This window comes from Streptacidiphilus rugosus AM-16 (assembly GCF_000744655.1).
GTDB classification, from domain to species: domain Bacteria; phylum Actinomycetota; class Actinomycetes; order Streptomycetales; family Streptomycetaceae; genus Streptacidiphilus; species Streptacidiphilus rugosus.
Map to the genome: position 1 here is coordinate 1,119,713 of NZ_JQMJ01000004.1, position 55,227 is coordinate 1,174,939.

At 71.7% G+C, this 55,227-nt stretch carries 54 protein-coding genes, 3 rRNA genes and 3 pseudogenes (2 of these 60 only partly in view); 25 read left to right on the forward strand and 35 right to left on the reverse strand.

The genetic code is table 11. The features are described 5' to 3' along the window. Nucleotides 1-1,405, reverse strand: the 5' portion of a protein-coding gene (locus tag BS83_RS14085; RefSeq protein WP_037604234.1) for a hydrogenase maturation protein. 338 nt of this gene lie to the left of the window's left edge; the window shows 1,405 of its 1,743 coding nt (coding positions 1-1,405); its start codon is at nt 1,403-1,405; its stop codon lies beyond the left edge, outside the window. Between the two features lie 288 nt (nt 1,406-1,693). On the opposite strand from BS83_RS14085, the gene BS83_RS43910 reads away from it, so the two are divergent. Further along, nucleotides 1,694-2,098 (forward strand): cupredoxin domain-containing protein, encoded by a 405-nt coding sequence (locus tag BS83_RS43910; RefSeq protein WP_232248295.1) that lies wholly within the window; start codon nt 1,694-1,696, stop codon nt 2,096-2,098. 27 nt (nt 2,099-2,125) lie between these two features. Here the strand turns inward: BS83_RS43910 and BS83_RS14095 are convergent, their stop codons facing one another. From BS83_RS14095 to BS83_RS14110, 4 genes are all read right to left on the reverse strand, one after another. Next, entirely contained in the window at nt 2,126-2,527 is a 402-nt protein-coding gene (locus tag BS83_RS14095; RefSeq protein WP_063774161.1) for a lipopolysaccharide assembly protein LapA domain-containing protein, read from the reverse strand. A 28-nt stretch (nt 2,528-2,555) separates the two neighbouring features. Next, complete coding sequence (locus BS83_RS14100; protein ID WP_051943032.1) at nt 2,556-2,951, reverse strand: hypothetical protein; 396 nt, start codon at nt 2,949-2,951, stop codon at nt 2,556-2,558. Nucleotides 2,952-3,062: 111 nt separating this feature from the next. Then, nucleotides 3,063-4,457 carry a DUF4331 domain-containing protein gene (locus BS83_RS14105; RefSeq protein WP_037604235.1) on the reverse strand — a complete coding sequence of 465 codons (1,395 nt, stop codon included), beginning with the start codon at nt 4,455-4,457 and terminating at the stop codon, nt 3,063-3,065. 140 nt (nt 4,458-4,597) lie between these two features. Then, nucleotides 4,598-4,927, reverse strand: coding sequence for a hypothetical protein (locus BS83_RS14110; protein WP_037604236.1), 330 nt, complete (start codon nt 4,925-4,927; stop codon nt 4,598-4,600). A gap of 489 nt (nt 4,928-5,416) precedes the next feature. Here BS83_RS14110 and BS83_RS14115 point away from each other — a divergent pair, with 489 nt between their 5' ends. Further along, the gene (locus tag BS83_RS14115) at nt 5,417-5,878 is read left to right on the forward strand and encodes an SRPBCC family protein (protein ID WP_232248297.1); all 462 of its coding nucleotides are present in this window, start codon (nt 5,417-5,419) and stop codon (nt 5,876-5,878) included. 58 nt (nt 5,879-5,936) lie between these two features. Here BS83_RS14115 and BS83_RS14120 read toward each other — a convergent pair whose 3' ends face one another. Further along, complete coding sequence (locus BS83_RS14120) at nt 5,937-6,578, reverse strand: fasciclin domain-containing protein (RefSeq protein ID WP_037608912.1); 642 nt, start codon at nt 6,576-6,578, stop codon at nt 5,937-5,939. Nucleotides 6,579-6,646: 68 nt separating this feature from the next. Beyond that, nucleotides 6,647-8,230 (reverse strand): molybdopterin-dependent oxidoreductase, encoded by a 1,584-nt coding sequence (locus BS83_RS14125; RefSeq protein ID WP_232248299.1) that lies wholly within the window; start codon nt 8,228-8,230, stop codon nt 6,647-6,649. Nucleotides 8,231-8,362: 132 nt separating this feature from the next. On the opposite strand from BS83_RS14125, the gene BS83_RS41810 reads away from it, so the two are divergent. From BS83_RS41810 to BS83_RS14140, 3 genes are all read left to right on the forward strand, one after another. Then, nucleotides 8,363-8,779, forward strand: coding sequence for an SsgA family sporulation/cell division regulator (locus BS83_RS41810; RefSeq protein ID WP_051943033.1), 417 nt, complete (start codon nt 8,363-8,365; stop codon nt 8,777-8,779). A gap of 240 nt (nt 8,780-9,019) precedes the next feature. After that, nucleotides 9,020-9,277 carry a dihydrofolate reductase family protein gene (locus BS83_RS14135; protein ID WP_051943034.1) on the forward strand — a complete coding sequence of 86 codons (258 nt, stop codon included), beginning with the start codon at nt 9,020-9,022 and terminating at the stop codon, nt 9,275-9,277. 123 nt (nt 9,278-9,400) lie between these two features. Continuing rightward, on the forward strand, nt 9,401-9,700 hold the full coding sequence (locus BS83_RS14140; RefSeq protein WP_037608916.1) for a WhiB family transcriptional regulator: 300 nt from the start codon (nt 9,401-9,403) through the stop codon (nt 9,698-9,700). A 246-nt stretch (nt 9,701-9,946) separates the two neighbouring features. Here BS83_RS14140 and BS83_RS14145 read toward each other — a convergent pair whose 3' ends face one another. The 4 genes from BS83_RS14145 to BS83_RS14160 form a co-directional block, all read right to left on the reverse strand. Continuing rightward, nucleotides 9,947-10,168 carry a hypothetical protein gene (locus BS83_RS14145; protein WP_037604239.1) on the reverse strand — a complete coding sequence of 74 codons (222 nt, stop codon included), beginning with the start codon at nt 10,166-10,168 and terminating at the stop codon, nt 9,947-9,949. Nucleotides 10,169-10,233: 65 nt separating this feature from the next. Then, entirely contained in the window at nt 10,234-10,527 is a 294-nt protein-coding gene (locus tag BS83_RS14150) for a hypothetical protein (RefSeq protein WP_051943035.1), read from the reverse strand. 32 nt (nt 10,528-10,559) lie between these two features. After that, complete coding sequence (locus BS83_RS14155) at nt 10,560-10,790, reverse strand: hypothetical protein (RefSeq protein ID WP_037604240.1); 231 nt, start codon at nt 10,788-10,790, stop codon at nt 10,560-10,562. 93 nt (nt 10,791-10,883) lie between these two features. Beyond that, complete coding sequence (locus BS83_RS14160; RefSeq protein ID WP_051943036.1) at nt 10,884-11,711, reverse strand: alpha/beta fold hydrolase; 828 nt, start codon at nt 11,709-11,711, stop codon at nt 10,884-10,886. Between the two features lie 267 nt (nt 11,712-11,978). Here BS83_RS14160 and BS83_RS14165 point away from each other — a divergent pair, with 267 nt between their 5' ends. Next, the gene (locus BS83_RS14165) at nt 11,979-12,680 is read left to right on the forward strand and encodes an alpha/beta fold hydrolase (protein ID WP_037604242.1); all 702 of its coding nucleotides are present in this window, start codon (nt 11,979-11,981) and stop codon (nt 12,678-12,680) included. Between the two features lie 9 nt (nt 12,681-12,689). Here BS83_RS14165 and BS83_RS14170 read toward each other — a convergent pair whose 3' ends face one another. Continuing rightward, complete coding sequence (locus BS83_RS14170) at nt 12,690-13,424, reverse strand: GAF and ANTAR domain-containing protein (protein ID WP_037604243.1); 735 nt, start codon at nt 13,422-13,424, stop codon at nt 12,690-12,692. A 45-nt stretch (nt 13,425-13,469) separates the two neighbouring features. Next, on the reverse strand, nt 13,470-14,156 hold the full coding sequence (locus tag BS83_RS14175; RefSeq protein ID WP_157597176.1) for a GAF and ANTAR domain-containing protein: 687 nt from the start codon (nt 14,154-14,156) through the stop codon (nt 13,470-13,472). 629 nt (nt 14,157-14,785) lie between these two features. Here BS83_RS14175 and BS83_RS14180 point away from each other — a divergent pair. Continuing rightward, nucleotides 14,786-15,226, forward strand: coding sequence for an ATP-binding protein (locus BS83_RS14180; RefSeq protein ID WP_198035234.1), 441 nt, complete (start codon nt 14,786-14,788; stop codon nt 15,224-15,226). 29 nt (nt 15,227-15,255) lie between these two features. On the opposite strand, the gene BS83_RS14185 is transcribed toward BS83_RS14180, so the two are convergent. Further along, entirely contained in the window at nt 15,256-15,567 is a 312-nt protein-coding gene (locus BS83_RS14185; protein WP_037604244.1) for a helix-turn-helix transcriptional regulator, read from the reverse strand. A 740-nt stretch (nt 15,568-16,307) separates the two neighbouring features. Between BS83_RS14185 and BS83_RS14195 the strand changes: the two genes are divergently transcribed. Together BS83_RS14195 and BS83_RS14200 are read left to right on the forward strand one after the other, a co-directional pair. Beyond that, on the forward strand, nt 16,308-16,961 hold the full coding sequence (locus BS83_RS14195; RefSeq protein WP_063774162.1) for a TIGR03086 family metal-binding protein: 654 nt from the start codon (nt 16,308-16,310) through the stop codon (nt 16,959-16,961). Then, nucleotides 16,958-17,182: a DUF6213 family protein gene (locus BS83_RS14200; RefSeq protein WP_037604246.1), complete on the forward strand. Its 225-nt coding sequence runs from the start codon at nt 16,958-16,960 to the stop codon at nt 17,180-17,182. Before BS83_RS14195 ends, BS83_RS14200 begins: the two co-directional genes overlap by 4 nt. Before the next feature lie 72 nt (nt 17,183-17,254). On the opposite strand, the gene BS83_RS14205 is transcribed toward BS83_RS14200, so the two are convergent. Then, a complete protein-coding gene (locus tag BS83_RS14205) occupies nt 17,255-17,521 on the reverse strand; it encodes a GlsB/YeaQ/YmgE family stress response membrane protein (RefSeq protein WP_063774163.1) in 267 nt (88 codons plus the stop codon). Nucleotides 17,522-17,600: 79 nt separating this feature from the next. Here BS83_RS14205 and BS83_RS14210 point away from each other — a divergent pair, with 79 nt between their 5' ends. The 3 genes from BS83_RS14210 to BS83_RS14220 all read left to right on the forward strand — a co-directional run bounded on the left by BS83_RS14210 (nt 17,601) and on the right by BS83_RS14220 (nt 20,220). After that, nucleotides 17,601-18,080, forward strand: coding sequence for a hypothetical protein (locus tag BS83_RS14210; protein ID WP_037604247.1), 480 nt, complete (start codon nt 17,601-17,603; stop codon nt 18,078-18,080). A 62-nt stretch (nt 18,081-18,142) separates the two neighbouring features. Beyond that, on the forward strand, nt 18,143-19,672 hold the full coding sequence (locus BS83_RS14215) for an MFS transporter (protein WP_269664892.1): 1,530 nt from the start codon (nt 18,143-18,145) through the stop codon (nt 19,670-19,672). 131 nt (nt 19,673-19,803) lie between these two features. Continuing rightward, nucleotides 19,804-20,220: a cupin domain-containing protein gene (locus BS83_RS14220; RefSeq protein WP_037608925.1), complete on the forward strand. Its 417-nt coding sequence runs from the start codon at nt 19,804-19,806 to the stop codon at nt 20,218-20,220. A gap of 25 nt (nt 20,221-20,245) precedes the next feature. On the opposite strand, the gene BS83_RS14225 is transcribed toward BS83_RS14220, so the two are convergent. Together BS83_RS14225 and BS83_RS14230 are read right to left on the reverse strand one after the other, a co-directional pair. Further along, the gene (locus tag BS83_RS14225) at nt 20,246-20,710 is read right to left on the reverse strand and encodes a CBS domain-containing protein (protein WP_037604249.1); all 465 of its coding nucleotides are present in this window, start codon (nt 20,708-20,710) and stop codon (nt 20,246-20,248) included. Nucleotides 20,711-20,828: 118 nt separating this feature from the next. After that, nucleotides 20,829-21,128, reverse strand: a complete 300-nt coding sequence (locus BS83_RS14230) for a hypothetical protein (protein WP_037604250.1) — start codon at nt 21,126-21,128, stop codon at nt 20,829-20,831. Between the two features lie 516 nt (nt 21,129-21,644). Here BS83_RS14230 and tal point away from each other — a divergent pair. From tal to BS83_RS41815, 5 genes are all read left to right on the forward strand, one after another. Further along, complete coding sequence (gene tal / locus BS83_RS14235; RefSeq protein ID WP_051943040.1) at nt 21,645-22,805, forward strand: transaldolase; 1,161 nt, start codon at nt 21,645-21,647, stop codon at nt 22,803-22,805. A 120-nt stretch (nt 22,806-22,925) separates the two neighbouring features. Next, nucleotides 22,926-23,270, forward strand: coding sequence for a DUF3040 domain-containing protein (locus BS83_RS14240; protein ID WP_037604251.1), 345 nt, complete (start codon nt 22,926-22,928; stop codon nt 23,268-23,270). A 117-nt stretch (nt 23,271-23,387) separates the two neighbouring features. Beyond that, on the forward strand, nt 23,388-24,131 hold the full coding sequence (locus BS83_RS14245) for a G1 family glutamic endopeptidase (protein WP_051943041.1): 744 nt from the start codon (nt 23,388-23,390) through the stop codon (nt 24,129-24,131). Between the two features lie 51 nt (nt 24,132-24,182). Then, a complete protein-coding gene (locus tag BS83_RS14250; RefSeq protein WP_037604252.1) occupies nt 24,183-24,362 on the forward strand; it encodes a hypothetical protein in 180 nt (59 codons plus the stop codon). A gap of 126 nt (nt 24,363-24,488) precedes the next feature. After that, nucleotides 24,489-25,190 (forward strand): DUF4232 domain-containing protein, encoded by a 702-nt coding sequence (locus BS83_RS41815; protein WP_051943042.1) that lies wholly within the window; start codon nt 24,489-24,491, stop codon nt 25,188-25,190. An 18-nt stretch (nt 25,191-25,208) separates the two neighbouring features. Here the strand turns inward: BS83_RS41815 and BS83_RS14265 are convergent, their stop codons facing one another. Beyond that, the gene (locus BS83_RS14265; RefSeq protein WP_232248305.1) at nt 25,209-25,664 is read right to left on the reverse strand and encodes a DUF1905 domain-containing protein; all 456 of its coding nucleotides are present in this window, start codon (nt 25,662-25,664) and stop codon (nt 25,209-25,211) included. A 143-nt stretch (nt 25,665-25,807) separates the two neighbouring features. On the opposite strand from BS83_RS14265, the gene BS83_RS14270 reads away from it, so the two are divergent. Both BS83_RS14270 and rph read left to right on the forward strand, forming a co-directional pair. Continuing rightward, nucleotides 25,808-26,449: a TetR/AcrR family transcriptional regulator gene (locus BS83_RS14270; protein ID WP_063774356.1), complete on the forward strand. Its 642-nt coding sequence runs from the start codon at nt 25,808-25,810 to the stop codon at nt 26,447-26,449. Between the two features lie 239 nt (nt 26,450-26,688). Then, nucleotides 26,689-29,300 (forward strand): annotated as a pseudogene (gene rph, locus BS83_RS14275) (rifamycin-inactivating phosphotransferase). A gap of 85 nt (nt 29,301-29,385) precedes the next feature. Here the strand turns inward: rph and BS83_RS14280 are convergent. Further along, complete coding sequence (locus BS83_RS14280) at nt 29,386-29,985, reverse strand: YbaK/EbsC family protein (protein WP_084713480.1); 600 nt, start codon at nt 29,983-29,985, stop codon at nt 29,386-29,388. A 169-nt stretch (nt 29,986-30,154) separates the two neighbouring features. Here BS83_RS14280 and BS83_RS14285 point away from each other — a divergent pair, with 169 nt between their 5' ends. Further along, nucleotides 30,155-31,285 carry an NADH:flavin oxidoreductase gene (locus BS83_RS14285; RefSeq protein ID WP_037604254.1) on the forward strand — a complete coding sequence of 377 codons (1,131 nt, stop codon included), beginning with the start codon at nt 30,155-30,157 and terminating at the stop codon, nt 31,283-31,285. A 64-nt stretch (nt 31,286-31,349) separates the two neighbouring features. Here BS83_RS14285 and BS83_RS14290 read toward each other — a convergent pair whose 3' ends face one another. Both BS83_RS14290 and BS83_RS14295 read right to left on the reverse strand, forming a co-directional pair. Next, a complete protein-coding gene (locus tag BS83_RS14290) occupies nt 31,350-32,510 on the reverse strand; it encodes an alpha/beta hydrolase (RefSeq protein ID WP_051943043.1) in 1,161 nt (386 codons plus the stop codon). A gap of 18 nt (nt 32,511-32,528) precedes the next feature. Continuing rightward, on the reverse strand, nt 32,529-33,497 hold the full coding sequence (locus BS83_RS14295) for a TIGR03084 family metal-binding protein (protein ID WP_063774164.1): 969 nt from the start codon (nt 33,495-33,497) through the stop codon (nt 32,529-32,531). A gap of 134 nt (nt 33,498-33,631) precedes the next feature. On the opposite strand from BS83_RS14295, the gene BS83_RS14300 reads away from it, so the two are divergent. After that, nucleotides 33,632-34,579: an alpha/beta hydrolase family esterase gene (locus BS83_RS14300; RefSeq protein ID WP_037604255.1), complete on the forward strand. Its 948-nt coding sequence runs from the start codon at nt 33,632-33,634 to the stop codon at nt 34,577-34,579. Nucleotides 34,580-34,851: 272 nt separating this feature from the next. On the opposite strand, the gene BS83_RS14305 is transcribed toward BS83_RS14300, so the two are convergent. Next, nucleotides 34,852-36,489, reverse strand: a complete 1,638-nt coding sequence (locus BS83_RS14305; RefSeq protein WP_037604256.1) for an amidohydrolase — start codon at nt 36,487-36,489, stop codon at nt 34,852-34,854. 65 nt (nt 36,490-36,554) lie between these two features. Beyond that, a complete protein-coding gene (locus tag BS83_RS14310; protein ID WP_051943044.1) occupies nt 36,555-37,241 on the reverse strand; it encodes a TetR family transcriptional regulator C-terminal domain-containing protein in 687 nt (228 codons plus the stop codon). 73 nt (nt 37,242-37,314) lie between these two features. On the opposite strand from BS83_RS14310, the gene BS83_RS14315 reads away from it, so the two are divergent. Next, the gene (locus BS83_RS14315; RefSeq protein ID WP_037604257.1) at nt 37,315-38,751 is read left to right on the forward strand and encodes a purine-cytosine permease family protein; all 1,437 of its coding nucleotides are present in this window, start codon (nt 37,315-37,317) and stop codon (nt 38,749-38,751) included. A 209-nt stretch (nt 38,752-38,960) separates the two neighbouring features. Here the strand turns inward: BS83_RS14315 and BS83_RS14320 are convergent, their stop codons facing one another. From BS83_RS14320 to BS83_RS14345, 6 genes are all read right to left on the reverse strand, one after another. After that, nucleotides 38,961-39,461 carry a nucleotidyltransferase domain-containing protein gene (locus tag BS83_RS14320; RefSeq protein WP_037608945.1) on the reverse strand — a complete coding sequence of 167 codons (501 nt, stop codon included), beginning with the start codon at nt 39,459-39,461 and terminating at the stop codon, nt 38,961-38,963. 112 nt (nt 39,462-39,573) lie between these two features. After that, nucleotides 39,574-40,599 (reverse strand): glutamine synthetase, encoded by a 1,026-nt coding sequence (gene glnII, locus BS83_RS14325; RefSeq protein ID WP_037604258.1) that lies wholly within the window; start codon nt 40,597-40,599, stop codon nt 39,574-39,576. A 246-nt stretch (nt 40,600-40,845) separates the two neighbouring features. Further along, nucleotides 40,846-41,268: a hypothetical protein gene (locus BS83_RS41820; RefSeq protein WP_157597178.1), complete on the reverse strand. Its 423-nt coding sequence runs from the start codon at nt 41,266-41,268 to the stop codon at nt 40,846-40,848. A gap of 172 nt (nt 41,269-41,440) precedes the next feature. Next, nucleotides 41,441-42,688: a beta-ketoacyl-[acyl-carrier-protein] synthase family protein gene (locus BS83_RS14335; RefSeq protein WP_232248309.1), complete on the reverse strand. Its 1,248-nt coding sequence runs from the start codon at nt 42,686-42,688 to the stop codon at nt 41,441-41,443. Nucleotides 42,689-42,885: 197 nt separating this feature from the next. Next, nucleotides 42,886-43,518 (reverse strand): YigZ family protein, encoded by a 633-nt coding sequence (locus BS83_RS14340; protein WP_198035236.1) that lies wholly within the window; start codon nt 43,516-43,518, stop codon nt 42,886-42,888. A 55-nt stretch (nt 43,519-43,573) separates the two neighbouring features. Beyond that, nucleotides 43,574-43,915: an antibiotic biosynthesis monooxygenase family protein gene (locus tag BS83_RS14345; protein WP_037604259.1), complete on the reverse strand. Its 342-nt coding sequence runs from the start codon at nt 43,913-43,915 to the stop codon at nt 43,574-43,576. Between the two features lie 89 nt (nt 43,916-44,004). On the opposite strand from BS83_RS14345, the pseudogene BS83_RS47510 reads away from it, so the two are divergent. From BS83_RS47510 to BS83_RS45405, 3 genes and pseudogenes are all read left to right on the forward strand, one after another. Beyond that, nucleotides 44,005-45,051 (forward strand): annotated as a pseudogene (locus tag BS83_RS47510) (NAD(P)/FAD-dependent oxidoreductase); the annotation flags it as partial. Between the two features lie 388 nt (nt 45,052-45,439). Further along, nucleotides 45,440-46,533 (forward strand): annotated as a pseudogene (locus BS83_RS45400) (DUF5685 family protein). Between the two features lie 67 nt (nt 46,534-46,600). Then, a complete protein-coding gene (locus BS83_RS45405) occupies nt 46,601-47,662 on the forward strand; it encodes a phosphatidylinositol-specific phospholipase C (protein ID WP_157597179.1) in 1,062 nt (353 codons plus the stop codon). A 67-nt stretch (nt 47,663-47,729) separates the two neighbouring features. On the opposite strand, the gene rrf is transcribed toward BS83_RS45405, so the two are convergent. The 6 genes from rrf to BS83_RS14390 all read right to left on the reverse strand — a co-directional run. Next, nucleotides 47,730-47,846: ribosomal RNA gene (gene rrf, locus BS83_RS14365) — 5S ribosomal RNA — on the reverse strand. A gap of 59 nt (nt 47,847-47,905) precedes the next feature. Next, nucleotides 47,906-51,006 (reverse strand): 23S ribosomal RNA (locus BS83_RS14370). A gap of 245 nt (nt 51,007-51,251) precedes the next feature. Beyond that, nucleotides 51,252-52,770: ribosomal RNA gene (locus BS83_RS14375) — 16S ribosomal RNA — on the reverse strand. The 16S, 23S and 5S rRNA genes sit together here, the layout of an rRNA operon. 323 nt (nt 52,771-53,093) lie before the next feature. Continuing rightward, nucleotides 53,094-54,371 carry a DUF6986 family protein gene (locus BS83_RS14380; RefSeq protein WP_408640999.1) on the reverse strand — a complete coding sequence of 426 codons (1,278 nt, stop codon included), beginning with the start codon at nt 54,369-54,371 and terminating at the stop codon, nt 53,094-53,096. An 81-nt stretch (nt 54,372-54,452) separates the two neighbouring features. After that, nucleotides 54,453-54,884 carry a hypothetical protein gene (locus BS83_RS14385; protein ID WP_037604262.1) on the reverse strand — a complete coding sequence of 144 codons (432 nt, stop codon included), beginning with the start codon at nt 54,882-54,884 and terminating at the stop codon, nt 54,453-54,455. Nucleotides 54,885-54,924: 40 nt separating this feature from the next. After that, nucleotides 54,925-55,227, reverse strand: the 3' portion of a protein-coding gene (locus tag BS83_RS14390) for an alpha/beta fold hydrolase (RefSeq protein ID WP_198035238.1). It continues 603 nt past the right edge of the window; the window shows 303 of its 906 coding nt (coding positions 604-906); its start codon lies beyond the right edge, outside the window — the gene reads right to left on this strand; its stop codon occupies nt 54,925-54,927.

A 55,227-nucleotide genomic window follows, 5' to 3' on the forward strand; every position in this document is an offset into this window, starting at 1 on the left:
CGCCGACCGGCAGGGCGGCCGCCATCATCCGTTCGGCCTCCGCCGCGCCCACCCGGGCGGGCAGCGAGTAGGTCCAGTACTCGGAGCCGTACAGACCCATCAGGCGGTAGTGCGGGTTCAGCACCACCCCGCGGCGGCACCAGACCTCGTCGGCGGCCTGCGCCAGCATCACCCCGCCCGCGGCCGCGTTGCCGCCGAGGGCCGCGACCACCAGCCGGTCGGTGGTCCTGAGCACGGCCTCGACGACGTCGTCGACGGCGTTGATGTTCGCCCAGGACTCCGCCGCCGGGTCGGGGGCCGACTCGATGACGTTCAGATGGATGCCGTTGCTGAAGAAGTCCCGCGCGCTGCCCAGCACCAGGACGGAGGTGGGACGGCGGCACGCCTCCCGGTAGGCGTCCAGCAGCCGGCGGCAGTGATGGGTGCTCATGGCGCCGCCGGGAAAGGCGAACCAGAGCAGCCCGACCGGACCCACCTCCTGGTAGCGGATGTCCGACCAGGTCCGCCGGTCCGGGGAGAGCTCCAGCTCGACGGGCGACTCGGGCAGCGGCGGGAGCCCCCCGTGCCGCCCCCGGCCCGCGACGGCCAGCGCCAGCGAGGCCGGCAGGGCGAAGCCGGGCGGCCCGCCGGGACGGCGCCGGGCGCGCAGCTGCGGGATCCACACCGCGCCGTCCACGGTCGCCCGGCAGACCGCGCCGGCCCGGGTCGCCAGGAGCTCGCCGGGCACCCCGCGCAGCCGGTCCTCCTCGTGACCGCCGTGCAGGAACCACTCCACGCCGTCGATCTCGTCGAGCACGCCGGGCTGCGAGTCGGCCGCCCGCAGCCGCCGCAGGACCTCCGCTGTCGTGTCCCGGCTCCAGTCGATGCGGCGTTCCTCCTGCCGCAGCAGCGGACGCGTCGACACCCGCTCCCGCACCTCCGGCTCGCGCTGCGACAGCGGGGTGAAGGCGCCGGAGGCGAAACGCTCGACGGCCTGCAGCACGGCCGTCACCGCGGCGTCGGCCACCTCGCCCCGGTACAGGTCGCTCTTGCCGCGCGGCGGCAGCGCGCAGGGGACGGTCGCCCAGACCGGCCCGGCGTCCATCTCGGCCTCGGCCTGCAGCACGGTGACGCCCCACTCGGCGCGCCCCTCCTGCACGGCCCGGTCGAGCGAGGAGGGCCCCCGGTCGCCGAGCGGCCCGGGATGGACGACGAGGCAGGTGACGGAGGACCAGACATCCTCGGGAATCGCGGACTTCAGCATGGGCGCGATCACGAGATCCGGTTTCAGCCGGACCAGGGCCGCCCGCAGGGCGGCGTCACCCGCCGACAGCTCCACGGCCACGGCGTGCGCCTGGTCCCGCAGGGCCGCGAACACGCGCTGGGTGAGGCTGTTGAATCCGGATGCCAGCAGCAGGATCTCCACGGGGACCTCCTCGGCACGCGAGACCGGTCGGTCCGGACGCGCGCCTTCGCCACGACCCACCCTGGCCCTGTGTCGCCCACACCTCCGGACGACGCACCGTCGAATCACCCGAACGCCGGGACATCCCTTGTCGTTGAGACGTCAAGCACAGCGGAACGACCCGCCGCTCCCCCGGGGCGTGGTACCCGAAAGGGTGAAGCGAGGAACGCAGGCGGGGCGGACCCGCGGCTGCGACGGGATCCTGGACCAGACCCCGCGCCCGTGCCCCGTGCCCGTCGAAAGGCGACGATGATGATCCGTAGGCGATTCCGCCCGGCGGCGGTGCTGACCGCAGCCCTGCTGGCCGTGACCGTGGGCGGGTGCTCCAGCAGCGGGCACACCGGGAACGCGGTCGGCGCGCCCGCGTCCACCCCGGCCGCGCCCGGCGCGACGGCGTCCGGGCAGACGCAGATCGTGATCGCGAACTTCGCCTTCCAGCCGGTCGGGCTCACCGTGTCGCCCGGCGAGCGGATCACCGTCGTCAACCACGACTCGACGGCGCACACCGTCACAGCGAGCAGCGGCCACGCCTTCGACACCGGCCAGGTCGCCCCCGGGGCGAGCGCCACGTTCACCGCCCCCACCACCCCGGGCGCCTACCCCTACATCTGCACGATCCACCCGTTCATGCACGGCACCCTGACCGTCCGCTGACGCCGCCGGTGGGCCGGGCGTGCCGGCTCAGCCGGTCGTGTCGTCCGAGGGGTCCTTGCCGAGGTCGGGTTCCGCCGGGGGCCGGACCGGCTCGGGGGTGAGCTCGGATCCGGGCGCGGGCGCGACCGGGGCTGCTGCTTTGCGGGCGGCCCGGCGCAGTTGGACGATGCGCGCGGTGCCGGGGATCGCGACGAAGAGGACGCCGCAGGCCGCGGCAAGCAGCAGCGCGACGCCGAGCGGGAGATGGCCGTGCGCGCCGAGGAAGGACACGCTCACGCGCTGGCTGTTCTGCGCGATGAAGATCAGCAGCAGGATCAGCACCACGGCGGCGACGATGCTGGTGACCCAGGCCGCGCTGACCCGGGTGCGCCGCACGTGCCGACGGTGGTCCTGCGGGGGTGCGTCCTGGGGGCGTGTGGTGGGTTCCATGCTTCCTCCGTTCGGGTCCTCGCGGCGTCTACCCGCTGTGGCGAGCGGCATCCGGCGCAGGAGGCCCCGCGGGTTCACCCCCTGACCAGCGGTAATCACTGACCTCCCCGTCCGCCACGACGATGCCGCCGTGCGGGCTGTCGTCGCGGTCCCACACCGTGTAGCGGCCCGCGGGAAGAGGGGTGATCACGGCGGCGTACAGGGTGCGGCCGGGCAGGTGGCGGGGGCGGACCGCGGCATGCGTGCGGCGGTCGGGCTGCTCCACGGGGCTGACGTGGATCTCCAGGCCGTCCTCGGCGGCCGTGGTGTGGACGACCAGCGCACCGGTTCCCGCGCCGATGTCCAGGACCACACTGCCCTGGCGGGAGGGCGCGGGCAGGGGCGGGTGGGCGTGGTGGTGCTCGTGGACGACGGACTGGGTCATGAACGGCTCCGTTCGGGGCGGGAGCTCCGGCGCCCCCGTGCGGGAGGCACGTCCGCTGCCGAGGGCACCGGAGCGACAGGGTCCGGCAGGCGTGCCGGAGGCGGTGACGGATCAGGAGGCGGGGTGGTGGTACCCGTCGTACGGCACGCCGAGGAACGGGAAGGCCTTCAGGTACGGGTTCCCCGGAGCGGTGTCGGTGAGCCCGTCCGTCACCAGGCCCGCGGCGGCGTCGGGGACGAAGGTCTTGTCGATCAGCGGGTAGGTCACCCCCGCGATGGCGCGCAGCTCGACGGTGACGACGTCGTCGAAGACCCGGCGCCCGTTGGGGAATCCGGCCAGGTCGTTGCCGAGCAGACCGAGGATGTTGGGGTGGGCGGCCGGCGGGATGGCGACGTTGAGGCGCAGCATGTCGGCCTCGGTGGTCCCGGTGAAGTTCTGGAAACCGCCGATGACGCCCTTGGGAATGCCGGTCAGCAGGATCGCGAGCAGGTCCGCGCGCGGCTTGCCGGACTTGTCCAGGGCCGCCAGGTGCGGGAAGACCCCCGGGTAGAGCACCGGCAGCAGTCCGGCGAGTTCGGGCTTGGCGACGTAGGAGGCGAACTTCTTGTCGTCCGCCGGGGGCAGCGCGTTCCATTCGTCCTTGCGCGCCATCGGCACCAGGACCTCGTTGAACAACGGGTTGCCAAGTCGCGAGACCTGCACGAACGGCCCGGACTCGGAGTCCTTGCCACGGCCGGGCTCGATCACGCGGGCGGCCCGCCGGCTCGCGCTGGTCCACACCCCGATCACCGCGCGCGGGTCGTTCACGTCCTTGCCGTTCCAGCAGCCGCGGGTCAGCTCGTCGATCGGCACCTGGAGCGCCAGGCTGTGGACGTTGAGTTCCTTGGTGGCGTTCACTCCCGGCGCGTTGCTGAACCCCTGCTGCTTGGCGAAGACCTGGAGCGACTGGAACGGACGCAGGTTGCCCAGATCGAAGATGGAGCCGAGGTCGACGTAGAAGCCCTCGGCGCGCTGCCCGGCGAAGACCTTCCGGCGTCCGCCGAGCTGGTGCACGGCGGCATGGGCCAGGGCGGGGTAGTCCGGAGTGGACAGCGGGCCGATGTTGCACGGCGGGCACAGCAGGTCCTTGCCGAGCACCGTGGTACGGCCGCCCGCCTCGACGCGGGTGAGCGTGTAGGTCTGGAAGCGGTTCCAGTTCGGAGAGGTCAGCGAGGTGATCGGGCCGGTGTTGTACAGGAACGTCTCGTGGTTGCGCAGGTGGGTGCTGAAGCGGAACTGGTAGGTGACGTCGGCTCGGCCGTCGCCGTCGTTGTCGATGTGGATCTCGTAGAGCACGTCGTCGCCGAACTCGTAGAAGTTCGGGCCGCCCGCAGGACTCTGCAGCGGGATGTAGTTGGCGATCAGGGTGACCGTGCCGTGTGCGTCGGGGCTGACGAACGCGTAGAGGTCGGTGCTGTCGGCGACCGGGTCCTTGGAGATCTCGGGGGCTTCGCGGTGGGAGGACATGGGGGAACCTCGCAAACGGTGTTCTGAGGGCGGTTCGGGTGGTTCGGGCGGTCCGGATGGGGTCGGTCGGGATCGGTCCGGCCGGGGCCGTTCGGGGGCGGCCCCGGCCGACACCTCCCGGGGTGCGGGACCCCGGAGCGTCAGCGGGCCGCGCGCAGCAGCTCGGCGACGAGCCTCTGGTCGCGCACGCGGTGGTGGCGGTGGCCGTGGAAGATGTCGAGCTCTCCGGTGCGGGCGTCGACCACCCGCACCATGAACGGCTCGCCCGATCGGTCGGGCGTCTCGGGCACGGTGTGCTCGGGCGTCGCCGTTCCCCTCCCCGCGGCCGCGGCGGTGCCCGCCAGGCCGGTGTTGAGGGCCAGGCCTGCGGCGACCGTGGCCGCGCCGGCCGCCGTGGCGTGCTTCATCAGGCCGCGTCGGGAGAGCGGGGACCCGGTGTCGGACCGGGGGCTGTCGAGGGTTTCGGGCATGGGCGGTCCTCCAAGGACGCGAGGTGGGATGCCGCGATCACCGGGCTCCGCGCCGACCCGCCGGCACGTGGACGGCCGCTCCCCGACGGGGAAGGCCTGAGCAGGGCGGGAAGTGGGTCCGGACGAGACGGCGACGGTCGAGCGCAGTCAAGCCCGTGGCGTGACAGCCAGTCAAGCACCGTATACGGAGCGCAATGGCTGCCCGCCGTGAACCGCCCACGGGAAACCGCAGGTCACAGCCGCGCTCCGGGGCCGATCGGGTGAAGTTGCGGTACACGGCGTCCGCCGACCCGTCCACGTCGCGACCGGCGCCGAAGCCTCCATGACGGTCCTTCGCCGGCCGGGCGTCCCGCCTCGGCCGGACACTTCGGCCTGCCCGCGCGCGGCTACTCGGCGCGCCGCTCCGCCGAAAGGCGGCCCTGCGGGCACCAACCCCTACGCTGATCGACGAAGTCCTGGCCCCGCACGACCTTCGACCGTAATCCCCCGATGGTGAGGCTGATGGCCGTCTTCCTGCTGACCCGCACCACCCGGCTCGGCCCTGACGCCTGCTGGGCACGGCTGACCGACTGGCCGCGTCACGGAGCCGGGGTCCCGTTCACCACCGTGTCGGCGAGCGGGGGCACCGGGCGGTCGGTGGGCGACGTGGTCCTCGCGCGCACGGCCGCCGGCCCGCTCGGCTTCGACGACCCCATGGAGATCGTCGCCTTCACCCCACCGCGCGCGGGGAGGGACGGACTCTGCCGGCTGGAGAAGCGCGGCCGTGTCGTCCACGGCTGGGCGGAGCTGCGGGTGGTGGTCCGGGCGGACGACGAGGAGTCCTGTGACGCGGTCTGGGTGGAGGACATCCGGATCCGGGGCCTTCCTGCGGCCTTCGACCCGATCACGGCGCGGATCGCCAGGCTCGTCTTCGGCCGGGCCCTGGACAGGGTGCTGAGCACCCGTCACTGACACTGCTCCGCTCCCCGCCACGGCGGGGAGCGGAGCAGCTCTCGACGACGTTCGGAGGTCAGGACTTGGGCATCAGCACCGTGTCGACGATGTAGACGGTCGCGTTCGAGGTCTGCACGTCGCCGCAGACGACCATCGAGTTGCCGTTCACGGTGAACTGCTCACCCGAGCCGGTGACGGTCAGGGTGCCGCCCTCCAGCGTCTTGTGGGTTCCCGCGAGCTGGCTGGGGCTGAGCCTGCTGGGGACGACGTGATACGTGAGGATCTTGGTCAGCTCGGCCTTGTTGTTGAGCACGGAGTCGAGGGTGGCCTTGGGGATCTTCGCGAAGGCGGCGTTGGTGGGGGCGAAGACGGTGATGTCCTTGGCCGAGTTGAGCGTGTCGGCCAGCCCCGCCTTCTCCACCGCGGTCACCAGGGTGGACAGCGCCGGATTGTGCGACGCCGCGGTGGCCACCGGGTCCTGGGCCATACCGGCGAAGCTGCCGGCGCCGCTGGCGGGCACGGCCGCGCAGCCCGCGCCGAAAGGAGCAGCCATCGCGGATCCGGAGCCGCCGCCCGAGGTCGCCGGCATGCTGCTGGAGCTCGCCGGCGCGCCTACCGAGTTGCTGGTGGAACCGCTGCTGCAGGCGGAGACGGTCACGGCCAGCAGACCGGCCGCCGCCGCGGCGACCAGTGCGGTGCTCTTGGAGGTCGCAGTCATCAGGATCACTTCCTTGCCTTGTACGGATGAGGGTGTGTCGGTCAGTCAGTCGGTCGGGGGTGAGTGGGTCAGGTCACGGTGACGACCGAGCTGTGCCAGCCGGTCGCTCCGGAGGGGAAGGGCGGGGTGCGGTTCTGCGGCTGGACGGCGCCGGTTCCGTCGGTGGCCCGGACTTCGAGCGTGTGCGGTCCAGGCGCGGTGGCGTTCCAGTCCCAACTCCACTGCCGCCACAGGTCGGGGCCGACCGCGGTGGCGAGCCGCGCCGGCTGCCAGGGGCCGCCGTCGACGCGCACCTCGACCGCGTCGACGCCCCGGTGCGTGGCCCAGGCGGTCCCGGCGACGGTCACCCGGCCGGCCGGCACGTGGGCGAAGGGGGCCGGGACCTCGATCCGCGAGGCGGTCCTGACCAGTCCGGTGCGGTCCCAGCCGCGGCGCACCCAGTACGGGTCGAACCGCGCGAAGGTGGTGACCTGGAGGTCGACCAGCCACTTGGTCGCGGAGGTGTAGCCGAAGAGACCGGGCACCAGCGAGCGGCAGGGGAATCCGTGCGCGACCGGCAGCGGTTCGCCGTTCATCGCGACCGCCAGCATCGCGTCGCGGCCGTCCAGGACCAGGCCGATCGGGCTGCCGATGGTCATGCCGTCGGCGGACCGCCCGACCAGCTGCTCCGCGCCCCGCTGGACGCCGGCCTCGCGCAGCAGGGCGGGCAGGGACGCGCCGAGCCAGCGGGCCGTGCCCACGTACGGGCCGCCCACCTCGTTGGAGACGCAGGACAGGGTGTAGTCGAGCTCGTGCAGCGGACGCCTGAGCAGGTCGTCGAAGGACAGCTCCAACGGGTGGTCCACCATCCCGTGGATCCGCAGCGTCCAGTCCGACGGTGCCACCTGAGGCAGGGTCAGGGCCGTGTCCACCCGGTAGAAGTCCGCGTCGGAGGTCACGAAGGAGCTCAGCCCCGGCACGTCCGGGTGCGCGGAGGCCGGCACCGGGGGCGAGGGGTGGACGGGAGCGGGCAGCCGCAGCGCGGCGCGGGCCCCGGCCACGTCGTAGCGGGCCGCCGTCAGAGCGCGCGCGGCGGTCTCGGCGACCGCCGCGCCCGCGGCGGTGGCCGCCAGCGCCACGAGGAACCCGCGCCGCCCCAGACCGGTCCGCGCCGTCGGCACGGACGCGTTCTCTCCCGCCTCTCCAGCTTCTCCCGCTGCTCCCGCTTGTCCCACGGCCGGGATCGGTCGCGGCTCGGCCGCCCTGACCAGGAGCACGAGCGTTCCCGCGCCGCAGAGTCCGGCGAGGGCCGAGGGCAGCAGCGCGGCGTCCCGCGAGGCCGCGGCCCACAGGCCGAGCCCCGCGAACAGCGCGAACACCGCGACGCCCGCCCACAGTCTGCGCAGCGCGAGCAGGCCCGCCAGCGCCGCCAGGACGACCATCGTCGCGTAGATCCCGGACAGCAGCACGGTCTTGTCGTGCGTGCCGAAGTGCTGGACGGCCCAGTCCTTGAGCGGTGTCGGCGTCAGGTCGATCGCCGCCGACCCGACCGCGATCACCGGCGCGCTCGAGGGGCCCGTGAAGCCGGCGACGAGGTCGCCGACGGTGAGCGCCACGGCGGCCGACCCGAGGCCGATCGCCGCTCCCGTCACAGCGGTTCGCACTTTGCTCACGACCCTGATTCGGTCCTGTGCGCCGGGCGGATGGGTGGCCGCCGAGTGCTCGGGGAAGCTTCACCCGTCCGAGGGAGCCTGCGGCGACGAATACCAGGTGGACGCGATCGGCGAGGAGAGCGGGCGATAGCCGTGCGGAACAGGAATGCGATTCTGCGGTGCGAACTGACGGCCGTGCTGGTCACCGGACAGTGCCGCCCGGCCCGCCTGGATCTGCGCCACGACCCCGCCGAGGGCTACGGTCTCGTGCTGCGCATCCGGGCCGGGCTGGACGACGACCCCGCCTCCCTGCCGCCCATCTGGAGGCTCTCGCGCGACCTGCTCGACGCGGGCCTCACCGTCCCGACCGGGACGGGCGACGTGCGGGTGCGGCCGCTCTCCGAGGACTGGACCCTGGTCGAACTCGTCCGGCCGCGCGTGACGGCGATCCTGGTCGTCGGCACGGCCGACCTGCGCGGCTTCCTGGCGGAGACCTACCGGATCACCCCGCGCGGAGCGGAGCAGTGCGCCGTCGACTGGGACGAGGAACTGCGCGCCCTCGACGGCTGACCCACCCCGCGGGAACACGCTGAGGAGCGATCATTTCCCGCCGCGCGCGGTGTCCGTACCAGGATGAGGGAACCGTGTCGGTGGGAAGGGTGGATGTGGTGACGGCTGACCTGATCTCGAGAGCGCGGGCGGGCGACGGGGAGGCGTTCCGGGCGCTGACCGAGCCGCACCGCCGCGAACTGCACGTGCACTGCTCCCGGATGCCGGGCTGGTGCAGGACGCGGAGGACGCGCCGGCGACGTGCCGGCCGAGGTGGCGAAGCTGCAGCAGCGGCTGGACGGGGAGATCCTCGTCTACGCCGGCTACACGCTCGTGCGCACCCTGATCGAGCACGACCTGGCGGACGAGCTGCGGCTGGTCGTCTTCCCCGTCGTCCTGGGCAGCGGGCAGCGCCTGTTCGGCGGAACCACCGACAGGAAGCCGCTCCGCCGGCTCGGCACCCGGACCTTCGGCGAGGGTCTCGCCTTCGTCCGCTACGAGGTCGTCCGGCCCTCCTGACCGGACGCCGCACCGGCGCGGCGGTTTACCCGCGGCCAGGCCGGTCAGACGCAAGGGTGTCCGAACCGACAGAGCCGCCCCGCGCTGCGGGCGGTCGCACGCGGTGAAGGAGGGCTGGTGTCGATGGGACACCACAAGCCGGGACTTCCGGGCGCGGTGGGCTGGGTCTGGTCGTGGCAGGACAGGGCCGCCTGTGTCGGGCTCGACGCCCCGCTCTTCTCCCATCCGGCCGGGGAGCACGGCCTGAGCTGGCAGGCGCGCGAGGACGCCGCGAAACGGGTCTGCGCCGGCTGCCCGGTACTGGAGCCCTGCCGGGCGTATGCGCTGGCCTCCCGCGAGCCCTACGGGGTGTGGGGAGGTCTGAGCGCGGTCGAACGCCGCGTGCTCCTGCGCGCACGCCGGCAGACGGCCCAGGCGGCCTGACACCGAGCCCCACGACTACGTCGCCACTCGCCCGGACGTGATCAGCCCGCTTCTCTTGGCCGTCACCGCGCCGGTCCGCCGCGTGGCGCTGCTGCGCCGAGCGGCGGACCGGGGCGTGGCGCGTACTGGTCGACGGCCTCCACAGGCACAGGAGCTGGGTCCTCCGTCGCCGGGAACGGCGTCAGCGTCTCGCCGCTTCCCGGGCCCCGCGGTCTCGACCGTCGTGCTGCCCGTCCTGTTCCGGTGTCACGGGCTTTCGGCCGCCTCCGACACCGCCTCGATGCAGTCGACGTCGATGCGGTCGGCCAGGCCCTCCAGCAGGGTCTGCAGGGCGAGCGCGGTACGCGGGTCCGTCTCCGGGCCCGACCAGGTCGACACGTCCACGGCGACCTTGCGCAGCACGGTCGTCAGGGTCGTCGCGGGCACCAGGACCTCGCCGTCCACCAGGCAGACCAGTTCGATCGTCACTCGGGACACGGTCACCACTTCCTCCGGTCGGCGCCCGCGAGGCGGACGCGTTCCCCACGGGGCGATTACCCGCTCCGGAGGCGGGCACACGACGGGATCGCGGCGCCGGGCCCGGCCGGCTTCGGCTCGGGCTGGGGTTCCGGCGTGGGCTCCGACGGCTTCGGCGGCCGGGCCGGCTCCACGGGCTCGGGCCCGCCGGGCCGGGGCGGCTCGGGGTCGGGGTAGGGCAACGGGGCGGGGTCCGGGCCGGGCGCCGGCACCGGGCGGTCCGGATCGGGCGGCAGCGGGACCGGCGGATCGGACGGCCAGGGGACGGGAATCACGTCGGGGTCCGGCGGCGCCGGGATGGTCGCGGTCATGGTCGTTCCTCCTTCGTCGGAACCGGGCCGGCTCACGACTCGTCGGCCAGGGCCGACGCGATCGCGATGCAGTCGAGGTCGATCTGGTCGGCCACCTTGCGCAGCAGCGTGCGCACCGCCGCGACGGTGTTCGCGTCCGCGCCCTGCTCGGGCCAGCAGGCAAGCTGTTCCTCGATCTCGCGCAGCAGCTGCGGGACGATCGCCGACGGGACCAGCACGGCGCCGTCGCCGCGCCACATCAGGGGGATCCGCACGCTGGTCACAGCCTCCACCTCCTTCGTTCCTCCCCCGCCTCCCGCGCGCGGCTACCCCGATCGCGCCGGAACTACCACCGCCGGCCCGAACCGGCTCGGGCGTCAGCCCCGGCGGAGCGCGTCGACGAGGGCGGCGAAGGCGTCCCGCACGCCGCCGGGGTTATCGATCCAGGGGAAGTGACCCGCTCCCGCGACGCTGTGACGCAGGATCCGGCGGCCGGTGAGGCCCTCGGTCCGCTGCCACAGGCTCTGGTCCACCACATGGTCCTCGGCGCCGCCGACGATCAGCGCGGGAAGGTCGGAGGGCAGCCAGGACGCGCGGTAGTCGGCGTCGAAATGCGCGTCCGCCCAGGCGACGGCCTCCTGGCAGTACGGCAGTCCCTCCAGCAGCGCGCGGCCGCGCGTTAGACCGGCGGGGGTGAAGTTCCAGGGCGCGGCTTCCAACGTCAGCTCGCGCAGGGTTCGGTCGTCCGGTGCTGCCGCGTACCGCTCGGCCGCGGCGTCCACGCCCGGCAACGGGTGGGCGGCCGCCCAGCACTCGAAGCGCGGACGCCAGCCCGCGTGGGGGGCGCTGCTGATCAGCGCCAGCCCGGCGAGACGCTCCGCGAGTTCGGGGACGGAGAGCAGGAACATCCCTCCGGTGGAGTGCCCGACGGCCACCACGTGCTCCAGCCCGTCCAGCGCCTCGACCAGCGCCTGCGGCCACCGCAGGAACGGCCCGGGCGGCACCGCCGGAACGCCCCGGTTGGAGCCGTCCCCCGGCAGGTCGACCAGCCAGACCGTGCCGGGCAGCGCGCACGCCTCCACCAGCCCCGCCAGCGACTCGGACCCCAGGCCAGGCCCCCCGGGCACCAGCAACCAGTTCCACCGCCCCGGGCTCTCGGCGGCGCGCCGCAGCCGGACCCCCGAGGGCGTCCACCGTTCCTCCACCACGACCTCCGCGGACTCCCGCGACGACTTTCCGCACCGACGGTAGGCGACGGGATCGACGGCGGGCGACCGGGCACGCGGTCGGCGCTCAGGCAAGCGGCAGGCGGTCAGGCGGTCAGGCGGTCAGGCGAGTGTTCCCTCCGCGTCCGGGTCGGCTCGGTCGGCGCGTCCGCCCGGGCGGCGTCCCGCCCTCTGTCGGTGGGGCCCGGTAGCGTCGGAGGGAGCGTCAAGAACACGCGGGCAGCACCACGGAGACGGAGGAGCACGATGGCCACCTTCACGCTCGTTCCCGGTGCCGACGGCCGGGCCTGGTTCTGGCACAGGCTCGTGCCGGAGCTGCAGGCCCGGGGGCACGACGCCGTCACGATGGACCTCCCGAGCGACGACTCCGCCGGTCTGGAGGAGTTCGTGGGGGCCGTCGCCGCCGCCGTCGGGCAGCACGGCGGGCTCGCGGGGCCGCTGGTGCTGGTGGCGCAGTCGCTGGCGGGCTTCTCCGCTCCGCTCATGTGCGGGCGGCTGCCGGTGCCCGTCGCGGAGCTGGTGCTGCTCAACGCGATGGTTCCGGCGCCCGGCGAGACCGCGGGCGACTGGTGGGAGAACACCGGCCAGGCCGAGGCCAGGTCCGCGTACGCGCTGGCCACCGGACGCGGCGCCGATCCGGAGTTCGACCTGCGGGCCGACTTCTTCCACGACGTCCCGGCCGAGGTGACCGAGGAGGCGCTCGCCGCCGGCGGCAATCCCCCGCCCGCCGCGCTGTTCGCCCAGCCGTGGCCGTTGACGCGCTGGCCGGAGGTCCCGACCCGGTTCCTCCAGGGCCGGGAGGACCGGTTCTTCCCCCTGGAGTTCCAGCGCCTGGTCGTCCGTGACCGGCTGGGCCTGGAGGTAGAGGAGATCCCCGGCGGTCACCTGGCGGCCCTCAGCCGCCCCGCGGAGCTGGCGGACCGTCTGGTGCGCACGGAGCCCGTCTGACCCGGGCCGTCAGCGCGGTTCGGTCGGCCGGGTGACCAGCACGTCCTCGGTGCCGACGTCGCCGCGCACCACGGCGCGGGCCAGCCGGGTGATGCCCTGCCCGGTCCGGGCCGCGTGGGCGCGGAGGGCCGTCAGCGCCTGCGCGACGGTCAGCCCGCCGTCCTCCGCGAGCATGCCCTTGGCCTGCTCGATCGCCGAGCGGGCCGCCAGCGCTTGGGTGATGTGGAGGGCCGGGCTCTCCTCGGCGTGCGAGTGCTGGATGATCGCGACCATCGCCAGGTCCGCGAAGGCCTGCGCGGTGGGCAGCCGCTCCTCCGCGCACTCGGCCCCGTCGTGGCCGAAGATGTTGAGCGCGCCGACCGTGCGCCCGTAGAAGCGCAGCGGCATCGCGCGGACCGCGAGGTACCCGGACTCCGCCGCCGCCTCGGCGAACCTGGGCCAGCGGTCGCGCGCCCCGATCAGGTCCACGGCCACGACCGGGTGACCGAGCCGCACGCAGTCCACGCACGGCCCCTCGTTGATCTGCACCTGCAGCCGTTCCAGCCGCCTGACCCTGTCGTCGGAGTAGGCGATGTCCCGCAGTTTGCCGTGCCCGTCCTCGATCACGATGCCCGCACCGGCGGCGCCGCAGGCGTCGACGCAGCAGCCGAGCACGCGTTCCAGCGTCTCGGCGAGATCGAAGGCTCCGACCAGGGTCTCCGCCAGCTCGGCGAAGGCCTGGTTCAGCTCCTCGGGACGGCCCACACCCACCTCCCTAGTCGTTTCCAACGCTACCCCTCTTCCTGGCGGTCATGGCCTGAAGCCCACCCGCCGACTCAGCACGTCCCGCGCCAGTTCGCCGACCGTCCGGCCTTCCGCGAAGGCGCGGGCCCGCAGCGTGGAGAGCGCCACGTCGGCAGTGGCCCGCAGCTGGGCCATGACCATGCCCACGGCCTGGTCGATCTCGACGCCGTCGACCCCGGGCTCGTCCAGCCAGGCGGGCGCGGCGAGCGGGCTCCCGCTGCACATCGTCTCGAACGAGCGGGCCAGTGCCACGCTGGCCAGGTCGGCCGCGATGCGCCCGTGGGCGGTCTCGGTCTCGTCCAGCTCTCCCGGCCGGTCCCGGCACACCTCGAGGACGCCGAAGCTCACCCCGCTCAGATGCAGCGGGAAGGCGAAGACGGCACGCACCGGCAGGCCCGCGTCGGCGACCGTCACGGCCAGCGCGGGCCAGCGGTCCACGTCGGGGCCGGTCAGGTCGCCGGCCATGACGGGAACGCACCGCGCGACGGCGTCCAGGCCGGGACCCTCCCCCAACGAGAACTCCAGCCCGCCCAGCCGTTCGGTGTCGGGGTCGCTGGCGGCGAGCACGCGGTGGTGGGAGAGATGTGCCATCAGCACCAGCACGGTGCCGCGGCCCTCGAGCACCTCGTCGAGCGCGGAGCAGAGCCGACGCGGAAGGGCCGCGCCGTCCTCCCCCGCGATCGCAGTTCCCATGATCTGAACCACACGGGTCAGATCCACCAGCTGTCACCGCCTCAACGCATCGCGTGTCCGACCGGTCGAAGGAGATCTTACGATCGAGAGCCCGGTGTGCCCTTGTCCGTGTGCGCCTGACCGCGTATCGGCGCTTCAAACGCGCACCCGGTCGGATCTCCTCACGCGTGCGAGGCGAAGGGAACGACGCAGGGCGGCGAGGGTTCGGGGTGCGGCGGCGCCCTGCTCGGAGCACCGCCGCACCTCACGCCTGCGGCAGCCGGGGGGTGGAGCTGCCGCAGGGTTCCGGGTCGGGCCTCGCCGAGAAGAGGCGAGTCGAAGCGGCGAGGCCCGAACAGGCAGGCCCGGACCACCCTGGGGTCGAACCCGCGACGCCATCGTCTCCGGACTCGTGCTCGCGACCGGCGCGGCATGCCGGGGTTCACGCGTCCGACACAGGATCCCCACCTGGTCATCCAGAGCCAGTCCTGCCGCGGAATCGGTGGTCAGCGGCGGCTGCGCGCAAGCAATACCCGGAACGAAGAGCCGGTGCGGATTTCGGGCCGCCGAACGAAGGTCCCGAGGTGTGAGGGCGGCACCAAGGGGTAGCCGCGGGGTGGCTGATCCGACCACTGAGCTGGGAGTGTCCGGTGAGTGCACGGAGTACGGCGTCGACGGGACGGGCCTGCCTGTCCCGGTACGACGGGCCGCTCGGAACGGGTGAGGGCCTCCGCCACGTGCGGGAGACACTCGCCCGGTGGGGCCTGGACGCCGAGTGCGGGGAGTCGATCGACGCGGTGCTGGTCGCGGGCGAACTGCTGGCCAACGCCCATCAGCACGGCGGCGGCGCGAGCTCGGTCGAGTTGTCCTGGCACGGCAACCGGCTCCGCGTCGCCGTCAGCGACGGCAGCCCGGAGCCCCCGCGCCTGATCCGGCCCCACCGGTCGGAGCGGCCGTCCGGCCACGGCCTCTACCTGGTGGAACGCCTGACCGGACGCTGGGGCGTGGTCGCGCGGCACGCGGGCAAGACGGTCTGGGCGGAACTGCGGCTGTCGGAGCCGGACCGCGACCCGACCGGCCTGCGGTCGTAGCAGCGCGGCCCGACCGCCTCGGCCGGTGCTCAGCCCCGGAGCGTGCTGCTCGGCGGGCAGTGGTGGACGGCCTGGTAGCGGGTGGCGAAGCGGCCCGGGTGGAGGAAATCCCAGTGCGCGGCGATCTGCGTGACCGTGGTGAGCTCAGGGTCCGCGTCCATCAACTCGTCCTGGGCGCGCCGGAGCCGCACGTCGCGCAGGTAGCCGAGCGGCGTGTTGTCCAGATGGCGGCGGAACGCGTACTGCAGCCTGCGGGGGGTGACGTGGGCGGCCGCCGCGATGTCGACCAGGGCGATGTCCCTGTCGGCGTGCTCGTCGATGAAGGCGGTGGCGCGCCGCACCGTCGCCGGGCTCGCATCCGGCCCTTCGGGTGAGCTGCCGGGCCCTGATCCGACGCCTGCCCCGAACGAAGCGCCGGTCGGCCCCACCGCCGGGCGGACCTGTCCGTTCTGCGTGGGGGACGAGCCGTTGCGGGCGGACATCGTCCGCGCGGCGCGCGCGGTGGGGGCCGAACCGGAGCTCGTCGCAGAGGAGTTCTGGCGGTGGTTCACGGGCCGGCCCGGTTCCCGCCTTCCCGAGCGCCCTCACCCGGCGTGCGGCGGACTCCCTCGTCACCAGGCACCGGTCGCCAACCCCGACCGCACCACCGTCGATTCCTGGCCGACCGCGTAGGCGCTCACGCCGGCGCGGGCTGCGGCGCGGGCTCGGGGAGCCCCGGCCCCGGCCCGGCTTCCCCGGCGGGGGCGGCGGCACCGGATCGGGGCCGAGCGGCTCCGGTGCCGGCGGGGGAACAGGGTCCGGACCCAGCGGCTCCGGGCGCGGCCCCGGGCCGGGACCGGGATGCGGTCCGCCCGGCGGCGGTGGCGTCGGCGTCGGCGGGACCGGGTCGGGTTGGACGGGCTCGGGGACCGGCACGTGATCACTCCTCCTCGAGTGGTTCATCCGGTCGGCCGCGCCTACCCGCTCGGCCCGAGGCGATGCACGCGGATGAACACGGAGGCGGAACGTGGTGTCAAGCGGTCCGGACCGGGCAGTCGCCGGATCCGGAGATCCTTCCGGGTGTTCGTCGAGGAGTAGCACCATGGTCACCCACAGGCAGCCGTCCATCGCTCTGCCGCGCGCCCACAGCGCGGCGCTCGACCACTTCGACTGGCTGGTCAGGGACGTCGAGCCGGAGCAGTGGCGGTCCGCCACCCCCTGCCGGGAGTGGAACGTGCGGCAGTTGGTCAACCACGTCACGGTGCAGCAGCGTTGGCTGAGCCTGCTGCTGTCCGGCGTCTCGGCGGGGTCCGTCGGCGACCGCCTCGACGGCGACCTGCTCGGAGACGACCCGGCGCTGGCCTTCAAGCACGCGGCGGTCGAGGCGGAGAGCGCGGTCCACGACGAGGCCGCACTCGACGGCACCGTGCGGCTGTGGTCGGGACCCGCCCCCGCGCGTGATCTGGTCAGCCAGCTGACCATGGACCTCGTGGTCCACTGCTGGGACCTGGCCCGTGCGACCGGCGCCGACGAGCGGCTGCCGGAGTCCCTGGTCGCGTTCGCGCTGCGCGAGCTCTCCGGCTACGCCGACCGGCTCGCCCCCTCGGGCCTGTTCGACCCGCCGGCTCCGGTGCCGAACGACGCGGACTCGCAGACCCTGCTGCTGGCCATGACGGGCCGCCGCGCCGACGCTCCGCCGGGGGCGGCCGGGGAAACGGGGGCGGCAGGGGTGGCCGGGACGGGGCGGAGCCGGTGATCAGCGTCGATCTCCCACTGGTCGCCCTCGGCGAGGGCGGCATGCTGATCCCCGCCGAGCAGGTGACCGACCTGCTGCGCGAGATCGCCGGCGAGTACCGCAGCTGGGTGGAGAGCGACCCCACCGAGGCGCAGTCGGTCGCGGACGCCGCGCTCGTCCTCGACCGGCTCGCGGACCAGATCGACGTGGAGTGCATCGCGGCCAGCGGGGACGCGGACTGACGCCCCGCTCCTGTGACCGGCAGCCCCGGGTATCCCCCGGCACCCGGGGCCTGCCACGGACGGCGGCGGCGCTCAGGCGCGGCCGCGGGTGCCGAGCCTGGCGATCAGCAGGACGATCACCGCGCCGAGGATGGACCAGAGCAGGCCGCTGGTGTGGAAGGAGTGCGACCAGTGGTGGAGCTGGAACTCGTCGCCGAGGAAACCGCCGAGGAAGGACCCGACGACGCCCAGCACGACCGTGCCGAGCAGGCCGATCGGATCGCGTCCGGGGACCACGAGCCGCGCGACGGCGCCGGCGACGAGCCCGATCAGGACCAGGTAGATGATGTAGGCAACCATAGGGAGCGCCTGCCCTGACTCCGCTGAAGCATGCGGCGGCCCGCGGTGTGAGGCCGGAAACAGCGGGCAGACGCGGCGCATGACCGCCACCGACCCCACGACCGCTCCGCCATGTCGCCCGGCCGGCGTCACCCTGTTCCAGGAGACGGACTTCCACGGCCTCTCCCGGCATCTGAGCGACACCGGCCTGACCGCCTACAGCCCCGCTGCGCTGGGCCTGGCCAGGATCGCCTCGGTCGTGATCACGCCCGACGGCGGACCAGGGAGCGAGGCCCAGGTGCGGGTCTTCCGCGTCCAGTTGTACGACCGGGCTCCGGTGTACCTTCCCACCGGCGCGGAGGCGCGCGAATTCCGGCTCGACGTCACCGCCGACCTCGCCGACACCGGGGACTGGCGTACCCGGACGCGCTACGTCACGGTCGCTTCCTGCACGGCCGCCGACGCGGACTGGGGCTTCGGCCGGCCGCTGGCCGGCGGCGAGCCCGCCCGCTACACGCTCGTCGACCACCCGGCTCGGCCCGCGCCGTCCCGGCTCGAGGACGGGCTCGAGGACGGATGACGTCCGGCAGGCTGCCACGACCCAGGAGGTGACGTCGCACGGACCGGAAATGGTGGACCCTGATCGCCGTCTGCGTCGGCACCTTCATGCTGCTGCTGGACGTCACGATCGTCGTGGTCGCGCTGCCGGACATCCAGCGCGCGCTGCACGCGGGGTTCAGCGACGTCCAGTGGGTCGTCGACGCCTACGCGCTGGCCCTCGCCTCGTTCCTGCTGACCTCCGGCGTGCTGGCGGACCGCTACGGGCGACGACGGCTCTTCCTCATCGGGCTGGTGGTCTTCACCGCGGGATCGCTGCTCTGCGGGCTCGCGCAGACCTCGTTGATGCTGATCCTGTCCCGCGCCGGGCAGGGTCTCGGCGGGGCGATCATGTTCGCCACCTCGCTCGCCCTGCTCGGCCACAGCTTCCGGGGCCGGGACCGCGGCGTCGCCTTCGGCGTGTGGGGCGCGATCACGGGCGTGGCGGTCTCGCTCGGGCCGATCCTCGGCGGCCTGATCACCACGGGCATCAGCTGGCGCGGCATCTTCCTGGTCAACGTCCCCATCGGGGTGGCCGCGCTGGCCGTCACCAGCCGACGGCTGGAGGAGTCGCGCGCGCCGCGTCCCGGCCGACTCGACGTGGCGGGCTTCGTGCTGCTGACCCTGGGGCTGGTGGGCCTGGTCTTCGGCCTGATCCGGGCCGGGGAGACCACCTGGGGCGACACCACGGCAATCACCGCTCTGGCGGTGGGCGGTGCCCTGCTGGTCGGCTTCGTCCTGGTGGAACTCGTGGTCGCCGACCCCATGTTCGACCTGAGCCTGTTCCGCAAACCGACCTTCGTCGCGGGCCTCGGCGCCGCGTTCGCGATGAACGGCTCACTCTTCGCGATGCTGCTCTACCTGGTGCTCTACCTCCAGGACGTGCTGGGCTACTCGGCCCTGGCCACCGGCACCCGACTGCTGGTCTCCAGCGGCTCGATGCTGGTGGCCGCCACCGTGGCGGGGCGGCTGAGCGAACGGGTGCCCGTCCGGTGGCTGATCGGTCCCGGCCTGCTCGCCGTCGGGGTCGGCCTGCTGCTGATGGCGGGACTGAACCAGGACAGCGCCTGGACGCACCTGATCCCCGGCTTCGTCGTCTCCGGCGTCGGGGCCGGCTTCGTCAACCCGCCGCTGGCGTCCACCGCCATCGGCGTCGTCGAGCCCGAGCGGGTCGGCATGGCGTCCGGCATCAACTCGACCTTCCGTCAGATCGGCCTCGCCACCAGCATCGCCGCGCTCGGCTCGATCTTCGCCACCTCGCTGCAGGAGCGGCTCACCCACGCGCTGGCCGGCACTCCGCTGGCCGGGCGCTCGGCCGAGATCCTCGCCTCCGTCCGCCAGGGCCAGGGCCGCGCGAGCACCGGCTCGGTCCCCGCGCCCCTGCGCAACGAGCTCCAGGTGGCGATCCGTTCGAGCTTCACCGACGCGCTGGACCGCCTGCTCGTGGTCACGGCCGTCCTGGCGCTCGCCGGCGGCGTGCTGTCGGCGGTGCTCATCCGCGACCGGGACTTCACCGCCCGGCAGCCGGACGCCGCGGGCGCCACGGCGGGCGACGCGGCGGACGAGCTCCGATAGGGGCAGGCCGCGTGGCACGGGTAGGGTTCACCGTGTGAGCAGCACGATCCACAGCTCCGCCCTCCCGACCGAGCCGTGCCTTGAGTCCGGCCCCGAGCAATGGCGTGTGCGCATCGGACGGGCGGCCGAACGTGACTGACGACGCCTCGGCCGAGGACGGCGACACCACCGGGCCCGTGCCGAGCCTGCTCTGCGACGTCCAGGCGCTGACCGCCGGGCTGGGACCGGACGGCGCCGGGGCGGTGTGGAAGCTGGCCGAGTCGGGGCGCCAGCTGGACGCCAACCTCGTGCATCTGCAGGCGGGCCGGCAGGTCGGCACGCACACCGAGCCCGACCTCGACGTACTGCTGCTGGTCGTGGCCGGCAGCGGCGTGCTGACCTCGCCGGGAGGAGCAGAGCGGCTGACCGCCGGCTCCCTGTACTGGCTGCCCCGCGGCTCCACCCGCGCGCTCACGGCCGGGGACGCGGGCCTGTCCTGGCTAACGGTGCACCGGCGCCGCCCGGGCCTGCAGATCCGCCCCGGCCCGCGGCCGGAAGCCCCGGCCTGACCGGGCCGCCCCGCCGCGCCGTCGGCTACCTGGGACGGACGACGGTCGGGACGCCGTGGATGTAGTGCTCCAACTGGTCGATGGTGAACTGCTGGTCGGCGATCTGCTGCTTCAGCAGGTCACCGATGGAGACGATGCCGCTCAACCGCCCGCCGCTCAGCACCGGCAGGTGCCGCATGCGGTGTTCGGTCATCAGCGCCATGCACTCGTCCACGCTCTGGCCCGGCTCGACGTAGCGCACCCTCTCGGTCATGATCTCTTCGACGCGGGTCTCCCCGGCCAGGCGTTGACGCAGTTCGACCTTCCGCGCGTAGTCACGCTCGGTGACGATCCCGGCGATCTCCTCGCCGTCCATGACCACCAGGGCGCCGATGCCCTTCTCGGCCATCAGGGCGAGCGCCGCCAGCACCGTACTGTCCCTGCGCACGGTGTGCACCGTGCGACCGCCGTCGGACTTGGCAGCAAGAACCTGCTCAACGGTCACGCTCATGCCGTATCCCTCCTTCGCTGGACGGACCCATGTCTCCGGAGTGCTCATTCCCCGTTCCGGTTCCCGCGAACAGCACCGGGCGGAGTGGCGGCGACACCGGGGTCCCACCGCCCACGCCTCAGGCAGGTCGGACGGCCAGCAGCACCAGGCCCGAGACGATCAGGGTCGTGAACCCCGCGAACACGCCGGACGAACGCCGCAGCAGGGCGAACCCCAGAAGCGGCGCCAGGCAGACGAGACCGGTCACCACGGCCGCGTCGTCCCACAGCAGGGCGCGGTCGTGACGACTGTCGAACCAGCCGTCACCGTTCAGCAGCGCCCAGGTCAGGCCGAGCAGGAGGACAAGCACGATCCCCTGCAGGACGATCACCGCGATCGCCACTCGGGACAGCCCCGCCTGCCAGTTCCCCCGCGCCATCAGGCTCCCCTTCCGGTCATCGCCCGCAACGCGACAAGCGCGCGTCCGGACCGATCGGGGCCGGTCCGCGGAAGACATGGTTGCGGGCACCCACTCTGCCGGTCGCCTTCCCCAGCGCGCATGAGTACGCGTACTCACCTCCGCTGTCGCCGATCCTCCTCCATCCCCTTCCAGGACAAGAGATCTGACGGACCGGCAGAGGAGCCCGCCTCCGAGCCCGCGGCCGAAACGCCGGACCACGGGCAGGCTCTCCTGCTGCCTAACCCCGCCCCTACCGGCGCCGGTAAGGGCGGCGCAGGGCCGGGACGGCGGGTGTGGCCCGCGGCAGGGGGCGCCACCGCGTTGCCCGGCGATCCGACCCTTGGCGCGCTCGGCGGGGCCGACCGACATGCGCGGTGTCTGCCCAGCTCCGTTCGCCGTGCACCAGGCCGACCCCCGGCGGGTTTGCGGGCGGGCGGGCGGGTTAGCCGCTTGGGTGGGACGTGTGCCGTGGGAGACGAGGGAGCGGAGGCGGAGATGGGCAACGACGTGCTCGACCGGCTCGCCGAGGCCGGGGTGTCGGTCTGGCTGGACGATCTGAGCCGGAGGCGGCTGGCGGACGGCAGCCTGGCCGCGCTGGTGCGGGACCGGAACGTCGTCGGCGTGACCACCAACCCGACGATCTTCGCCAAGGCGATCGAGGGCAGCGACCTGTACGACCGGCAGATCGCGGATCTCGCCCTGCGCCGGGTCACCGTCGACGAGGCGCTCCGCGCACTCACCACCTACGACGTGCGCTGGGCCTGCGACCTGCTGCACCGCGTGCACGCGGAGAGCGGCGGGCGGGACGGGCGGGTCTCGATCGAGGTCGACCCGCGCCTCGCCTACGACACCGACCGCACCGTCGCCGAGGCGCGCGCCCTGTGGTGGGCCGTGGACCGGCCGAACCTCTTCGTGAAGATCCCCGCCGCCGCCCAGGGGCTGGAGGCGATCAGCGCCTGCCTCGCGGAGGGCATCAGCGTCAACGTCACCCTGCTCTTCTCCCTGACCCGCTACGACCAGGTGGTGGAGGCCTTCCTGACCGGTCTGGAGCGGGCCCGCGACGCCGGCCACGACCTGTCCAGGATCGCCTCGGTGGCCTCGTTCTTCGTCTCACGGGTGGACACCGAGATCGACCGACGGCTGGACCGCCTCGGCGGCGACCGCGCCCAGGCGCTGCGCGGCTGGGCCGGGATCGCGAACGCCAGGATCGCCTACGAGCACTACGAGAAGGCCTTCTCCACCGAGCGCTGGAAGGGGCTGATGGACGACGGCGCCAGGCCGCAGCGGCTGTTGTGGGCCTCGACCGGGGTGAAGGACCCGCGGTACGAGGACACCCGCTACGTGACCGGGCTGATCGCCCCCGACGTCGTCAACACCATGCCCGAGGCGACCCTCGACGCGGTCGCCGACCACGGCGCGCTTCCGGTCAGCGACCTGCGCTTCGGCTACGCCGAGGCCCACAAGGTGCTGCGCGATCTCGCCGGGCTCGGCGTCGACTACGACGACGTCGTCCAGTGGCTGGAGGACGACGGCGTCGAGAAGTTCGAGGCCAGCTGGGACCGGCTCGGTCGCGGACTGGAGGCACGGCTGGCCGCCCCGGACGCCGGGGCGCGCGCGGTGGACTTCGAGCTCGACTACCACCGCAGCGGAGTCTGAGGAGCACACAGTGACGGTCGGTCGGCCGGTCGACGGCGAGCAGCGGAAGTCGCCGGTCCGGTACCCCGCTCGCGGAGAGTCGGGAGCCGATGGACAGGAGGGACCGGCACGGGACTCTCGATGAACGACCGCCGTGTCCTGGCGGAGATCGACCGGCGTCTCACCGCCTCCGACCCGCGCCTCGCGGCGCGCCTCGGCACGCTGACGCGTGCACGGTTCAGCCTTGCCGCCGTCCGGGGCGCGATGTGGCGCAGGCCGCTGGCCGTCGTGTCCTGGAACGTGATCGCCCTGGCGGCGCTGCTGCTCGTCCTCGCGGCGGCCGTCCACCGGCCGCTGCTCGCGGGCGTCGGCGTCGTGGCCCTGCTCGCGGGCGGCCTCGGCGCGACCATCAGCTGGCTCGAGCACCGCCCCGCCCGCCCCACCCGCCGGGACCGCCCGGACCGCCCGGTCCCGCGCGGGAAGTGAGGCCGCGGCCTGGCGGCTTCCCCGTCCACGCCTCATTGACATGACCCGGTTGATTCACGATTCTCTGTCGCACCGTCAGATCACCCGTCTGGCCTATCGACGACAGGGGAATCACCCGTGCGCCCTCCCGCCCTGCCCACCGTTGCCGCCCTCGCACTCGCCTCCGCGCTCACCGCCCTGGCCGCGGCTCCGGCGACAGCAGCGCCCGTGGCGCCCGCCGCGGCGCCGCACCTGAACCACCACCTGGACCGGCACGCGAGCGGCAACGACAACTGGGGCGGCTACGCCGTCACCGGCGGCACCTACCACTCGGTGACCGGCGACTGGACCGTGCCGGCGCTCGACTGCTCGGCCACCGCGGGCGACATATCCTTCTGGTCCGGACTCGACGGGTGGACCAGCAGCAGCGTCGAGCAGATCGGCCTCGACGCGGTCTGCACCAAGAACCGCACCGTCCAGTACAACCCGTGGGTCGAGATGTACCCGGCGAACTCGATCTACTTCACCGAGACCGTCAAGGCCGGCGACACCATGACCTCCTCGGTCACGACCAGCGGCAACGGCACCTTCACGCTGACCCTCGCCGACCCGACCCAGGGCTGGACCAAGACCTACACCAAGTCCGCCGCCGGCGTGGCCCTCAGCTCCGCCGAGGTCATCGTCGAGGCGATCGGCTCGCGCACCATCCCGCCCTGCCCGGACTTCCACCAGGTCCAGTTCACCGACGTCACCGCGAACGGCCAGTCCTTCGCCACCGCCGGCACCGTCAGCACCACCAACCTCGAACGCAGCGGCGTCCTCCTCACCCAGGACGGCCCCCTCACCGGCACGACCTTCCCGGTGACCTGGCTGCACGCCTGAGTCCTTCCGGGCGGGGACTAGGCTGCGGTGACTTGTCTCCGGAGGTGCCGCGTGCTGTTCGTGTCGTTCGAGCTGCTGTTGCTGCTTCTTGCCTGCGGCCTCGGCTTCGCGGTCTCGCGGATCCGGTTCCGGGGCCGACGCCGGCCGGGCTGGGGCGTGGCCGTGGGCGCCGTCCTCGCCCTGCCCCCGGCCTTCGCCCTGGCCGCCTGGACGACGTTCCTGTTCTCCTAGCCCGGCTGCGCCCCGCCCGTGCGTGACGGGGCGACAGCCATTCGTGCACGGTCCGGTGTCCTGGACGGGACAGCTTTGTGACACCGGGCCAGGAACGCGGGGCCAGGGGCGACCGTCTTCAAGGTCATGAAGAAGTATTCAGCCTTTGGCATCCTCGCGGCGTCCGCCCTCTGTCTCACTGTCAGCGCCTGCACCTCGACCGGTTCGCCGGCCGCCGGCGGGACGGGTTCCACGACCGCCCCGGCGACCGCTGCCGCGACGTCCGGCGGTTCCGGCGGTTCCGGCGATGGCTCGGGTGGCACCGGCGGCAGCGGGACGAGCGGCAGCACCGGTGGCAGCGGCGGCAGCAGCGGTGGGGCGACGGCCACGGCCGCCGCCGGTCCGGCTCCGTGCACCGGGTCGCAGATCACCGTGGGTGCGGGGCAGGGTGACGGCGCTGCCGGGCACCTGGCCGTCGTGCTGTCGTTCACCAACTACACCGACCACGCCTGCACCCTGCACGGCTACCCGGGGGTCGCGGGCCTGGACTCCAACGACAACCAGGTCGCGCAGGCCCGCCGGACGCTGCGCGGCATGATGGGCGGGGCGGCCCCGTCCGCGACCGCACCGGCCACGGTGCTCGTCGCGGCGCACTCGGCGGTGTCGGCGCGCGTGGAGGCGACCGACGTGCCCGCGGGCGGCGCGACCAGCTGCCCCACCTACGCCGGCCTGCTCGTCACCCCGCCCGGCACCCGCGCGTCGACGCGGATCGTCTCGGTCCAGCTGCCCGGCTGCTCCGGCCTCGAGGTGCACCCCGTCGTCCCTGGAAACACCGGCAACCAGCAGTGACGCCGCCGCGGTAGCGACTCAGGGCTGCTGTCTGCGGGCGCTCAGGGCTTCGGCGGCCTTGTCGATCCGGCGCCGGCGCGTCTCCTCGGTCCTGGCCTCCTCGATCGGCAGGACGAAGCGCTGCCGCCGGCTGTAGGACAGGCCGTCGAAGAACCGCCGTGTGTCGGCGTCCAGCAGCGCGGCGAGATCGGCCGGGACCGGCAGCTCGCGGGGCTCGGTGTCCAGCTCCACCTCGACGGCCACCGGATCTCCCGCGGCTACCGCTGCGGCCTCGCGGACCGCGGCGCTGACGCTGATCAGCGCGCGGCCGCCCATCACGCCGACCGTGGTGCGGTAGACGTGGCCGTTGAGGGTCACCCGTACGGCCGGGCGCTTCGCCCCGCCGAGTTCGGCCAGCACCTCGTCGGGGACGGGGATGCCGGTGGTGGTCTTTCCGGTGGGCTCGACGGTCGCCTCGAACAGCATGGTCACCATCTCCTCGATGGTCGTGGCACCGCCAGGTCTGCGCGGGCACACTTCTACACTGAATGGTGCACTATCTTGTATACCAAACAGTACCGAAGTGGACGGGGAGCGGCATGTCGGCGCAGGCGCGGGAACCGGAGTCCGCCGTGAGGATGCCGCAGGGCCCGCGCGACCGGGGCCCCGACCCGCGGACCCTGCGCACCAGGGCGGCGGTCGCCGAGGCCGCCACCACGCTCTTCCTGCGCAACGGCTACCAGGACACCGGCGTGGACGAGATCGCCGCGCTCGCGGGGGTGTCCAAGCGCAGCATCTACAACAACTTCGCCGACAAGCAGACCCTCTTCACCGAGCTGGTCCTCGGTTTCACCAGCACCGCCGGGCACTTCGCCGACGAGCTCGTCGGCGGGCTGACCGAGGCGGAGGACCTGCCGGCCGCCCTGCACGATCTGGGCCGGCGCCACCTGCGCACCGTCGCCCGCCCCGAGGTGCTGCGCCTGCGGCGGCTGATCATCGTGGAGGCCGCCCGCTTTCCCGACCTGGCCGCGGAGTACTACCGCCGGGCCCCCGGACGCGTCATCGCCGCACTGACCGAGAGCTTCGCCGAACTGCACCGGCGCGGCGCGCTGACCGCGGCCGACCCCGGTCGGGCCGCCCAGCACTTCTCCTACCTGGTACTCGGCAGCACGCTGGACACGTTCCTCTTCGACCCCGAAGGCGCACTGCCCTCCCCCGCCGAACTGGACCGCCTGGCGGACGATGCGGTGACCGCCTTCCTCGCCGCCTACCGCGCCTGACCGGCCGGTCGGGCCGGTCGGAGAGAATTCCTGCGGCGGAAAAGCGAAACGGCGAGAAGAACACTCTTCTCGCCACTCTCAACTTATAGCGTGCCGGGGGGCTTGCCGCAAGGCCCCCGTCGTGCCGCACAATCGTCGGCTGACGCCACAACCTGCGGAAACGGGAGCAGGACGGGCCAGGGAATCACCACGGGCCCGGGATGGTGTTCGACAGAGTGGGAGACGCCGGTGATGTCGCGATGACCGAACAGTACGTGTGGGATCTTCGGGAGGTCGACGAAACGCAGGCCGGGCTCGTCGGCGGCAAGGGCGCGAATCTGGGCGGGCTGTGCCGGATCGGGGGCGTCCGCGTGCCGGAGGGCTTCTGCGTGACGACGGACGCCTTCCTGCGGGTCCTCGCCGGGGCGCCGATCGACGATCAGCTCGACCGGCTGTCACGCGTCGATCCTGAGGACCGGGAGGCGATCCGCAGGCTCAGCGCGCGGATCCGTCGGACCGTCGAGGAGGCCGCCGTTCCGGACGAGGTCGCGGCGGCGATCACGGCCGCGCTCGCCCGGTTCGGCGAGGAGGGCGCCTACGCGGTCCGGTCCAGTGCGACGGCGGAGGACCTGCCGACGGCCTCCTTCGCCGGGCAGCAGGACACCTACCTGAACGTCGTCGGACCGACGGAGATCCTCCGGTACGTCAGCGGCTGCTGGGCCTCGCTGTTCACCGAGCGGGCCGTGACCTACCGTCAGCGGAACGGCATCGACCACCGCACGGTCCGCATGGCGGTCGTCGTGCAGCGGATGGTCCTCCCCGAGGCGTCCGGCATCCTCTTCACGGCCGACCCCGTGACCGGCGACCGGAAGGTCGCCACCGTGGACGCCGGTTTCGGTCTCGGTGAGGCCCTGGTCTCCGGTCTGGTGAACCCGGACGTCCTCAAGGTCCGCGACGGCGAGGTCGTCTCCCGGACCATCGCCGCCAAACAGCGGGCCGTGCTCGCCGTGCCGACCGGCGGCACCCGGCAGGTGGCGGTCGACGCGCGGCGGCAGGGGCAACCGGCGCTGACGGATGCCCAGGTGGTGCGGCTCGTCGAGCTCGGGCGGCGGATCGAGGCGCACTTCGGCTGCCCGCAGGACATCGAATGGTGCCTGACCGACGACGGCTTCCAGTTCGTCCAGAGCCGTCCGATCACCACCCTGTTCCCCGTCCCCGCCTCCGTGTCGGGCGACCGGAGGAACCGCGTCTACGTCTCCGTCGGGCACCAGCAGATGATGACCGACGCCATGAAGCCGCTGGGACTGTCCATGTGGCGGCTGACGGCCATGGTGGCGATGCACGAGGCCGGCGGGAGGCTGTTCGTCGACGCCACCGACCGTCTCGCCGCGCCGGGGAGCCGGGCGGCGCTGCTGGAGGTGATGGGGAGGGGCGACCCGCTGGTCAGGGACGCGTTGGAGACCGTCCTCGAACGCGCAGACTTCCTCGCCCCGCTCCCGCCCCCCGGGTCCGGCCCGGCTCCGGCCGTGCCCCGGCGGGCGCCGCGCCCGAGCCGCTCGCGACCGATCCGGCGATCGTCGCCGACCTGGTCGAGCGCAGCCGGGCATCCGTCGCCGCGCTGGAGCGGGACATCCGGACGAAGACCGGGCCGGCGCTGTTCGACTTCCTGCTGGAGGCCTTCGGTGAGCACAAGCGGGTGCTCGCGGATCCGCTGAACATCCAGGCGATCATGGCGGGGATGGAGGCCACCTGGTGGCTCAACGACAACCTGGAGGCGTGGCTCGGCGAGAAGAACGCGGCTGACACGCTCACCCTCTCCGCCCCCGGCAACGTGACCTCGGAGATGGGCCTGGAGCTTCTCGACGTCGCGGACGTGATCCGGTCGCGGCCCGAGGTGGTGGACTTCCTGCGGGGCGTGCAGGACGACGGCTTTCTGGAGGAGCTGGCCAAGCTCCCCGGCGGGACCGAGGCGCGTGACGCGATCGAGGGCTACCTCGACCGCTACGGCATGCGCTGCGTCGGCGAGATCGACATCACCAGGCCACGCTGGCGCGAGCGGCCGGGCACGCTCGTGCCCGTGATCCTCGACAACGTCAGGAACTTCGAGCCGGGCGCGGCCGAGCGGCGCTTCGAGCAGGGGCGGCAGCGGGCGCTGCAGAAGGAACAGGACGTGCTGTCACGTCTGCGGGCCCTGCCGGACGGCGAGGGGAAGGCCGACGAGGCCAAGCGGATGATCGACCGGGTCCGCACCTTCATCGGGTACCGGGAGTACCCGAAGTACGGCATCGTCAGCCGCTACTTCGTCTACAAGCAGGCCCTGATGCGGGAGGCCGAGCGTCTGACGCGGGCGGACGTGCTGGCCGAGCCCGAGGACGTCTTCTACCTGACCTTCCAGGAGTTCCACGAGGCCGCGTGCGCGAACCGGGTGGACGGGGAGCTGATCCGGCGGCGCAAGGAGGAGTTCCTGGCGTACCGGGCGCTCACCCCGCCCCGGGTGCTCACCTCGGACGGCGAGGCGCTGACCGGGTCCTACCGCCGTGACGACGTGCCGTCCGGCGCCCTGGTCGGCCTGGGGGTGTCCGCCGGGACCGTCGAGGGCCGGGCCCGCGTCGTCCTCGACATGGCGGACGCGGTTCTCGAAGCGGGCGACATCCTGGTCACGCCGTTCACCGACCCCAGCTGGTCGCCGCTGTTCGTGGGCATCGCGGGCCTGGTCACGGAGGTGGGCGGGCTGATGACCCACGGCGCGGTGATCGCCAGGGAGTACGGCCTGCCCGCCGTGGTCGGTGTGGCGGAGTGCACCCGGGTGATCCGGGACGGGCAGCGGATCCGCGTGCACGGGACCGAGGGCTACGTCGAACTGCTGACCTGAGCCCTCACCCCGAGCTCCTGCCCCGGCCTGTCCGCAACGCCCGTCCGCGACGCCCACGGGCACTGACGGGACCCTGCCGCGACGCTCAGTCGGCCTCGGCGGCGGAGGGCGCCGTCGTCGGGGCCGTGGCCAGGCCGGCGAGAACCTCGGCGCCCGGCAGCCGGGCCACGGCCCAGCCGGGCAGGATCAGCTTGCCGCGGCGGGAGCCGCTGCCGATCAGCACGTGCGGCGCGGCGGCCACCGCCGCGTCGACCAGCAGCGGCCACGCGCCCGGCAGCCCGACGGGGGTGATGCCGCCGTACTCCATGCCGGTCGCCTCGACCGCCGTGTCCGTCGGCGCGAAGGACGCCTTGCGCGCGCCGAGGTGACGGCGGACGGCCTGGTTGACGTCGAGGCGGGTGGTGGCCAGGACCAGGCAGCCGGCGAGGGTGGTCTCCCCGCCGCGCTTCGCGGCCACCACCACGCAGTTGGCGGAGAGCTCCGGCGGCACGTCGTACGCGGCGCAGAAGGCGGCCGTGTCCGCCTGCGCCGGGTCGCTGTCGACGTGGAGCACGGACTCGGCCGCCTCCCGGTCGCTCCAGCTCTCCAGGGCCGCGGCCACCGGCGCGGCGAGATCGGCGCGCATGTCGACCGCGCGGTGGACGGTGGGGAACGCGCCGAAGGGCGCCCGCGCCTGCTCGCTCATGGGCCGACCCTATCGAAGCGCCGGGCCGGCCCCGCCGCCGGGAGTGTCGTCAAGGTGACGGTTGTCATAGGGCTGCTGTTCCGGCACGTGAAATGCCCCCTGGGCACCGACGGTTGTCACCTGCGCGCGGTCTCCGCGCGCACAGCCGTCTTCACCCCCGAGGAACTTCATGACCATCGCCGAGTCCGTCGTCTCCCGCGCCGCCGAGATCCTGTCCCGGCCCGTCGCGCTGAACGGGTTGACCGTCCCCAACCGCATCGCCATGGCGCCGATGACCCGCATGTTCTCCCCGGGCGGCGTCCCGGGTGAGGACGTCAGGTCCTACTACGCCAGCCGTGCCGCCGCGAACGTCGGACTGATCGTCACCGAGGGCACCTACGTCGGGCACGAGTCGGCCGGGCAGAGCGACCGGGTGCCGCGCTTCCACGGCGAGGAGCAGCTGGCCGGGTGGGCCGCGGTCGCCGACGCGGTGCACGCCGCAGGCGGCACGATCGTGCCGCAGCTGTGGCACATCGGCATGGTGCGCAAGCAGGGCCAGCCGCCGTTCGCCGACGCCCCGGCGGTCGGCCCCTCCGGTGTCCGCCTGGACGGCTCCGAGGACGGCGGCCGGGCGATGACCCGGAGCGACCTCGACGCGGTGATCGGCGCGTTCGCCGACGCCGCCGCCGACGCGGAGCGGATCGGCTTCGACGGCGTGGAACTGCACGGCGCCCACGGCTACCTGGTGGACCAGTTCCTCTGGGCCGGCACCAACCGCCGCACGGACGCCTACGGCGGCGACCCGGTGGCGCGGACGAAGTTCGCCGAGGAGATCGTGGCCGCGGTCCGCGAGCGCGTCTCGGCGGAGTTCCCGGTGATCTTCCGCTACTCGCAGTGGAAGCAGGAGGCCTACGACGCGCGCCTTGCGGAGACCCCGGAGCAGCTGGAGGCCATCCTGGCCCCGCTCGCCGCGGCCGGTGTCGACGCCTTCCACGCCTCGACCCGCCGCTACTGGCTGCCGGAGTTCGAAGGCTCGGACCTCAACCTGGCCGGCTGGACGAAGAAGCTGACCGACCGGCCGACCATCTCCGTCGGCTCGGTCGGCCTGGACGGCGACTTCCTGGGCGCCTTCGTCGGCGAGGGCTCGCCGCTGCGGTCCATCGACAACCTGCTCGACCGGATGGAGCGCGAGGAGTTCGACCTGGTCGCGGTCGGCCGCGCGCTGCTGCAGGACCCGCAGTGGGCGGCGAAGGTGCTCGCGGGCCGCTTCGACGAGCTCGCCTCCTACGACGCGGCGTCGCTGAAGTCGCTGAGCTTCTGACCTCCCGGCGCGAGCCGCGGCCCCGGGGCCGCGGCTCGGCTGTTTGCCGCCGGACAGGGCCTGGCTAGTGCTTCTTGGCGGCGTGGGTGGTCGGGGTCGTCTCCGACTGCGGGGCGTCGAGCAGGGCGTTCAGCCAGGGGAAGAGCGAGGGGTACATCGAGGTCCAGGTGCCCCAGTTGTGCCCGCCGTCCTTGAGCAGCAGCGGAGTCGCCACCTGGACGGGGAACTTGGCCGCGGTGCGCAGGGCGTCGGCGTTGGCCTTGGTGCTGTAACGGTCGTGGAGGCTGGTCGCGACCATGATCGACACATCGGTGTCCGGGCCGGTCCTGCGCAGCAGCGCCAGCGGGTTCTCGGAGGCGAGGACGCCCTTGGTGGACACGTTGGACGGATCGCCGTGGAAGTCGTCCGGGCTCATCGCCACGGCCGTGGCGAAGCGGTCGGGATGCTTGAGCACCATCCTGACGGCGCAGTAGCCGCCGGTGGAGATCCCGACCAGGCCCCAGCCGTGGGCGCTGTCCAGGACCCGGAACTGCCTCTTGATCATGTTCGGCACGTCGGTGCCGATCCAGGTGCCGTTCCTGACGCCGTTCGAGTCGGTGCAGTCGGTGTTCTTGCCGTTCGGGTCGATCGTGGGCACGACGATCACGGCGGGCTTCATGGTCCCCTTGGCCATCATCTGGGCCAGGGACTGCGGCATCTTGCCGCCGGCCAGCCAGGTCTTGGTCGAGCCGGGGTAGCCGTGCAGCAGCACGATGACGGGGAACCTGTCGTTCTGGTACTTCGTCTGGTCATACTGCGGCGGCGTCCAGACCAGCACCTGACCGGTCAGGCCGGAGACCGGGCCCTTGTACATGGCGCTCTCGAAACCGGACGGCCCCGGCCCGAACACCGCCTTCGCCCAGGCGGTGTCGGAGCTCGGAAGCGTCACGTTGTTCGCGCTCGTGTCGCCCAGGAGGTCCGTCCAGGACGTGTACAATCCGTTGTCGTTGTTGATCCACACCGCGACCACCGCGATGGCGGTGACCTGGCAGACTCCGATCATCCCCACACGAAGCAGCCAGCGCAGGGCCTTGGGCCCGCGCACGGCTCCCCACGCGAGCGTCGTGAGCACGATGGCGACGACCGTGGCGAGGATGAGGGTGTAGAAGAAGGCATTGCCGGTGAGGCTCACGTGGCGGTCTCTTCGCGGGTCGGTGACGGCGTTGGCGCGGGCGGGCGCGCCCATGGAGCGCGTTCCGGCACGCTAGCGGCGTCTCCTGTGCGTTTTGCTCCGAGCTCCCCCTACTGGTCGGTTTGTGACTAAACCGTGCGCACATGCTGTGCAAACTGTGATCTCCCACGCCCGTCCCGTGGCTCGTAGCCGGAGCCGGGCTGAGGCGGAGCTGGGGTCGGCCGGGCTCAGCCGGAGCTGAAGCCATCGCGGCCCGGCGTCAGGCGCGGGGCGTGCGGCCGGGGCCCGGGGGCCGGCGAAGGCCTGGGCGAGGAGGAGCCAGGCGGCGGCGTCGTCGCCGTGGGTGCGGAGGGCGCTGTCGGCCGGGGCGAGGCGTTGGGTGACGACCAGGCAGAAGTCGAGCGCCGGGCCGGTGACCCGCTGCGGGGCGTCGGGCGGGCCGTAGGCCCACTGCTCGCCGTCGGGGGCGGTCAGTTCGACCCGGAACTCCTCCGACGGCGGGGTGAGGCCGTGCACGCCGTAGGCGAAGTCCCTGGTCCGGACGCCGAGGCGGGCGATGTGGCGCAGCCGCGCCGTGGGCGCGGAGCGCAGACCGAGGGCCTGGCGTACGTCCTGACCGTGGGCCCACGTCTCCATCAGGCGTGCGGTCGCCATCGACGCCACGCTCATCGGCGGCCCGTACCAGGGGAACCGCGCGCCGGGATCGGCCGCCGCGAGCGCGTCGAGCAGCGCCGCACGGCCGTCCCTCCACTCCGCGAGCAGTCGGCCGGGCGGCTTCCGCGCCTGCTCGGCCGCGGCGATCCCGACGAAGTCCTCACCGCCCTCCAGCGCGCGGAGAATCTCCTCGGGGAAGGCCTCCGGCGTGCGCACGGCGATCAGCGCCCTGGCGTCGGTCCAGGCCAGATGTCCGATCTGGTGGGCGATCGTCCACCCGGGCGCCGGCGTCGCGGCGGACCAGTCCACCTCGTCCCGCGCCACCACCGCGTCCAGCGATTCGCTCTCGTCACCGAGGTCCTTCAGGACCGGCCCGGCATCCGCCACGCTGCTGCCTCCTCACGCCCGCGACCGGACCGCGCGTCCGGCGCAAGGATGACACCACGTCAGGTCCGGCGCTGCCAGGATTTCCACAAAGTCCGCTGCTGCACTGCCCCTGACGTCGACGGAGGGAGACCGTCATGCCACGGAAGACGACCCGCGCGGTGCTCGCGGTCACGCTCGCGCTGCTCGCCCTGCTGTCCGCCACGGGCTGCCGCCCGTCGGCGACGGCCGGCGCTCCGGCTGCCACGGTCCGCCCGCTGCCCGTCGGCCGGTCCTCCGCGGGCCTGACGGTCGACGGGATCAGCCGCAGCTACCGCGTCTACCGGCCCGCCGCGCTGGCCGGGCCCGCGCCGCTGGTGGTGATGCTGCACGGCGGGTTCGGCAGCGCGGAGCAGGCGGAGAGCTCCTACGGCTGGGACCGCCAGGCCGACGCGGGACACTTCCTCGTGGTGTATCCGGACGGCCGGGACCACGCCTGGAACTCCGGCGGAGGCTGCTGCGGCGTGCCGGGCACGCGGAACACGGACGACGTGGCCTTCGTGGAGGCGGTCGTCCGCACGCTGGGCCGACAGGTCCCGCTCGACCTGCGCCGGATCTATGCGACGGGGATCTCCAACGGCGGGATGATGGCCTACCGGCTGGCCTGCCAGTCGCACCTCTTCGCGGCGGTCGGCGTCGACTCGGCCACGCAGATGGCGGACTGCCCCGCGCCGACGCCGGTCTCCCTGCTCCACATCCACGGGACCGCCGACCACAACATCCCCTACGCCGGCGGTCCAGGCGAGGGCCCGGCACATATCGACGGGCCCGCCGTGCCCGCGGTGGTGGCCCAGTGGCGGGCCACCGACCGCTGCGCCGCGCCGGCCGTCACGACCGCGGCGAGGGTCACCACCTCGCTGTCGGCCTGTCCTGACGGCCGCGCGGTGGAGCTGATCACCATCGCCGGGGCCGGCCACCAGTGGCCCGGCTCTCCGAACCGTCCGGTGCTCCAGCGGGTGCTCGGCCTGGACACCCCGTCCACCGCGTTGGACGCGACCACCGTCTTCTGGCAGTTCTTCGCCGCCCACCCGGCCCCGGCCGGCTGAACCCCGCCGTCCGAAGCCCCGTCAGGGGCGTCGCCGGCCTTCGCGACGAACGGCCGGTCGCACTCCCCAGGGGCGCGAGGCTCTGCCGACTTGCGGCTCTGCCGAGATGCGGCTCCGCCGCGCGGGCGCGAAAGGCCGTCCCCTCGGATGGAGATGGCACACCGAACGAGCGAAGCCATCCGCTCATCAGTGCTGTCTCGCACGGTTCCCCACGCCCCCGAGGCACTGCCTGGGCGCCGAGACGGAGCAGGACGGGCCGAAGGCGAGGCGCCCTACAGCTGGGGCGCGCGGTGCGTGGGACGCCCGGCCACCACTGTCAGCAGCACCGGCAGCTCGGCCAGGTCGAGGTCCGGGACCGCGAGCGGGTCGTCGGCGAGGACGGTGAGGTCGGCGCGGCAGCCGATCGCGAGGCGTCCCGCGCTCCCCTCCTCCCCCGCCGCCCAGGCGGGGTTGACCGTCATGCCCTGCAGCGCCTGAAGGGGGGTCAGCGCCTGCTCCGGACCGTGCGGCGGCTGGGCGAGGTCGCGGCTGGGGCGGCGGTGGCGGGCGCCGGCCATGACGGTGAGCGGCGGGTAGGGCGCGATGGGCCAGTCCGAGCCGAGCACCACCCGCGCGCCCGCCGCCCACAGATCACCGCAGCGGAAGGCGCGCGAGGCGCGCTCCTCGCCGAGACGGCGGGACCAGTTGTCGCTGTGGTCGGCCCGGGTGTAGTCGGTGCAGTGGGTGGGCTGCATGGACGCGATCACCCCGAGCCGCACGAAGCGTTCCACGGTGTCGTCCGGCACGGTCTCGATGTGCTCCACCCGGTGCCGGACGGCAGCCCCGCCCTCGGCCACCCCGCCTTCGACCGTCGCCTTCTCGACGGAGTCGAGCACGTGCCGGACCGCCGCGTCGCCGATGGCGTGGGTGGCGGTCGGGACGCCTGCCGTGTGGAAGGCCACGACGGCGCGGGAGTAGGCCTCGGGCTCGGGCCAGAACGCGTGGGTCGACTCGCCGTGGCAGTCCGGACGTTCGAGCCAGGCGGTGCCGTTGTCGATGGTTCCGTCCATGAACATCTTCACGCCGTCGACCCGCCACAGCTCACCGCCGGTGCCCTGCATCCGGATCAGCCCGGCGAGCGCGTCGGCGTCCGCGCCCGGCTGGCACCAGGGCGCGATCCGCAGCCGCAGCGCCAGATCACCCTGATCCTCCAGCGCGGCGAAGCGGGCCAGGGCGTCCCCGTTGGCGTCCATCGCATGGCCCCCGGTCAGTCCGGCCGCCGCCATGCCCCGCAACACCTCGGCCGTGCGCAGCCGCAGCTGCTCCTCGGTGGGCTTGGGGGCGACGGCCTCCACCACCTCGCAGGCGGCGTCCTCGAGCAGCAGTCCGGTGGGGCGGCCCGACGCGTCGCAGACGATCTCCGCGGCCTGCTCGAAGGCGCGCGGCCCGTCGACTCCGGCGAGCTCCAGGGCCCGCGCGCTGGCGAGCAGCGAGTGCCCGTCGAAGAGGTCGATCGCGGCGGGGACGCCGTCCAGTACCGGTCCGACCGCCGCGGCCGTGACCGGCTGTGCGCCGAAGACGTTCGGGTCGAGCCCCCAGCCGCGCAGCCACCCGCCGGGCGGCAGCGCGCGCCGGCCGGCGTCGAGGGCGGCCCGGACGTCGTCCAGGTCGGCGCAGCCGGACAGGTCGACGCCCATCGTGCGCTCGGCGCCCGAGGTGGGGTGCAGATGGCCGTCGACGAGGCCCGGGATCACCACGGCTCCCCTGAGGTCGACGACGGTGGTCGCCGGACCGGCCAGGGCGCGGATCTCGCGGTCGGCGCCGAGGTGAGTGATCCGGCCGCCGGACGCGGCGAGCGCGGTGTGCGGGAGCACCCGGCCGGCGCCCGGATCCAGCAGACGGGCGGAGAGCAGGACGAGGTCGGCGGGCACGGGTGGCTCCTTCGGTGGTGCGGCGCGCCCGCGCGGCGACGCTCGGTGCGGTCGCGCGGTGCGGCTCAGTCGGTGGGCGGTGGGGCGGACGTCGGCGAGGCCAGCGGCTCGGCGGACGCGAGCGCGTGCGGGGCGAGCGTCTCGGGCGCGAGGCCCAGGACCCGCTCGGCCGTGGTCGCCGCCATGACGGTGACGGCGCGCGGCCGGTCGCTCCGGTCGGTGTTCGCGTGCACGCCCAGGCCGTCCAGGACGACCAGGATCGAGATCGCCGCGACCAACGGGTCCCCGGTGTCGAAGACGCCTTCGTCGACGCCTTCGCGGATCAGCCCGGTGAGCCGGTCGCGCCACAGGGACTCCTGGTGCGCGACCCGCTCGGCGAGCGAGACCCGGTACCGGCTCAGGTGGCGCGCGTTGAGCCAGAGCCGGCTGATGTCGTCGTAGCGCTTCCCGCCCGTCAGCGAGAAGAACCTGGTCAGCGACTGCAGCGCCTGCCCGTTCGGGCGGACGGCGGGCAGCAGCTGGTCCAGCTCCCCCGTGGCCGCGTCGCCGAAGGCCTCGGCGACCAGGTCCTCCGCCACCGGGAAGTAGTGGCTGATCAGTCCGGGACGCACGGAGAGCTCGTCGGCCACCCTGCGCACGGTGATCAGTTCCAGTCCCTCGGCCAGGGCGATCTCCGCGGCGGCGGCCACGATCTCGGCCCTGCGCGCCTCGGGTGTCTTCCTGACGCGCTTCGAGGGAACTCTTGACGTCATGTCGGCGACGTTATTGGATGTGCGACCAATAGACAAGCCCGCTCCCGTGTTCCACTGTTCCTCGGAGGACTCCATGGCATCCACGATTCCAGACCACGGCACGGACTCCTCCGCCTCCCCGCCGGCGCAGGACCGGGCCGGGCGGGTGGAGGCACACGGCATCGACCACATTCCCGACAGCGAGAGACACGGGCGCGCCCGTGAACTCTTCGCGGTGTGGGCGGCGCCCAATGTGAGCTACCTCAGCCTGGTCGTCGGCGGCACGCTGATCCTGATGGGTCTGAGCCTGTGGCAGTCGCTCGCCGTCATCGTCGTCGGCAACCTGTTCTGGGCCGTGGTGGGGCTGCTCGCGATCAGCGGACCCGCCTCGGGCACGCCCAGCGAGGTGATCATGCGGGCGATGTTCGGCGTCCGGGGCAACCGCGCCAACATCGCGGTGACCGGCTGGTTCGTCTCCGTCTGCTACCTCGCGCTGAACTGGGCCGCCGCCTCCGCGGCCGCGTTCGCGCTCTCCGACCGGCTCGGCGTCCACCCCGGCACGCCGCTCAAGGTCGTCATCATCGTGGTCGTCGCCGCGCTGACCCTCGCCATCAGCGTCTACGGCCACGCCACGATCGTGCGGCTCTACCTGCCGCTCACCCTGGTGCTGACCGCGATCTTCGTCGTGCTCGCCGGCTACGTGCTGGGCCGGGCCGACTTCTCCTACCACCCCGCCCAGCCGCTGCACGGCACCGCGCTGTGGGCCGCGCTGGCCGGCGGCCTGGCCCTGATCGCCTCGGCGCCGCTCAGCTACAACAACAGCGCCGACTTCGCCCGCTACCTGCCGCGCGCCACCCCCGCGAGGTCGATCGCCGTCTGGACCGCGCTCGGCGCCTTCGTCCCCAGCGTGCTCTTCACCGCGCTCGGCACGCTCGCCGGAACGGCGATCGACATGACCGACCCGCAGTCCGCCCTGACCGCAGTCCTCCCTGGCTGGTTCAAGCCGGCCTTCCTCCTCGCCGTCGTCCTCGGCGCGATCGCCAACAACGCCATGACGGCCTACAGCTCCGGCCTCGCCCTCCAGGCCATCGGCCTGCGCATCCGCCGCTCGCGCAGCGTGGCACTGGACGGCACCCTGGGCGTCGCGCTGACGCTGTACGCGCTGCTGGTCTCCGACTTCCTCGACACGGTCAGCAACATGCTCGAACTGATGGTCGCGCTGCTCGGCCCGAGCATGGCCGTCTACGCCGCCGACATCCTGTGGCGGCGCAACCGCTACGACGGCCTCCAGCTCTGCGACGAGTCGCGCGGCGGCCCCTTCTGGTACCGCGGCGGCGTCCACTGGGCCGGCGCGATCGCCCTGGTCACGGGCACGGCAGCCGCGTCCCTCTGCCTGAGCACCCCCCTCTTCACCGGCCCGATCGCCAGCGCGGCGGGCGGTATCGACCTCTCCCTCCCGGTCGGGATCGTCGTCTCCGTCGCCCTTTACCTGGCCCTGGTCCGCCGCACCGCCACCACCCGACCGGCCTGACCGCCGCTCACCGACCGAGGACCGATCCCGACCCGGGCGTCCGGGCCTCGGCGGTCGGTGGCCACACTCGTCGCGCCGACCCGCGTATGGACGCCGATCCGTCGCCGCAGGCGATCCCGTCCGCTGCGTACGCGGTGTGCCGCCGGTGCGGCCCGCCGGCGCCGACGGGACGCTGATCAAGGGGCCGCCCGGTCCGGGCCCGGCGCCGCTCAGAAATGCGTGGCCACGCCGAACGCCTCGCGCAGTCGGGCCATGTCCTGCCGGTCCTGCTCGCGGGGTTCGTACCCCTGGTGGAAGGCGACCTGCCGGTCGACCGAGAGGCACGGCACCGCCACGCCCGCGATCGACCCGGTGACGAAACACTCCGCCGGGTAGCGGAACGGCCGGCCCGGGTCGAATGAGGACTGCTCCGCCGAGCCGGAGCCGTCCGGCGCGAAGCGGAGCGGATGCAGGTCGATCTCGGTCCCGGCCGGGTCAGAGACCACGAAGCGGACCGGGCGCCGGTCGAGCGTCTCGGCGAACCCGGCCGCCGCCAACGCGGCGAGCAGCGCGGGCTCCTGCTCCTGACGGTGCAACAGGTCCAGGTCCCCGTGTTCGCGGGTCTGCCGTCCGAGAAGGGCGTCGATCCCCCAGCCTCCGGCGATCCAGACCTCCGCTCCGGCGCGCCGGGCGAGGTGCAGGATCCGGAGCACGTCCCCTGCCGTCGTCACCCGCCGCACGCTACCCGCGCGGCAGCCCGCGCGCCCGCGCGTTTCCGTCCGGGAACGCGGCTGCGCCCTCCGGTACGGGAACCGGAGGGCGCAGCGCAGAGCAGGGGGCGGATCAGACCAGGCCGGCCTTCTCCAGGGCGGAGCAGCAGGTGTTCACCAGCAGGCGGGTGACGACGTAGGGGTCGACGTTCGCGTTCGGGCGACGGTCCTCGATGTAGCCCTTCTTGTCGACCTCGACCTGCCACGGGATGCGGACCGAGGCGCCACGGTTGGAGACGCCGTAGCTGTACTCGTTCCACGGGGCCGTCTCGTGCTTGCCGGTGAGACGCTCCTCGACACCCGAGCCGTACTGGGTGACGTGCTCCATCACGATGTCCTGGCTGGCGCCCAGGGACTCGCAGGCGGTGATGATGGCGTCGTAGCCCTCACGCATGGCCTTGGTGGAGAAGTTGGTGTGCGCGCCCGCGCCGTTCCAGTCGCCCTTGGCCGGCTTGGCGTCCAGGGAGACGACGACGTTGTAGTCCTCGGCGATGCGGTGCAGCAGCCAGCGGGCCACCCACATGTGGTCGGAGACCTCGAGCGGGCCGACCGGGCCGATCTGGAACTCCCACTGGCCGGGCATGACCTCGGCGTTGATGCCGCAGATGGCCAGACCGGCCTCGATGCAGGCGTCCATGTGCTTCTCGACGATCTCGCGACCGACGACCTTGCCGGCGCCGACGCCGCAGTAGTACGGGCCCTGCGGGGCCGGGAAGCCGCCCTCGGGGAAGCCGAGCGGGCGGCCCTCCTCGGTGAGGAAGGTGTACTCCTGCTCGATGCCGAAGATCGACTCCTGCGCCGCGAACTGCTCGGCGATCGGGCGGAGCGCCGCGCGGTGGTTCGTCTCGTGCGGGGTGCCGTCGATGTTGAGGACCTCGCACAGGACCAGCACGTTGTCGCCGCCGCGGATCGGGTCCGGGCAGGTGAAGACCGGCTGGAGCACGCGGTCCGAGGAGTGGCCCTCGGCCTGGTTGGTGCTGGAGCCGTCGAAGCCCCACACGCCGGGCTCGGCGCCGTCAACGAGGACCTTCGTCTTGGAGCGCAGTCCGGCGGTGGGCTCGGTGCCGTCGATCCAGATGTACTCAGCCTTGTAGCTCACGGGCGCAGTCCTCGCAGTGAAACGGGCGGGTGGGTGGGAACGATGCTGTGGCGCTCGGCGTCGCTCCGCTTCACTGGGGAGTTACGGCCTGCTGCTCTGGAAGGAGAGATTCACAGGACGCAATTTCCCGGCTGTTGCCCGTTTGTGAACAGCAGGTTAACCGCCTCCTGTGTAGCGGGGATCACATCCGTGCCCACCGTGGTCGCCGTCGGGCGCCCGGCCTGCGGCCGGACGCCCGCTCAGGCGTCAGTAGCCGTAGATGCCCCAACCGGTCAGGGTCCCGTTGCCGTAGCAGTTGCCGCCGAACTGCCAGTAGCCCGGGCCCACGAGCGGGCCGTACACGCGCGCACCGGTGGAGCAGTAGGTCACCGCTCCGCTCGCGCCCGAGTCGACGCGGACGTTCGCCCCCCACGCCTCGGAGTTGGCCCAGAAGCTGTCGATGCTGGAGACGTGCATCGGCTGGATGCGTCCGCCCAGCGCGTGGAAGGACTTCAGGTGCGTGTGAGCGGGGAGCGCCTGTGACTTCGTCAGCACGACGGTGCCCGCGACGGGCGCGTGCCGGGCCGTCGGATGTGCGGCGGCCGAGGCGACCCCTCCGAGGGCCAGGCTGCCGGCCAGCGCGCCCGCGGCGGCCGCGACGAAAGCCATGTTCATGCCAAACTTGGACATACGAAACTCCCTCTCCGTTCGGCGACCGGTGCGTCCTGCCCCGGCCGCGAGCCGGTGGTCCGGCTCGCGGAACCAGTTCAGCTCGTCCGACCGTTCGCGCACCAGCTTTTCGGTGCTGCCCCGAAAAGCCGGTGTTCCGCTTCGGATCGGGCACGGCCCCGACGTCGCGGGTTCACGCCTTCGCCAGCACCAGGCTGACGTTGTGGCCGCCGAAACCGTAGGAGTTCGACAGCGCCGCCCGCCACTCGCCGTGCCGCGGTGCGCCGCTGACCAGGTCGAGCTTCACCTCGGGGTCCGGGCGGTCGAGGTTGCGGACCGCCGGGGCCCGGCCCTCGTGCAGCGCCAGTGCCGTCACCAGCGCGCCGAGCGCTCCCGAGGCGCCGAGGAGATGCCCGGTCATCGACTTGGTCGCGGTCACCACGGGGTGCTGCCCGAGGGCGTCGGCGACGACCCGGGCCTCGACGACGTCGCCGGCCGGGGTGGAGGTGGCGTGGGCGTGGACCAGGCCGATGTCGAGCGGGCCGAGCCCGGCGTCCGCGAGCGCCGCACGGATGGCGCGCTCCTGGCCGTCGGCGTCGGAGGCGGTGATGTGCCCGGCGTTGGAGGTGATGCCCGCCCCCGCCAGGTGGGCGTAGACACGCACGCCGCGGGCCCGCGCCCGGTCCGCGCGCTCCAGCACCACCACGGCCGCGCCCTCCCCGAGCACGAACCCGTCCCGGTCCACGTCGAAGGGCCGCGAGGCCAGTTCGGGCTCGTCGTTACGCTTGGACAAGGCCGTCATCTGCGCGAACCCGGCCATGGGCAGCGGCGCGACGCAGGCCTCCGTCCCGCCCGCGACAACCACGTCCGCCCGGCCGAGCCGGATCAGGTCCAGGCCCATGGCGATCGCCTCCGCACCGGAGCTGCAGGCGCTCACGGGGGTCCGCGCGCCGCCCCGCGCGCCGAGCTCGATGCTGACCCAGGCGGCGGGACCGTTGGGCATCAGCATCGGGATCGCGAACGGCGAGACCTTCCTGGCGCCCGCCTGCTCCAGCACGTCGTCCTGCGTCAGCAGGGACACCGCACCGCCGACGCCGGTGCCGATCACGACGGCCAGGCGCTCCCCGTCGACCTCGGGCGCGCCCGCGTCGCCCCAGGCCTCGCGGGCGGCGACCAGCGCGAACTGTTCGCAGCGGTCCAGCTTCCGCGCCTCCACCCGGGTCAGCGACGCCGCCGGGTCCACCGCTGCCCGCGCGGCGATCCGCACGGGCAGCTCACCGGACCAGTCCTCGTCCAGGACCCGCACGCCCGACTCCCCGGCCAGCATCGCCGCCCAGGTGGACGCGACGTCGCCGCCGAGCGGCGTACCGGCTCCCAAGCCCGTGATCGCGACCTCGACCATGCCCCGGCCGTCCGTACCCTCGACCGCCTGCCGTGCCATCGGCGTTCTCCCCTGGATCGTGCGGACCTTTCGGTCCGTTCGTAGGAAGCGCACGAGAGGATCAAGCTGTGGAACGAACCGTCCGTGCGCGCTCAAGCCCAGCCTGGCACGGGCGTCGACAGGTTCCGGCGCAGGGGATCACAGCGAGTCTACGGGGCGATCATTGTGCGGTTCGCACAACCGGCCGGGACGGACCGTCAGGTCACCGGCACGTCGATCCTGGTCGTGCCGGTCCTCTCGGCGAGCGCCTCGCCGCCGGTCGCCTCCGCCAGCCAGGCCTCGAATCCGGCGACGGACTCCTCGGGCACGCCCACCTCCAGCACGACGCCGACCGCGTCGTACGCCACGTCCCGCACCGCGTACCCGGCCGCGCGGACCTCGTTCTCCAGACGTCCGGCGCGGACGTGGTCCGTCGTCACCGACAGCAGCGCGACCGGCCGCCGTTCGACCAGCCCGACCTCGTCCAGCGCCGCGGCGACCGCTCCGCCGTAGGCGCGGACCAGTCCGCCCGCGCCCAGCAGCACCCCGCCGAAGTACCGCGTCACGACCGCGACGGTGTCGGTGACGTCCCTTCGGCGCAACACCTCCAGCATCGGCGCGCCCGCCGTGCCGGCCGGTTCGCCGTCGTCGTTCGACCGCTCGCGCCGCGGGTCGTCCCCGACCACGAAGGCGGTGCAGTTGTGCCGCGCGTCCCAGTACTGCTTGCGGATCGCGGCGACGAAGGCCTGCGCGGCGGCCTCGTCCTCGACCCTGGCGAGGTGGCAGACGAACCGCGACTTCTTGACCTCGGTCTCGTGGACGCCCGGTCCGGCCACGGTCAGATAGGGCACGGACGGGCCTCCACGATCTCCTGCTGCTGCGCTGAACTGGGACTACCCCGCCAGATTACTCGTCGCGGTCCCAGCGGTAGGCGCGGTGCACCGTGGCCACGTGCACGGAGTAGGCCTCGTACCAGGCCTTGCGGCCCATGTTCCTGGCCTCGGTGTGCTCGGTGTTGCGCCGCCAGGCCAGGACGTTCTCCTCGGTGTCGAAGTAGGCGACCGTGATCCCGAAGCCGTCGGCGCCACGGGTGGAGTCGACCCCGAGAAAGCCCGGCTGACCCTCCACCAGTTCCGACATCCGCTCGTTCATCTCGCTGTACCCGTGGTCGCCCTCGGTCCGCAGCGCGGTGAAGACGACGGCGCAGTACGGGGGTTCGGGTATCCGGGCGGGGCGGTGGGTGCTCATGCGGACTTCCTCCTGCTCGCTCGCGGGACGTCATGATCATTGTGACAGAACCGCGCAAACCGGTTTTGGGACTGGGTAGCCTCCGGAACATGACTCCAGCGGCGCAGTCGGCTGAACCCGCCCGTACCGGCACGGCGGTGGTGATCGGCGGCGGACTCGCCGGGCTGCTCGCGGCCTGGGCCCTGCGTGAACACGCGCGCGAGGTCGTCGTCGTGGAACGCGACCACTACCCCGACGGACCGGAGTTCCGCGCGGGCGTCCCCCAGGGACGCCACGCCCACCTGCTGCTCGAAGGCGGCCACCGCGCGCTGGACGAGCTGATGCCCGGCATCCGGGCGGAACTCCTGCGGTCCGGAGCCACCCGCGTCCTCATGCCGCACGGGCTGCGCTGGCTCAGCTCCGCGGGCTGGATGCGGGAGTTCGAGTCGGACACCGGCTTCCTCTCCTGCACCCGGCCGCTGCTCGACGACGCCGTACTGCGCCGCGTGCGCGCGGACCCGCGGATCACCCTGCTCGAAGGCACCGACGTCGTGGGCCTGACCGGCAACGCCGGGACGATCTCCGGCGTCCGGGTCCGGCCGCACGGCCGCACCGCCGGGCAGCCGCGCGACCTGCCGGCCGACATGGTCGTCGACGCGTCCGGCCGCGGCTCCGCCCTGCCCGACTGGCTCACCACGCTCGGCTGCCCCCTTCCGCCGGAGGAGCGCGTCGACGCGGGCGTCGCCTACGCAACCCGCCTCTACCGCCGCCGTCACGACGTCCAGCTCGACTACACCGCGCTGTACCTGCAGACCAAGGCCCCGGACGCGCCGCGTCTCGGCGTGCTGCTGCCCGTCGAGGGCGACCGGTGGATCGTCAGCGTCGGCGGCATGCGCGGGGCGGAGCCCGAGCCGGGCGACGCCGGATTCGACAAGCAGCTCAGCCTGCTCCGCGACCCGAGCCTGCGGGAACTCCTCGCCGGGGCCGAACCGCTGACCTCGGCCCGCGGCTTCCGGCCCGGGCCCGGCGTCCGCCGCCGCTACGACAAGCGGGCGCCGGAGGGCCTGGTCGTCGTCGGCGACGCCGGCTGCACCTTCAACCCCGTCTACGGCCAGGGCATCACCGTCGCCGTCCACGCGGCACGGGCCCTGCGGAACACCGTCGCGGCGGCCGACGGCGTCGGCCACATGGCGTCCCGCCGCGCGCGCCGGGCCATCGCGGCCGTCACCAAGGACGCCTGGGTGATGTCCTCCAGCGAGGACCTGAGGTTCCCCGGCACGGTCGGCGGCCCTTCTTCCGGCCTTTCGGGTGTTCTCGTCGGACTGCAGCACCGCTATCTTGATCGCGTGCTGGCACGGGCCACCGTCGACCCGGTGGTCTCCGTCGCCTTCAGCGATGTCATGCAGCTGGTGACACCGCCGACGGCGCTGTTCCGGCCGTCGATCGTCTGGTCCGTGCTGCGGGGCACGGGGGGAGGACCACCACGTGTTCGGGATCATTCGTCCCTGTCGGCACGGGCTGAGCGAACGCCTGCGCGAGAGCTGGATGGCGCACCTGTGCGGCCTCTGCCTGGCCCTGCGGGACTCGCACGGCCAACTCGCGAGAACGGCGACGAACTACGACGGCCTGATCGTCTCGGTCCTGGTGGAGGCGCAGAGCCCGGCGACGCCGACTGACCGCCGCACCGCGGGCCCGTGCCCCCTGCGCGGACTGCGGACGGCCACGGTCGCCCGCGGCGAAGGCGCCCGCCTGGCTGCGGCCGTCTCACTCGCGCTGGCCTCGGCCAAGATGCGCGACCACGTCGACGACCGCGACGGCCTCTTCGCCCGTCGCCCGGTCGCCGTGGCGGCGGGCGGCGTCGCCGACCGCTGGCGTCGGCAGAGCCGGTCGGGCGGCGCGTCCCTCGGCTTCGACACCGGCCTGCTCTTCGACACGCTGGAGCGGCAGGTCGCGCTGGAGGCCGCCGCGACGACCGGCAGCTCGGTCCTGCTCGTCACCGCACCGACCGAAGAGGCGACGGCGCTGGCCCTGGAGCACACCGCCGTCCTGGCCGGCCGCCCCGGCAACCGTCCCGCGCTCCGCGAGCTCGGCCGGTACTTCGGCCGCCTCGCCCACCTCCTGGACGCGGTGGAGGACCTGGCCGAGGACGAGGCGTCCGGCGCCTGGAACCCGCTGGCCGCGACCGGCACCACCCTGGACGAGGCCGAGCGCCTCTGCCGTGACGCGGTCCACGGCATCCGCCTCGCGCTGGCCGAGGTCGAACTGCGCGACGGCGCGCTGGTCCACCGGCTCCTCGTCCATGAGACGGACGCAGCCGTCCGCCGCACCTTCGGCCACGCCCGGGCGAGCTGGACCCCGCCGCCCATGGCGCCGAGCCCCTTCGGCCCCAACCCGGTCCCCCGCCGGCGCCCCGCCGCGGCCCCGTCGCCGCCTGTGGCGTCTGGGCGCTGCTCTGCTGCACCTGTCAGGCCTGCTGTCGCGAGGAGTACGAGAACCCCTGCACCGGACGCCGGATGCACGGGCCGTGCAGCGACGCGGACTGCTGCGACTGCTGTGACGGCTGCGATGCGTGCGACGGCTGCGACGGGTGTGACGGCTGCGGGGACTGTTGCGACTGCTGCAGTTGCTGCGACTGCTGATGACCGCGCCCCTCTTCGACCTGGCTCGCCGAGCCAGGCCCGCGGAAACGACCCCAAGGAGCACCACATGAGCGGAGTTCGTCGTTTAGCTTCACGGACGGCCCTGACGGCAGCCGTGCTGACCGGCCTGGCCGCCGGCACGGCCACGCCCGCCGTCGCCGACCAGACGGCGGGGTACTCCCACGACGGCAGCATCGGGCTCACCGCCACGGACTGGATGGCCAGGCTGCCCTCCTCGACGCTGCTCAGTGAGATGTCCATACCGGGCACGCACGACACCGGCGCCTCCGTCTTCGGCGGCGACATCGCCTTCACCCAGTCCATGAACCTGGGAACCCAGCTGAACTCGGGCATCCGGGCCTGGGACATCCGACTCGGCGAGTCCTCCGGGCGACTGGAGCTCTACCACGGCATCGCCCGGCAGGGGCAGGACTTCCAGAACGACGTGCTCGCCACGGCCGACGCCTTCCTCCAGGCCCACCCCGGCGAGACCGTCCTCATGCGCGTGAAGGAGGAGCAGACCGTCTCCGACTTCGCGGCCAAGGTGCACGACCTCCTCGCCGCCGATCCGCGCGTCTACCGCGGCAGCAGCGACAACCCCTCGCTGGGCGACATCCGAGGCAGGATCGTCGTCCTCCAGGACTTCTCCTCCGCCGACCGTGAAGGCATCCCCTACGCCAACAGCGGCTGGTCGGTCCAGGACAACTACACCCTCTCCACCAACTGGGACCTGGCCGGCAAGTGGCACAGCGTCGCGGCTCAGTTGGACGCCGCGAGCTCCGGGCCGGCCACCGAGACGTACGTGAACTACCTGAGCGCCTCGGGCGGATCGTTCCCGTACTTCGTCGCCAGCGGCCACTCCAGCCCTGGCACCAGCGCCCCCAACCTGCTCACCGGCTGGACCCGCGGCATCATCAACACCTGCGGCGGATCAGGGAACTGCATCCCCGAGTACCCGAGCGTGAACTGCTTCTGGGGCACCTGCTCGGTCGCGTTCCAGGGCGTGAACGTGATGGCCATGCAGAAGATGAACGCGGTCGCCGGCACGCACCACCGCTACGGAATCGTCTACGCCGACTTCCCCGGCGCCGGACTGATCCAGGACGTCATCAACTCCAACAACGGCTGACGGCGACCGGGTCCGGAACGCAGTGAAGCCCCCTGACCTATGGTCAGGGGGCTTCACTGGAAAGGTTGTTCGGCGGCGTCCTACTCTCCCACAGGGTCCCCCCTGCAGTACCATCGGCGCTGTGAGGCTTAGCTTCCGGGTTCGGGATGTAACCGGGCGTTTCCCTCACGCTATGACCACCGAAACACGGTGAAACAAGCGGTGATCGCTGTCTCAGAACAGCACAGTGGACGCGTAGCAACTATGGACAAGCCCTCGGCCTATTAGTACCGGTCAGCTCCACCCCTCACAGGGCTTCCACATCCGGCCTATCAACCCAGTCGTCTACTGGGAGCCTTACCCCATCAAGTGGGTGGGAGTACTCATCTCGAAGCAGGCTTCCCGCTTAGATGCTTTCAGCGGTTATCCCTCCCGAACGTAGCCAACCAGCCATGCCCTTGGCAGGACAACTGGCACACCAGAGGTTCGTCCGTCCCGGTCCTCTCGTACTAGGGACAGCCCTTCTCAATACTCCTGCGCGCGCAGCGGATAGGGACCGAACTGTCTCACGACGTTCTAAACCCAGCTCGCGTACCGCTTTAATGGGCGAACAGCCCAACCCTTGGGACCTACTCCAGCCCCAGGATGCGACGAGCCGACATCGAGGTGCCAAACCATCCCGTCGATATGGACTCTTGGGGAAGATCAGCCTGTTATCCCCGGGGTACCTTTTATCCGTTGAGCGACGGCGCTTCCACAAGCCACCGCCGGATCACTAGTCCCTGCTTTCGCACCTGCTCGACCCGTCGGTCTCACAGTCAAGCTCCCTTGTACACTTACACTCAACACCTGATTGCCAACCAGGCTGAGGGAACCTTTGGGCGCCTCCGTTACATTTTAGGAGGCAACCGCCCCAGTTAAACTACCCACCAGACACTGTCCCTGATCCGGATCACGGACCCAGGTTAGACATCCAGCACGACCAGAGTGGTATTTCAACGTCGACTCCACAACAACTGGCGTTGCTGCTTCAAAGTCTCCCACCTATCCTACACAAGCCGAACCGAACACCAATATCAAGCTATAGTAAAGGTCCCGGGGTCTTTCCGTCCTGCTGCGCGAAACGAGCATCTTTACTCGTAATGCAATTTCACCGGGCCTATGGTTGAGACAGTCGAGAAGTCGTTACGCCATTCGTGCAGGTCGGAACTTACCCGACAAGGAATTTCGCTACCTTAGGATGGTTATAGTTACCACCGCCGTTTACTGGCGCTTAAGTTCTCAGCTTCGCCTGGACGAATCCAAGCTAACCGGTCCCCTTAACGTTCCAGCACCGGGCAGGCGTCAGTCCGTATACATCGCCTTACGGCTTCGCACGGACCTGTGTTTTTAGTAAACAGTCGCTTCTCGCTGGTCTCTGCGGCCACCCCCAGCTCTGGCAGCAAGTGCCGTCACCAGGCGTGGCCCCCCTTCTCCCGAAGTTACGGGGGCATTTTGCCGAGTTCCTTAACCATAGTTCACCCGAACGCCTCGGTATTCTCTACCTGACCACCTGAGTCGGTTTGGGGTACGGGCCGCCATGAAACTCGCTAGAGGCTTTTCTCGACAGCATAGGATCATCCACTTCACCACAATCGGCTCGGCATCAGGTCTCAGCCTATTGTGTGGCGGATTTGCCTACCACACGGCCTACACCCTTACCCCGGGACAACCACCGCCCGGGCTGGACTACCTTCCTGCGTCACCCCATCGCTCACCTACTACCCTGTTGGGCCGGCGGCTCCACCACTCCCCTTTGTCCGAAGACTCCGGGGCGGCTTCACGGCCTTAGCATTCAGAGGTTCGCCGTTGGCGCTTCAAAGCGGGTACGGGAATATCAACCCGTTGTCCATCGACTACGCCTGTCGGCCTCGCCTTAGGTCCCGACTTACCCTGGGCAGATCAGCTTGACCCAGGAACCCTTGGTCAATCGGCGCAAGAGTTTCCCACTCTTGTATCGCTACTCATGCCTGCATTCTCACTCGTGAACCGTCCACCACTGGATTCCTCCGCGGCTTCACCCGGCACACGACGCTCCCCTACCCATCCATGCACCCGTTGGGGCTATAGCATGAATGACACGGCTTCGGCGGTGTACTTGAGCCCCGCTACATTGTCGGCGCGGAATCACTTGACCAGTGAGCTATTACGCACTCTTTAAAGGGTGGCTGCTTCTAAGCCAACCTCCTGGTTGTCTCTGCGACTCCACATCCTTTCCCACTTAGCACACGCTTAGGGGCCTTAGCCGGTGTTCTGGGCTGTTTCCCTCTCGACCATGGAGCTTATCCCCCACAGTCTCACTGCCGCGCTCTCACTTACCGGCATTCGGAGTTTGGCTAAGGTCAGTAACCCGGTGGGGCCCATCGCCTATCCAGTGCTCTACCTCCGGCAAGAAACACGCGACGCTGCACCTAAATGCATTTCGGGGAGAACCAGCTATCACGGAGTTTGATTGGCCTTTCACCCCTAACCACAGGTCATCCCCCAGGTTTTCAACCCTGGTGGGTTCGGTCCTCCACACGGTCTTACCCGCGCTTCAACCTGCCCATGGCTAGATCACTCCGCTTCGGGTCTTGGGCGCGCGACTCATTCGCCCTATTCGGACTCGCTTTCGCTACGGCTACCCCACACGGGTTAACCTCGCCACACACCGCAAACTCGCAGGCTCATTCTTCAAAAGGCACGCAGTCACACCGAAGTGCTCCCACGGCTTGTAGGCACACGGTTTCAGGTACTATTTCACTCCGCTCCCGCGGTACTTTTCACCATTCCCTCACGGTACTATCCGCTATCGGTCACCAGGGAATATTTAGGCTTAGCGGGTGGTCCCGCCAGATTCACACGGGATTTCTCGGGCCCCGTGCTACTTGGGAGTTGCATAAGCGAGCCGAGAACGTTTCGTCTACGGGGGTCTTACCCTCTACGCCGGACCTTTCGCATGTCCTTCGACTACACTCTCGGTTTCTGACTCGCCCAGCCGCCGGCAGACGACTGAAACACAATCCCACGACCCCATGACGGCAACCCCTGCCGAGTCTCACACCACCATGGTTTAGCCTCATCCGGTTTCGCTCGCCACTACTCCCGGAATCACGGTTGTTTTCTCTTCCTGCGGGTACTGAGATGTTTCACTTCCCCGCGTTCCCTCCACACTGCCTATGTGTTCAGCAGCGGGTGACAGCCCATGACGACTGCCGGGTTTCCCCATTCGGACACCCCCGGATCAAAGCTCGGTTGACAGCTCCCCGGGGCCTATCGCGGCCTCCCACGTCCTTCATCGGTTCCTGGTGCCAAGGCATCCACCGTGCGCCCTTAAAAACTTGGCCACAGATGCTCGCGTCCACTGTGCAGTTCTCAAACAACGACCAGAAGGACAGAACCACCTCACGGCGATCCCATTCCCTCAGGACCCAACAACGTGCCCGACACACAGCCCTGCCGACGACCGCGTTCCACGCGCCGAAGCGCAGTACTGACGATCCCACCAGGAATCCGTGTGCCGAATAGTCAACGTTCCACCCATGAGCAACCGTGCGAGACATGCGCTCGCAAGCGGCTATGTGCTCCTTAGAAAGGAGGTGATCCAGCCGCACCTTCCGGTACGGCTACCTTGTTACGACTTCGTCCCAATCGCTGGTCCCACCTTCGACAGCTCCCTCCCACAAGGGGTTAGGCCACCGGCTTCGGGTGTTACCGACTTTCGTGACGTGACGGGCGGTGTGTACAAGGCCCGGGAACGTATTCACCGCAGCAATGCTGATCTGCGATTACTAGCAACTCCGACTTCATGGGGTCGAGTTGCAGACCCCAATCCGAACTGAGACCGGCTTTTTGAGATTCGCTCCGCCTCACGGCATCGCAGCTCTTTGTACCGGCCATTGTAGCACGTGTGCAGCCCAAGACATAAGGGGCATGATGATTTGACGTCATCCCCACCTTCCTCCGAGTTGACCCCGGCAGTCTCCTGTGAGTCCCCGGCATAACCCGCTGGCAACACAGAACGAGGGTTGCGCTCGTTGCGGGACTTAACCCAACATCTCACGACACGAGCTGACGACAACCATGCACCACCTGTACACCGACCACAAGGGGGCGCCCATCTCTGGACGTTTCCGGTATATGTCAAGCCTTGGTAAGGTTCTTCGCGTTGCGTCGAATTAAGCCACATGCTCCGCTGCTTGTGCGGGCCCCCGTCAATTCCTTTGAGTTTTAGCCTTGCGGCCGTACTCCCCAGGCGGGGCACTTAATGCGTTAGCTGCGGCGCGGACCACGTGGAATGTGACCCACACCTAGTGCCCAACGTTTACGGCGTGGACTACCAGGGTATCTAATCCTGTTCGCTCCCCACGCTTTCGCTCCTCAGCGTCAGTAATGGCCCAGAGATCCGCCTTCGCCACCGGTGTTCCTCCTGATATCTGCGCATTTCACCGCTACACCAGGAATTCCGATCTCCCCTACCACACTCTAGCCTGCCCGTATCGAATGCAGACCCGGGGTTAAGCCCCGGGCTTTCACATCCGACGCGACAAGCCGCCTACGAGCTCTTTACGCCCAATAATTCCGGACAACGCTCGCACCCTACGTATTACCGCGGCTGCTGGCACGTAGTTAGCCGGTGCTTCTTCTGCAGGTACCGTCACTTGCGCTTCTTCCCTGCTGAAAGAGGTTTACAACCCGAAGGCCTTCATCCCTCACGCGGCGTCGCTGCATCAGGCTTGCGCCCATTGTGCAATATTCCCCACTGCTGCCTCCCGTAGGAGTCTGGGCCGTGTCTCAGTCCCAGTGTGGCCGGTCGCCCTCTCAGGCCGGCTACCCGTCGTCGCCTTGGTAGGCCATCACCCCACCAACAAGCTGATAGGCCGCGGGCTCATCCTGCACCGCCGGAGCTTTCCACCCCGGAGCATGCGCTCCAGGGTCGTATCCGGTATTAGACCTCGTTTCCAAGGCTTGTCCCAGAGTGCAGGGCAGATTGCCCACGTGTTACTCACCCGTTCGCCACTGATCCACCCCGAAGGGCTTCACCGTTCGACTTGCATGTGTTAAGCACGCCGCCAGCGTTCGTCCTGAGCCAGGATCAAACTCTCCGTGAATGTATTCCCGTAATCGGGCATTCGCGTTGAGCGGCACGACATCCCACCGGAATAAGGGGGACTCGTGCACAGCGTCCTCGCTGATTTTAAAACATCTCAAAAGTAACTGGCGTTGACTTTTGGCACGCTGTTGAGTTCTCAAGGAACGGACGCTTCCTTCGGCCCAGTTTCACCGGGCCCTCCGGGCGCTTCCTTCGTTTCCCACTCTATCAGAGCTTTTCAGCTTCGATTTACCGGGGATTTGTCTTCCCGTTCCGCCGTGTTCACGGCGGTCACCGGGGCAACTCGTGCAACACTACGGCACCAGCCGCCCCGGCTCCAAATCAGCGACCGGCCAGCGTGTCGAGCGCCGCGCGGTCCAGACCGGCGGCCTTCTCCACCTCAGCGGCGTCCACCGCGCCGCAGTCCAGGCCGCGCAGCAGGTAGCCGCTCAGGGCCTTCGCCGTCGCCGGCTCGTCCATGACGTCGCCACCCGCACGAGCGACGTACGCGGCGAGGCGCGCCGCCGCCGCGTCCAGGCCCTCGCGGTAGAAGGCGTAGACCGCCGCGTATCGGGTGGGCAGGTGGCCGGGGTGCATGTCCCAGCCCTGGTAGTAGGCCCGCTCCAGTGAACGGCGGACCAGGCGGTGGTGGAGTTGCCAGGCGGCGTGGACCTGCGCGGTCGGGCCGGTGGGGATGACGTTCGTGGAGCCGTCGGACAGTCGGACGCCCGTGCCCGCCGCCGCGACCTGCATGACCGCCTTGGCGTGGTCGGCGACCGGGTGCTCCATGCTCTGGTAGGCGGCGCTGACGCCGCAGGACGCGCTGTAGTCGAAGGTGCCGTAGTGGAGGCTGGTCGCCCGGCCTCGGGCGGCTTCGATCATGCGGGCCACGGTGGCCCGGCCGTCGGCGCCGAGGATGGCCTGGGTGGTCTCGATCTGGATCTCGAAGCCGATCCGCCCCGCCGGGAGTCCGGCCGCCTGCTCGAACCCGTCGAGCAGCGTGGCCATCGCGGCGACCTGCTCCGCGTAGGTGACCTTGGGGAGCGTGAGGACCAGCTGTTCGGGAAGCGCGCCGGAGCCGGCGTCGAGCAGGCCGGTGAGGAAGAGGTCCAGGGTCCGGATGCCGCGGGCCCGGACGGCGGGCTCCATGCACTTCATCCGGATGCCGACGAAGGGCGGCGCGTTGCCTTCCGCGACGGCGGCGGCGACCAGCTGGGCGGCGCGCGTCGCGGCGGCGTCCTCCTCCGCGTCGGGCCGGGGGCCGTAGCCGTCCTCGAAGTCGATGCGCAGATCCTCGATGGGCTCGCGCCGCAGCTTGGCGCGGACGCGGTCGTGCACGTCGGCAGCGAGCACGGCGTTGTCCTGTCCCACCACCGCGGCGAGCGCCGCCGCGGTGGGGGCGTGGGCGTCGAGCAGGGCGAGGGCCTGGCCGCCCCAGTCGGAGACGAGCTCGCCGATGCTGCGCTCGGCCAGGGCGTCGGCGGGCACGTAGACGGTGTGCACGGGCTGGCGGGTGCCGGGGTCGCCCGGGTAGCGCGCGGCGAGATCCGCGTCGACCCCGGCCAGGTCGGCTTCGATGCCCTCCCGCAGGCTGCTGGAGAACGTGGTTCGCGCGGCCATGACTGCCCCTTCGCCCATCAAGACGTCAACCAAGACATCAACAGTTTGTTGATGGGACGCTATCGACGCGCCGCACCCGCGTCAACGTTTTGTTGCAGCGGATCTCGCGGTCGGGCGGTTCTCCTTCCGCCAGACGAAGGCCAGCCCGGACCAGTCATCCCCCACCGCGGCGACCTTCACGTCCACCACGCCGAGCGGCAGGAAGATCTCGCGCAGGTCGTTCTCCGCGATGTCGCTGCGGTGACCCGCGGCCCGACGCGGCCAGGTGATCCAGAGGCAGGCCGTCGGCTGCAGGTCCGCGACCAGCCGGCCGGCGTCGGCGCGGAGTTCGGCCGCCTCGCGGTAGAAGGCGATCGTCACGTCCGCCGCCGCGGGGTCACGCTCCGGCACCACGTCGGCGGGCAGGTCGGGCACCGTCCAGCCCGCCGGGGCGTGGAGCAGGGTCAGGTGGTGGCCCGGCTTGATGCGGAGTTTCTTCGCCAGCGGGGTGCCGGAGTATCCCGAGTCCGTCATGGACCCGATCCTTGCACCCCGGTCCGACGCCGTCGCCCCGCTACGCGTCCAGGTACGCCAGCACGGTGTCGACGAAGCGCTCCGGCTCCTCGTGCCAGAGCCGGTGGCCGCCGTCCGCGAAGACGACGAGCCTGCTGCCCGGATGCAGGTCCGCGACGAGACGCGCGGGCGCGACGCCGATGAGACCGTCCTGCCCGCCGGCCAGCACCAGCGGCTGGGCGTCGGACGCGGCCAGCCGTGCGAGCCGCGCCGACCGCTCGTCCTCGGTCGCCTCGGCCCCGGGCCCTCCGGCGTAGAAGGCGGCGCGGTACCAGTCGGGCGCGTTGTCCATCGGCTGCCGGTA

What these genes read in the sequence shown, in the direction of transcription:
- BS83_RS14230 (WP_037604250.1), bottom strand. Translation starts at nt 21,128, where the DNA reads ATGGCGCGGGGGAACTGGCAGGCGGGGCTGTCCCGAGTGGCGATCGCG.
- BS83_RS14100 (WP_051943032.1), bottom strand. Translation starts at nt 2,951, where the DNA reads ATGACCCAGTCCGTCGTCCACGAGCACCACCACGCCCACCCGCCCCTG.
- BS83_RS14210 (WP_037604247.1), top strand. Translation starts at nt 17,601, where the DNA reads ATGACCGCCACCGACCCCACGACCGCTCCGCCATGTCGCCCGGCCGGC.
- BS83_RS14165 (WP_037604242.1), top strand. Translation starts at nt 11,979, where the DNA reads ATGGCCACCTTCACGCTCGTTCCCGGTGCCGACGGCCGGGCCTGGTTC.
- BS83_RS14345 (WP_037604259.1), bottom strand. Translation starts at nt 43,915, where the DNA reads ATGAGCACCCACCGCCCCGCCCGGATACCCGAACCCCCGTACTGCGCC.
- BS83_RS41820 (WP_157597178.1), bottom strand. Translation starts at nt 41,268, where the DNA reads ATGTCCAAGTTTGGCATGAACATGGCTTTCGTCGCGGCCGCCGCGGGC.
- BS83_RS14115 (WP_232248297.1), top strand. Translation starts at nt 5,417, where the DNA reads ATGGTGAGGCTGATGGCCGTCTTCCTGCTGACCCGCACCACCCGGCTC.
- BS83_RS14150 (WP_051943035.1), bottom strand. Translation starts at nt 10,527, where the DNA reads ATGACCGCGACCATCCCGGCGCCGCCGGACCCCGACGTGATTCCCGTC.
- BS83_RS14385 (WP_037604262.1), bottom strand. Translation starts at nt 54,884, where the DNA reads ATGACGGACTCGGGATACTCCGGCACCCCGCTGGCGAAGAAACTCCGC.
- BS83_RS14195 (WP_063774162.1), top strand. Translation starts at nt 16,308, where the DNA reads ATGGTCACCCACAGGCAGCCGTCCATCGCTCTGCCGCGCGCCCACAGC.
- BS83_RS14110 (WP_037604236.1), bottom strand. Translation starts at nt 4,927, where the DNA reads ATGCCCGAAACCCTCGACAGCCCCCGGTCCGACACCGGGTCCCCGCTC.
- BS83_RS14120 (WP_037608912.1), bottom strand. Translation starts at nt 6,578, where the DNA reads ATGACTGCGACCTCCAAGAGCACCGCACTGGTCGCCGCGGCGGCGGCC.
- BS83_RS14380 (WP_408640999.1), bottom strand. Translation starts at nt 54,371, where the DNA reads ATGGCCGCGCGAACCACGTTCTCCAGCAGCCTGCGGGAGGGCATCGAA.
- BS83_RS14095 (WP_063774161.1), bottom strand. Translation starts at nt 2,527, where the DNA reads ATGGAACCCACCACACGCCCCCAGGACGCACCCCCGCAGGACCACCGT.
- BS83_RS14335 (WP_232248309.1), bottom strand. Translation starts at nt 42,688, where the DNA reads ATGGCACGGCAGGCGGTCGAGGGTACGGACGGCCGGGGCATGGTCGAG.
- BS83_RS14290 (WP_051943043.1), bottom strand. Translation starts at nt 32,510, where the DNA reads ATGGGCGCGCCCGCCCGCGCCAACGCCGTCACCGACCCGCGAAGAGAC.
- BS83_RS14270 (WP_063774356.1), top strand. Translation starts at nt 25,808, where the DNA reads ATGCCGCAGGGCCCGCGCGACCGGGGCCCCGACCCGCGGACCCTGCGC.
- BS83_RS14205 (WP_063774163.1), bottom strand. Translation starts at nt 17,521, where the DNA reads ATGGTTGCCTACATCATCTACCTGGTCCTGATCGGGCTCGTCGCCGGC.
- BS83_RS14285 (WP_037604254.1), top strand. Translation starts at nt 30,155, where the DNA reads ATGACCATCGCCGAGTCCGTCGTCTCCCGCGCCGCCGAGATCCTGTCC.
- BS83_RS14280 (WP_084713480.1), bottom strand. Translation starts at nt 29,985, where the DNA reads ATGAGCGAGCAGGCGCGGGCGCCCTTCGGCGCGTTCCCCACCGTCCAC.
- BS83_RS14265 (WP_232248305.1), bottom strand. Translation starts at nt 25,664, where the DNA reads ATGGTGACCATGCTGTTCGAGGCGACCGTCGAGCCCACCGGAAAGACC.
- BS83_RS14300 (WP_037604255.1), top strand. Translation starts at nt 33,632, where the DNA reads ATGCCACGGAAGACGACCCGCGCGGTGCTCGCGGTCACGCTCGCGCTG.
- BS83_RS14225 (WP_037604249.1), bottom strand. Translation starts at nt 20,710, where the DNA reads ATGAGCGTGACCGTTGAGCAGGTTCTTGCTGCCAAGTCCGACGGCGGT.
- BS83_RS14175 (WP_157597176.1), bottom strand. Translation starts at nt 14,156, where the DNA reads ATGGGAACTGCGATCGCGGGGGAGGACGGCGCGGCCCTTCCGCGTCGG.
- BS83_RS41815 (WP_051943042.1), top strand. Translation starts at nt 24,489, where the DNA reads ATGAAGAAGTATTCAGCCTTTGGCATCCTCGCGGCGTCCGCCCTCTGT.
- BS83_RS14140 (WP_037608916.1), top strand. Translation starts at nt 9,401, where the DNA reads ATGGGACACCACAAGCCGGGACTTCCGGGCGCGGTGGGCTGGGTCTGG.
- BS83_RS14240 (WP_037604251.1), top strand. Translation starts at nt 22,926, where the DNA reads ATGAACGACCGCCGTGTCCTGGCGGAGATCGACCGGCGTCTCACCGCC.
- BS83_RS43910 (WP_232248295.1), top strand. Translation starts at nt 1,694, where the DNA reads ATGATGATCCGTAGGCGATTCCGCCCGGCGGCGGTGCTGACCGCAGCC.
- BS83_RS14310 (WP_051943044.1), bottom strand. Translation starts at nt 37,241, where the DNA reads ATGACGTCAAGAGTTCCCTCGAAGCGCGTCAGGAAGACACCCGAGGCG.
- BS83_RS45405 (WP_157597179.1), top strand. Translation starts at nt 46,601, where the DNA reads ATGAGCGGAGTTCGTCGTTTAGCTTCACGGACGGCCCTGACGGCAGCC.
- BS83_RS14315 (WP_037604257.1), top strand. Translation starts at nt 37,315, where the DNA reads ATGGCATCCACGATTCCAGACCACGGCACGGACTCCTCCGCCTCCCCG.
- BS83_RS14105 (WP_037604235.1), bottom strand. Translation starts at nt 4,457, where the DNA reads ATGTCCTCCCACCGCGAAGCCCCCGAGATCTCCAAGGACCCGGTCGCC.
- tal (WP_051943040.1), top strand. Translation starts at nt 21,645, where the DNA reads ATGGGCAACGACGTGCTCGACCGGCTCGCCGAGGCCGGGGTGTCGGTC.